Annotated in this window: 41 protein-coding genes (1 of these 41 only partly in view); 23 read left to right on the forward strand and 18 right to left on the reverse strand. The window is 70.8% G+C overall.

Annotation, left to right across the window (positions count from 1 at the left end):
* From ACZ4N5_RS20305 to ACZ4N5_RS20315, 3 genes are all read right to left on the reverse strand, one after another.
* A partial coding sequence (locus ACZ4N5_RS20305) for a PAS domain-containing protein (protein WP_467758444.1) occupies positions 1–216 on the reverse strand: 216 nt, incomplete at its 3' end.
* A gap of 208 nt (positions 217–424) precedes the next feature.
* Entirely contained in the window at positions 425–2,395 is a 1,971-nt protein-coding gene (locus tag ACZ4N5_RS20310; protein WP_467758445.1) for an N-acetylmuramoyl-L-alanine amidase, read from the reverse strand.
* Between the two features lie 262 nt (positions 2,396–2,657).
* On the reverse strand, positions 2,658–3,797 hold the full coding sequence (locus tag ACZ4N5_RS20315) for an aminoglycoside phosphotransferase family protein (RefSeq protein ID WP_467758446.1): 1,140 nt from the start codon (positions 3,795–3,797) through the stop codon (positions 2,658–2,660).
* Between ACZ4N5_RS20315 and ACZ4N5_RS20320 the strand changes: the two genes are divergently transcribed.
* A complete protein-coding gene (locus tag ACZ4N5_RS20320; protein WP_158997174.1) occupies positions 3,796–3,969 on the forward strand; it encodes a hypothetical protein in 174 nt (57 codons plus the stop codon). The genes ACZ4N5_RS20315 and ACZ4N5_RS20320 overlap by 2 nt on opposite strands.
* A gap of 59 nt (positions 3,970–4,028) precedes the next feature.
* The gene (locus ACZ4N5_RS20325) at positions 4,029–5,528 is read left to right on the forward strand and encodes a DNA-binding protein NsdB (protein ID WP_467758447.1); all 1,500 of its coding nucleotides are present in this window, start codon (positions 4,029–4,031) and stop codon (positions 5,526–5,528) included.
* A 204-nt stretch (positions 5,529–5,732) separates the two neighbouring features.
* Here ACZ4N5_RS20325 and ACZ4N5_RS20330 read toward each other — a convergent pair whose 3' ends face one another.
* On the reverse strand, positions 5,733–7,208 hold the full coding sequence (locus ACZ4N5_RS20330) for a PP2C family protein-serine/threonine phosphatase (RefSeq protein WP_467758448.1): 1,476 nt from the start codon (positions 7,206–7,208) through the stop codon (positions 5,733–5,735).
* Between the two features lie 296 nt (positions 7,209–7,504).
* On the reverse strand, positions 7,505–8,185 hold the full coding sequence (locus ACZ4N5_RS20335) for a TetR/AcrR family transcriptional regulator (RefSeq protein WP_467758449.1): 681 nt from the start codon (positions 8,183–8,185) through the stop codon (positions 7,505–7,507).
* Positions 8,186–8,495: 310 nt separating this feature from the next.
* Between ACZ4N5_RS20335 and ACZ4N5_RS20340 the strand changes: the two genes are divergently transcribed.
* A complete protein-coding gene (locus ACZ4N5_RS20340) occupies positions 8,496–10,526 on the forward strand; it encodes a phosphocholine-specific phospholipase C (protein WP_467758450.1) in 2,031 nt (676 codons plus the stop codon).
* Here the strand turns inward: ACZ4N5_RS20340 and ACZ4N5_RS20345 are convergent, their stop codons facing one another.
* The 3 genes from ACZ4N5_RS20345 to ACZ4N5_RS20355 all read right to left on the reverse strand — a co-directional run bounded on the left by ACZ4N5_RS20345 (position 10,527) and on the right by ACZ4N5_RS20355 (position 15,287).
* Positions 10,527–11,540, reverse strand: a complete 1,014-nt coding sequence (locus ACZ4N5_RS20345) for a Gfo/Idh/MocA family protein (protein ID WP_467758451.1) — start codon at positions 11,538–11,540, stop codon at positions 10,527–10,529.
* A 308-nt stretch (positions 11,541–11,848) separates the two neighbouring features.
* On the reverse strand, positions 11,849–13,417 hold the full coding sequence (locus ACZ4N5_RS20350; protein ID WP_467758452.1) for an FMN-binding glutamate synthase family protein: 1,569 nt from the start codon (positions 13,415–13,417) through the stop codon (positions 11,849–11,851).
* Between the two features lie 292 nt (positions 13,418–13,709).
* Positions 13,710–15,287 carry an alpha/beta hydrolase gene (locus ACZ4N5_RS20355; RefSeq protein ID WP_467758453.1) on the reverse strand — a complete coding sequence of 526 codons (1,578 nt, stop codon included), beginning with the start codon at positions 15,285–15,287 and terminating at the stop codon, positions 13,710–13,712.
* Positions 15,288–15,556: 269 nt separating this feature from the next.
* Here ACZ4N5_RS20355 and ACZ4N5_RS20360 point away from each other — a divergent pair, with 269 nt between their 5' ends.
* Positions 15,557–16,294: a chaplin gene (locus ACZ4N5_RS20360; protein WP_467758543.1), complete on the forward strand. Its 738-nt coding sequence runs from the start codon at positions 15,557–15,559 to the stop codon at positions 16,292–16,294.
* A 142-nt stretch (positions 16,295–16,436) separates the two neighbouring features.
* Here the strand turns inward: ACZ4N5_RS20360 and ACZ4N5_RS20365 are convergent, their stop codons facing one another.
* Positions 16,437–17,945, reverse strand: a complete 1,509-nt coding sequence (locus ACZ4N5_RS20365; protein ID WP_467758454.1) for a glycoside hydrolase family 76 protein — start codon at positions 17,943–17,945, stop codon at positions 16,437–16,439.
* A 509-nt stretch (positions 17,946–18,454) separates the two neighbouring features.
* Between ACZ4N5_RS20365 and ACZ4N5_RS20370 the strand changes: the two genes are divergently transcribed.
* Positions 18,455–19,312, forward strand: a complete 858-nt coding sequence (locus ACZ4N5_RS20370; protein WP_467758455.1) for a GNAT family N-acetyltransferase — start codon at positions 18,455–18,457, stop codon at positions 19,310–19,312.
* Between the two features lie 224 nt (positions 19,313–19,536).
* Here the strand turns inward: ACZ4N5_RS20370 and ACZ4N5_RS20375 are convergent, their stop codons facing one another.
* A complete protein-coding gene (locus tag ACZ4N5_RS20375) occupies positions 19,537–23,895 on the reverse strand; it encodes an aminotransferase class I/II-fold pyridoxal phosphate-dependent enzyme (protein ID WP_467758456.1) in 4,359 nt (1,452 codons plus the stop codon).
* A 246-nt stretch (positions 23,896–24,141) separates the two neighbouring features.
* A complete protein-coding gene (locus tag ACZ4N5_RS20380; RefSeq protein ID WP_467758457.1) occupies positions 24,142–24,900 on the reverse strand; it encodes a TetR/AcrR family transcriptional regulator in 759 nt (252 codons plus the stop codon).
* 357 nt (positions 24,901–25,257) lie between these two features.
* Between ACZ4N5_RS20380 and ACZ4N5_RS20385 the strand changes: the two genes are divergently transcribed.
* The 7 genes from ACZ4N5_RS20385 (at position 25,258) to ACZ4N5_RS20415 (ending at position 34,853) form a co-directional block, all read left to right on the forward strand.
* Positions 25,258–25,590 carry a DegT/DnrJ/EryC1/StrS family aminotransferase gene (locus ACZ4N5_RS20385; RefSeq protein WP_467758458.1) on the forward strand — a complete coding sequence of 111 codons (333 nt, stop codon included), beginning with the start codon at positions 25,258–25,260 and terminating at the stop codon, positions 25,588–25,590.
* Positions 25,591–26,953: 1,363 nt separating this feature from the next.
* Complete coding sequence (locus ACZ4N5_RS20390; RefSeq protein WP_467758459.1) at positions 26,954–28,156, forward strand: glycosyltransferase; 1,203 nt, start codon at positions 26,954–26,956, stop codon at positions 28,154–28,156.
* Between the two features lie 67 nt (positions 28,157–28,223).
* A complete protein-coding gene (locus ACZ4N5_RS20395) occupies positions 28,224–29,549 on the forward strand; it encodes a UDP-glucose dehydrogenase family protein (RefSeq protein WP_467758460.1) in 1,326 nt (441 codons plus the stop codon).
* Positions 29,550–29,568: 19 nt separating this feature from the next.
* Positions 29,569–30,546, forward strand: coding sequence for a UDP-glucuronic acid decarboxylase family protein (locus ACZ4N5_RS20400; RefSeq protein WP_467758461.1), 978 nt, complete (start codon positions 29,569–29,571; stop codon positions 30,544–30,546).
* Positions 30,543–31,607 carry a glucose-1-phosphate thymidylyltransferase gene (locus tag ACZ4N5_RS20405; protein WP_467758462.1) on the forward strand — a complete coding sequence of 355 codons (1,065 nt, stop codon included), beginning with the start codon at positions 30,543–30,545 and terminating at the stop codon, positions 31,605–31,607. Before ACZ4N5_RS20400 ends, ACZ4N5_RS20405 begins: the two co-directional genes overlap by 4 nt.
* Entirely contained in the window at positions 31,604–32,599 is a 996-nt protein-coding gene (rfbB, locus tag ACZ4N5_RS20410) for a dTDP-glucose 4,6-dehydratase (RefSeq protein WP_467758463.1), read from the forward strand. The genes ACZ4N5_RS20405 and rfbB overlap by 4 nt, the downstream gene beginning before the upstream one ends.
* A 448-nt stretch (positions 32,600–33,047) precedes the next feature.
* Entirely contained in the window at positions 33,048–34,853 is a 1,806-nt protein-coding gene (locus ACZ4N5_RS20415) for a glycoside hydrolase family 15 protein (protein WP_467758464.1), read from the forward strand.
* A gap of 66 nt (positions 34,854–34,919) precedes the next feature.
* Here the strand turns inward: ACZ4N5_RS20415 and galE are convergent, their stop codons facing one another.
* Both galE and ACZ4N5_RS20425 read right to left on the reverse strand, forming a co-directional pair.
* Positions 34,920–35,975, reverse strand: coding sequence for a UDP-glucose 4-epimerase GalE (galE, locus tag ACZ4N5_RS20420; RefSeq protein WP_467758465.1), 1,056 nt, complete (start codon positions 35,973–35,975; stop codon positions 34,920–34,922).
* A 349-nt stretch (positions 35,976–36,324) separates the two neighbouring features.
* Positions 36,325–37,074, reverse strand: a complete 750-nt coding sequence (locus tag ACZ4N5_RS20425) for an MBL fold metallo-hydrolase (protein WP_467758466.1) — start codon at positions 37,072–37,074, stop codon at positions 36,325–36,327.
* 382 nt (positions 37,075–37,456) lie between these two features.
* On the opposite strand from ACZ4N5_RS20425, the gene ACZ4N5_RS20430 reads away from it, so the two are divergent.
* A complete protein-coding gene (locus ACZ4N5_RS20430; protein ID WP_467758544.1) occupies positions 37,457–39,442 on the forward strand; it encodes an RICIN domain-containing protein in 1,986 nt (661 codons plus the stop codon).
* Between the two features lie 477 nt (positions 39,443–39,919).
* On the forward strand, positions 39,920–42,022 hold the full coding sequence (gene fusA / locus ACZ4N5_RS20435; protein WP_467758467.1) for an elongation factor G: 2,103 nt from the start codon (positions 39,920–39,922) through the stop codon (positions 42,020–42,022).
* Between the two features lie 285 nt (positions 42,023–42,307).
* On the opposite strand, the gene ACZ4N5_RS20440 is transcribed toward fusA, so the two are convergent.
* Entirely contained in the window at positions 42,308–42,742 is a 435-nt protein-coding gene (locus ACZ4N5_RS20440; protein WP_467758468.1) for a cupin domain-containing protein, read from the reverse strand.
* 315 nt (positions 42,743–43,057) lie between these two features.
* Here ACZ4N5_RS20440 and ACZ4N5_RS20445 point away from each other — a divergent pair, with 315 nt between their 5' ends.
* The 8 genes from ACZ4N5_RS20445 (at position 43,058) to ACZ4N5_RS20480 (ending at position 50,248) form a co-directional block, all read left to right on the forward strand.
* Positions 43,058–43,708, forward strand: a complete 651-nt coding sequence (locus tag ACZ4N5_RS20445) for a GntR family transcriptional regulator (protein WP_467758469.1) — start codon at positions 43,058–43,060, stop codon at positions 43,706–43,708.
* Between the two features lie 75 nt (positions 43,709–43,783).
* A complete protein-coding gene (locus ACZ4N5_RS20450; RefSeq protein ID WP_467758470.1) occupies positions 43,784–44,572 on the forward strand; it encodes a PIG-L deacetylase family protein in 789 nt (262 codons plus the stop codon).
* Complete coding sequence (locus tag ACZ4N5_RS20455) at positions 44,569–45,279, forward strand: 4-carboxy-4-hydroxy-2-oxoadipate aldolase/oxaloacetate decarboxylase (protein WP_467758471.1); 711 nt, start codon at positions 44,569–44,571, stop codon at positions 45,277–45,279. Before ACZ4N5_RS20450 ends, ACZ4N5_RS20455 begins: the two co-directional genes overlap by 4 nt.
* Positions 45,276–46,361, forward strand: a complete 1,086-nt coding sequence (locus ACZ4N5_RS20460) for a 4-oxalomesaconate tautomerase (RefSeq protein ID WP_467758472.1) — start codon at positions 45,276–45,278, stop codon at positions 46,359–46,361. Before ACZ4N5_RS20455 ends, ACZ4N5_RS20460 begins: the two co-directional genes overlap by 4 nt.
* Positions 46,362–46,370: 9 nt before the next feature.
* Complete coding sequence (locus tag ACZ4N5_RS20465) at positions 46,371–47,321, forward strand: catechol 2,3-dioxygenase (protein ID WP_467758473.1); 951 nt, start codon at positions 46,371–46,373, stop codon at positions 47,319–47,321.
* Positions 47,322–47,621: 300 nt separating this feature from the next.
* Positions 47,622–48,257 carry an MFS transporter gene (locus tag ACZ4N5_RS20470; protein ID WP_467758474.1) on the forward strand — a complete coding sequence of 212 codons (636 nt, stop codon included), beginning with the start codon at positions 47,622–47,624 and terminating at the stop codon, positions 48,255–48,257.
* A 229-nt stretch (positions 48,258–48,486) separates the two neighbouring features.
* Entirely contained in the window at positions 48,487–49,263 is a 777-nt protein-coding gene (locus ACZ4N5_RS20475; RefSeq protein WP_467758475.1) for a GNAT family N-acetyltransferase, read from the forward strand.
* 73 nt (positions 49,264–49,336) lie between these two features.
* The gene (locus ACZ4N5_RS20480) at positions 49,337–50,248 is read left to right on the forward strand and encodes an NAD-dependent epimerase/dehydratase family protein (protein ID WP_467758476.1); all 912 of its coding nucleotides are present in this window, start codon (positions 49,337–49,339) and stop codon (positions 50,246–50,248) included.
* Positions 50,249–50,503: 255 nt separating this feature from the next.
* On the opposite strand, the gene ACZ4N5_RS20485 is transcribed toward ACZ4N5_RS20480, so the two are convergent.
* Positions 50,504–51,385, reverse strand: a complete 882-nt coding sequence (locus ACZ4N5_RS20485) for a GNAT family N-acetyltransferase (RefSeq protein WP_467758477.1) — start codon at positions 51,383–51,385, stop codon at positions 50,504–50,506.
* A gap of 458 nt (positions 51,386–51,843) precedes the next feature.
* Positions 51,844–52,107, reverse strand: a complete 264-nt coding sequence (locus tag ACZ4N5_RS20490; protein WP_467758478.1) for a GlsB/YeaQ/YmgE family stress response membrane protein — start codon at positions 52,105–52,107, stop codon at positions 51,844–51,846.
* Positions 52,108–52,336: 229 nt separating this feature from the next.
* On the opposite strand from ACZ4N5_RS20490, the gene ACZ4N5_RS20495 reads away from it, so the two are divergent.
* Positions 52,337–53,785, forward strand: coding sequence for a hydrolase (locus ACZ4N5_RS20495; RefSeq protein ID WP_467758479.1), 1,449 nt, complete (start codon positions 52,337–52,339; stop codon positions 53,783–53,785).
* Positions 53,786–53,838: 53 nt separating this feature from the next.
* Here the strand turns inward: ACZ4N5_RS20495 and ACZ4N5_RS20500 are convergent, their stop codons facing one another.
* Both ACZ4N5_RS20500 and ACZ4N5_RS20505 read right to left on the reverse strand, forming a co-directional pair.
* A complete protein-coding gene (locus tag ACZ4N5_RS20500; protein ID WP_467758480.1) occupies positions 53,839–56,565 on the reverse strand; it encodes a glycoside hydrolase family 2 protein in 2,727 nt (908 codons plus the stop codon).
* A 490-nt stretch (positions 56,566–57,055) separates the two neighbouring features.
* Positions 57,056–57,671: the 3' portion of an ROK family protein gene (locus ACZ4N5_RS20505; protein WP_467758481.1), read on the reverse strand. 566 nt of this gene lie beyond the right edge of the window; 616 of the gene's 1,182 nt are visible here — the last part of the coding sequence; its start codon lies off the right edge, out of view; the stop codon is at positions 57,056–57,058.

A 57,671-nucleotide genomic window follows, 5' to 3' on the forward strand; every position in this document is an offset into this window, starting at 1 on the left:
GTATCCGAAGAGGGCTTCGGTCTGGGCGTTGACGAGTCTGATGGTTCCGGTGTCGTCGACGATCACCATGGCGTCCGGCGCCGCCTCCAGCAGCCCACGGAACCTTTCCTCCGCCCCCGCCGGCGCGCGGTCAAGCGGTTTGCCGCCGCACTGGCACTGCCGTGGGTCCGCCGCATCTGCGGGCCGCGTTGAAGTCTCTTTGACAAAGTCGCCCATGCCTGCCCCAGGTGTGCCGCTTACCGTGAACGGCCCATCTCAGCGCAACAGGACCGGGCGCACGGTTACATGTCGTTAACTGGCCCTACCGAGCTCGAACCTGTCCTAGGCGGCACATTCCCTGGTCGGTTGCCCGTGTCATTGTCGTCACCGACCGACGGATCCGGGCCCGCTTCGCGCGGGCCCGGACCCCGAGCCGTCGGATCTGCTACGGAACCAGGTCCACGTCCGCGGCACGCACGAACTCCACCCGGTGCCCGAACTGGATCTCGTAGTACATGTCCGTACCGATCACGACCCTGTGCGGTGTCGTGTCGAAGGTCGGCGCGTAGAAGTACTCGCCGGGAACCTTGTCACCGGCCGCGTACCGCTGGCCCGCGAGAATCTTGTACGGCAGCGGCGAGACGGCCTGGACGGGCACGCCCGCCGGGTACGCCTCCTTCTCCGGGTACGCCCTTCCGTATACGGGGATCTGTGCCAGCCCCTCCTTGGGTGTCACGACGGGTCCCGACGCCCTCACCGCCGTCGGCTGCGTCCTCGGGTTCTTGAACCAGGCCTTCTGGCCCAGGTACCAGATCGCGGTCCAGTCGCCGTCCCGTCCGGCGAGCGCGTACCGCTGCCCGGTGGAGACGCGCGAGGCGACGTCGTTCACGCCGGTCGTCGAGGCGTCGCCCTTCGGGTAAAGGCCGATGTCCTGGATCAGCGGCGAGCTCTCGTCCGGCTGGGAGTACAGCCGTACCTCACTGGAGCCGTGCGCGGCGCAGGGCTCGCCCTTGGTGACGCAGCCCGTGTACACCGGCTGGTTCTCGTCGAAGTCGGGCAGGACGGTCACCAGGCCGCCGCCCTTGCGGAGCGAACGGTGGAACGGGTGCCCGAGCAGAGTGAAATAGTGCTGCCAGTCCCAGTACGGGCCCGGGTCCGTGTGCATGCCCGGAATGGTGGAGGTCGTGGGGCCCGGTACGTTGTCGTGCCCCAGGATGTGCTGCCGGTCCAGCGGGATGTCGTACTTCCGGGAGAGGTACCTCACCAGGCGGGCGGAGGCGCGATACATCTCCTCCGTGTACCAGGCGTCGGGCGCGGTGAGGAAGCCCTCGTGCTCCAGGCCGATCGACTTCGCGTTGATGTACCAGTTGCCCGCGTGCCAGGCCACGTCCTTGGCCTTCACGTGCTGGGCGATGTGCCCGTCGGTCGAGCGCAGGGTGTAGTTCCACGACACATAGGTCGGGTCCTGGACAAGGTTCAGCACACCGTCCCAGGTGCCTTCCGTGTCATGGATGACGATGTACTTGATGCTCTGCGACGTGGGCCGGTCGCCCAGGTCGTGGTTGCCGTAGTCCCCCTCGCCGAACTCCTCGTACGGGGCCGGGATCCACTCGCAGGACACCGTCCTCGGGCATTCCGTGCCGTCGGCGGAGGCCGTCCGCAGTCCCGCGCCGCGGAGCTGGGCGGTGTCGGGGCTCAGCCGGGGCTGAGCGGCGAGCGTGACCTGCTGGCCGGCGTCCGTGGTGCGCTGTTCGCCGGCGCGCATCACGTCGTACGCGTCGTCGGCGTAGGTCGCCGCGGTGGTGCTGTCGTCCGCTCCCGAGAAGCGCGCCACCGCTCCGTACCAGTCGCCGGCGTCGTCGCTCAGGGGCTCGCCGAGGTCCCGCTGCGCCGCTGCGAGGAGGGCGGCGCCACCCGCGACGTTTGCCGCCGCGTCGGTGCGCAGCCGCTCCGCGGGCAGGCCGGTGAGGTCGGCGGCCTTCGTCAACGTCTTGAGACGGGCGGGGAGTTGGGAGTTCGTGGGCGCCGACGTGTCGGGCAGGAGGGCGGAGCGCGAGCTGTCGCCGCGGGCGTCCTCCGTGCCGTCACTGTGATGCGGGGTCCCGGCGATCGCAGTCCGGGCGTCGGTCAGGTGCATGGGACCGTAGCCGCCGGTGACGCTCGGGGCACCGGCGTGCGCGTCCCAGCGGGACTGCAGATAGGAGACGGCGAGCAGCACACTCTGCGGAACGTGGTACTCGGTGGCCGCGGCGGCGAAGGCCCGCTGCAACTGGGCGGCGGGCACCTCCTCGGCGGAGTTCGAAGGAGCCGCGCCGAGCAGCGGCAGAAGCAGCGCCGCCGAGGCGACGGCTCCCGCTGACCTGCGCGCGCGTCTGTGCCCGGTGGTGCCCTTGGGTTCGGTGGCGGACCAGTGCAATGCAGCCTCCTGGGACGGTCGAGCGCGGTGGGGCGTGCGAGGGCCGAACGCGTCAGTGCTACCGGCTCTCCGACGATCCGTCAATCATGCCCGGAGGCAGGCGATTTCCCATGTCAGCGCGGGGTGAAGGGGTTTCGTGGCGGCGGCCTCCCGGCCTGCGGGGCGTCAATGGCATGGACCAATGCCCCGAACGGCGGGCCACACAAGAGGGAGGCCCACGGTGCGCCAGTACCTGGGCGTCACCGTGGACCTCCGTCCCCCTTCAGCGAGTGCCGACCGCCGCTCGAACGGCCCGACGGGCCATCTGGCAGTCGTCGTGCAGCCGCCTGAGCAGCAGCCGCTGTTCCTCGCCGGACGGCACAGCAGCGGGGTGGGCCGGGCCCGCTGCTGCCGGGGCCGCGTCGTGCAGGGAACGCTGCACGGCCGTCTCGTACGTACGGATCTCGCGGGTCAGGACGATCATCAGGTTCACCAGAAAGGCGTCCCGTGCCGCCGGGCCGGCCGACTGCGCGAGCTGGCTGATCTGACGGCGCGCCACGGGAGCGTCGCCGAGGACCGCCCACAGCGTCGCCAGGTCGTAGCCCGGCAGATACCAGCCCGCGTGCTCCCAGTCCACCAGCACTGGACCGGCCGGTGAGAGGAGGATGTTCGACAGGAGGGCGTCGCCGTGGCAGAACTGACCCATGCCCTGGCGGCCGGACGAAGCCGCGATGCCGTGCACGAGCTTCTGCAGATCGCCCATGTCCCGGTCCGTGAGCAGCCCCAGATCGTGGAAGCGGGAGATCCGTTCCGCGTAGTCCAGCGGGGCGTTGAAGGTCCCCGCCGGCGGCCGCCACGCGTTCAGCCGGCAGATGGCGCTGAGCGCGGCGCGGATGTCCGCGCGCGGCGGGGCCTCGAGCGGGTGGCGCTGGAGCGCGGCCACGCGGCCCGGCATGCGCTCGATCACCAGCGTGCAGTTGTCCGGATCCGCCGCGATCAGCCGGGGCACCCGCACGGGCGGGCGGTGCCGGACGAACAGACGGTATGCAGCTATTTCGTGCCGGATCCGCTCGGCCCAGACGGGGGAGTGGTCCAGTAAACACTTGGCTACGGCCGTGCTGCGTCCCGTCGTGCCGACGAGGAGCACGGAGCGTCCGCTGCGCCGCAGCACCTGGACCGGAGCGAACTCCGGACAGATCCGGTGCACCGACGCGAGCGCCGTGCGCAGCTGGGCGCCCTGAGGGCCGGACAAGTCGAGTCTCCCGCTGAGCGGTTGGGTGCCGAGCCCCGGCACGCGCCGCGTCCGGCCGGCTCCGAGCACGGGGGCCGCCTGACGCGCGGGGTCGAGGTAAGGGCCGCTGCCCACCGGGCGGGAGTGCAACGACCGGGGCGGAGCGGACACGGAGGACGATGCTGTGTACATGGGCGAAACAGATCCCTTCGTGTGCCTGCAAGTTGCCGCGCTGCCCGCCCCGGCCGCCTGGTTCATCCTGGGGAATGTCCCTGGCAACCGGGTCGGGGTGGCGCGTTCCTACCTGACACCCGACGTCCACTGGCACACCATCTGGCGCACCCTGGCGAACCCTGGCGAATAGTCGCTCAGCAACTGACAGGCGGTTACTGTCGAAATCAGCCGAGAACCTGGGGGCTTGACGTGAACGGACAACCCAACACCCGTCTGTCGGACCTGTTCGGCCTGGCCGGCTGGTCCAAGGGCGAACTCGCGAGGCTGGTCAATCGGCAGGCGGCGGCCATGGGCCACCCCCAGCTGGCGACCGACACCTCGCGGGTGCGTCGGTGGATCGACATGGGAGAGATCCCGCGCGATCCGGTGCCGCGGGTGCTGGCGGCTCTGTTCACCGAGCGTCTCGGCCGTGTCGTGACCATCGAGGACCTCGGTCTGGTCAGGCACGGGCGTACGGGGAAACGGCAGGGCGGCGGGAGTGTGGAACATCCCGACGGTGTGCCGTGGGCGCCCGAGCGGACTGCCGCGGTCCTCACCGAATTCACGGGAATGGACCTCATGCTCAACCGACGCGGCTTGGTGGGCGCGGGTGCCGCGCTCGCCGCGGGATCCGCACTCAGCACTGCCATGCACGACTGGCTGCACACCGATCCGGCCCTGACGGCCGACGCTCCGCAGTTCGAAGACCCCCTGCACGCCGACTCCGCCGGGTTCGACCGCTACGAGGCCGCCCCCATCGGGTCGCAGGAGATCGAGGAACTGGAGCGCTCCGTCGAGGTGTTCCGGGCCTGGGACGCGGCCCGCGGCGGCGGGCTGCAACGCAAGGCCGTGGTGGGCCAGCTCAACGAAGTGGGAGGCATGCTCTCCTACCGGCACCCCGACCATCTCCAGCGGCGCCTGTGGGGCGTCGCCGCCAACCTCGCCGTCCTCGCGGGCTGGATGTCGCACGACGTCGGCCTGGAGCCCACGGCTCAGAAGTACTTCGTCATCGCCGCCCACGCGGCCCGGGAGGGCGGCGACCGGCCCCGCGCCGGGGAGGCGCTCTCCCGAGCGGCTCGCCAGATGGTGCACCTGGGCCGGCCCGACGACGCACTCGACCTCATGAAGCTCGCCAAGTCCGGTTCGGGTGAAGAGGTGCTGCCCCGCACCCAGGCGATGCTGCGCACCATCGAGGCCTGGGCGCAGGCGTCCATGGGCAAGGGCCAGGCCATGCGGCGCACCCTCGGTGTGGCGGAGGACCTGTTCGTCTCCGACCGCGGTGACGTACCCCCGCCCAGCTGGATGCAGTTGTTCGACGAGGCCGACATGCACGGCATGCAGGCTCTCGCCTACCGCACCCTCGCCGAGCACGAGCCGGCCGCCGCGGCAACCGCGCAGCGTCACGCCAAGGAGGCGCTGAAGCTACGGGAGTCGGGCCGGGAGCGGTCGAAGATCTTCGACCACATCTCCCTCGCGTCGGCCTGCTTCATCGCCGACGATCCCGAACAGGCCGACCGCTACGCGCGACTGGCCTTGACGTCGATGGGTTCCAACTCCTCCCATCGCACCTGGGACCGGTTGCGCGAGATGTACCGGCTCACCGGGCAGTACTCCAGCTATCCGAAGATCAGCGATCTGCGTGAGGAGATCAAACTCGCGCTGCCGAAGGGTTCGTTGAAGCCCAGGCGCGGCAACAGCGCGCGGGTGTAAGGGGCCCGCTCCTGCATCCCCGCGTGCGGGTCGGAGTCCGGGGCGGGTCGCGCTGCGACGTGCCGCGGTGGCTCGGCTGACAAGGACGTCAGCCGTCAGGGGCCGATGCCGATCCGGGCCGACTCTCCGTCCCGTCCGACCCCGGTGTCATCGGTTTCCGGGTCATCGGTTTCCCCGGTGACGTCAGCGTCAGCGTGATCGGCGTCAGGATCCGATCCGGGCGACGAGTACGCAGGCGTCGTCCTCGCGTTCGGTCTCGCCGAATTCCTCCACAACCATCCGTACACAGTCCTGGGCCGTACGGGCCTCGCCGAAGCGCGGGGCCAGGCCGAGCAGCCTCTGGACGGCCACTGTTTCTCCCCGGCTCCCGGCTTCGCCCGGGTCCGGAGAACCCGATCGCCGGGGCACCAGTCCCTCGGTGCGCAGGAGCAGCAGGTCGCCCACGCGGAGGCTCTCCTCGGCCTGCCCGTAGACGGCACCGGAGGTGGCTCCCAGCAGTACGCCGTCCGGTGCGGCCAGCGCACGCCCCGTCCCGTCGCGGAACAGCAACGGGGCGGGGTGTCCTGCCTGCGCCCAGCTGAGGGTGCGGGTCGCGGGCAGATAGCGGCAGCAGACGGCACTGCCCAGCGCGGGTTGGACGGTGGTGTCGATCAACTGATTGAGCCAGGAAAGGAGTTGACCCGGCTGGGTGCCCGCCACCGCCATGCCGCGCAGGGCGCCGAGCAGCATCGCCATTCCCGAGGTCACGGTGACCCCGTGGCCTGTGAGGTCGCCGACGCTCAACAGGGTTTCCCCGTCGGGGAGTTCGAGTGCGTCGTACCAGTTGCCGCCGATCAGCGCACTCGTCGAGGACGGCAGATAGTGGGCGGCCACGTCCAGCGCCCGGGGGCCCTGGCGCGGGAACCGCAGCGAGCCGCGCCAGGGGGGCAGCACAGCCTCCTGGAGCTCGACCGCGAGCCGGTGCTCGGTCTGTGCGACGTGCTGCTGACGCTGGAGCGATTCACGGGTCTCGCCCACCGTCCGCTGGCTGAGGCGCAGTTCGCTGACATCGCGCAGCACGGCCCACATCGAGGCGGTGCTGCCGTCCGTGTCGAGCACGGGCTCGCCCATCATGTGCACGGTCCGCACTCCGCCGTCGGGGCGCATGATGCGGAACTCCCCGTCGATGGGCTTGGCGTCGATGAGGCAGTCGGTGACCATCGTCGTCAGCATCGGCCGGTCGTCGTCGAGGACCAGGGAGGGCAGTTCGTCGAGGGTGAGCGGGGGAGCGGCGGCGTCGCGGCCCAGGATCTGGTAGAGCTCGCCCGACCAGCTGGCCTCGTCCGTCAACAGGTTCCACTCGGCGCTGCCGACCCGGCTCAGCAGTGAGCCGTGCGGGGATGCGGCCGGCGCGGTCCGGGCGGTGGGCGCGGCGGGGTTGGCCGCGGGCCAGCCGGGCGCGGCCTGCGGTCCGTCCCGCAGCTGGGCCAAGTGCTCGTCCAGATCGCGCAGTTGATGCAGTGCCAGATTGCACAGCGCGCGCTGCCAGCGCCCCTGAGCGTCCTCGACGTCGGCGGGTGCCTCACGCCGTACGGCGTCCACCTCACCGCGCAGGCGCCGCGTCTGCGAGATGAGCGCGTCGACCGTGCCGCGCCGGGGCGGCTGAGCGGCGGGGCGGTCCGCAGAGAGATGGGGTGGCATGACGTACTCCGATGCGGGGACGGTACGACCTAGGCTGACGGAAGGACCGTTACGACTGTCGCACAGCCCACGACGCGCTGTAAGGGATATGGCAACACCCGATACGGTCGTGCTTCTGGTATATGCCGCAGTCCTCCCGGAGCGGGCGACTGGTCCCGATGCGGTAGGCGTCGTTCGGGGGCAAGTCGTAGACACCGTACGCGACTTGAGGGTCGGACCATGGACCCGTGCAGGTCTCTCATTCTGCTGTTCGAGGGGCGTTTGTGCGAGCCCCTTGTCGAGGGTTCGTCTCCGTCTCAGAGCGAGCGCACGAAGTCCGTCACCTCGGCCTCGTAGAGAAAGGACGGATCGATGCCCATCGAGGCGAAATTGCCCTCGATCTCCAGGGCGACCATGCCGTGCAGATGGGCCCACAGCATCGTGGAGCGCGCGGCGACCGCTTCCGGCACGCCCTCGAAACCGTGCCGCTCCTGCCACTCCCGGAACTGCGCCGCCGCGCCGTCCGGGACCCGCGCGCCCGGATCGGCCAGGGAGCTCACCGCCTCCAGGAGCACGGTCATGGCGGGCTGCGAGGCCTCGACCAGGCTCGCGGACTGGGCGTCGTAGCCCTGGAGCGGGGCCCGGAAGAGCAGGCGGTAGCGGTGCGGCTCGGCCAGCGCCCAGGCCCGGTAGGCCCGGCCCAGCTCGGTCAGCCGGGTGACGGCGTCCGTCGTGCCGGCCTCGGCGGTGCGCGAGAGGGCCGACGCCAGGTCCCCGTAGGCGTCGATGACGAGTTCGGTCAGCAGGCTGTCGCGGTTGGCGAAGTAGCGGTAGAGCGCGGGCCCCGTCATGCCCAGCTGCTTGGCGATCGCGTTGAGCGACAGCCCTTCCGGGCCGCCCTCGGCCAGCTGGCGCAGCGCCGCCGTCTTCACTTCCTGGCGTACCTGTGCGCGGAACCGGTCGCGCGGGCCCGTCCCGGTTCGGGTCTCAGCGGCCACGTCATCGCCTCTTCGTCTCGGGGTGCGGGTCTCGGGCGGGCTGCCCGGCTCCTCATGCTTTTCGGTGGACGGAGCGCGGAGAAGTGCACTTAGTTAGATACTATCACGGTCGCGATAGGGAGTAACGAGCGTCGGTGAGCCGTACCGAGCGGCCGCGGGCGAGCGCCAAGGGGTGGCCATAGGATCCGGACGGGCAGGTTCGACCGCTGTTCACCCGCCCTCACCGCACCCGTACGACCCCTGACGGTCGCCCCGGGCACGCTTGCCTGCGGCGTGCCGCAGGGGCACTCCAGTTGACCAGGGCGGGCGAATGACACCGATCAGCCGAAGAGGCTTCGTTGGGTTCGGCGCATCCGTGGCGGCGGGAGCCGCGCTGGGCGTCGGCTCGCGTCCAGCGGCTGCCGCGGCCACCGCGGCAACGGCGACCGGCACGATCTCGGATGTACAGCACGTCGTCATCCTCATGCAGGAGAACCGCAGTTTCGACCACTACTTCGGGCGCCTCAAGGGCGTCCGTGGCTTCGACGACCGCAGCGGCGTCACGCTGTCCGGCGGGTACTCGGTCTTCAACCAGCCGAACGGCGTGGGCAGGCAGTACCCGTGGAAGCTCAGCTCCACGCCCGCGGCGGGCGGCAAGGACGGCGAGACCCTCGCCCAGTGCAGCGGCGACCTTCCGCACTCCTGGTCCTCGCAGCACTCCGCCTGGAACAAGGGGCGGCTCGACAACTGGGTCTCGGGCGTCGGCAACACACGGTCGCTCGGCTACCTCGACCGTTCCGACATCCCGTTCCACTACGCGCTCGCCGACAACTACACCATCTGCGACGCCTACTTCTGCTCCACACTCAGCGCCACCGGACCCAACCGCACCTTCCTGTGGAGCGGCAAGGTCGACGGCGCCAGCTACGACGGCGGCGAGGAGTCCGGGCTGACCTGGCAGAACTACGCCGAGGCGCTCCAGGCGGCCGGTGTGAGCTGGAAGGTCTACCAGAACGCCCAGGACAACTACGGCGACAACGGCTGCGCCTACTTCAAGAAGTTCGCCGCCGCCAAGGCCGGCGACCCGCTGTACGACCGCGGCATGGCCTCCGTCCCCAAGGTCACGGGCTCCACGCCCGACGACATCGCGGCCGCCATCAAGGCCGACGTCGTAGCCGGCACCCTGCCCCAGGTGTCCTGGGTGGTCGCCAACCAGGCCTTCTCGGAGCACCCGTACGCCCCGCCCGGCGACGGCGCCCACTTCGTCGACCTGGTGTACAAGGCGCTCGCCGCCGACGCGAACGTCTTCGACTCCACCGTCCTGTTCCTCAACTACGACGAGAACGACGGCTTCTTCGACCCTGTGCCGCCGCCCGCCCCGCCCGCCGGGACCGCGGGGGAGTACCTGAACGGCGTTCCGTACGGCCTCGGTTTCCGGGTCCCGATGCTCGTCGTCTCGCCCTGGACGCGCGGTGGCTGGGTCTCCTCGGAGGTCTTCGACCACACCTCGGTCCTGCGCTTCCTGGAGACGTGGACCAGCGCCCTGGGCCAGCCCGCGGCCTGCCCGAACATCAGTGCCTGGCGGCGCAGGGTCACCGGTGACCTGACCGGTGTCTTCGACTTCGCGCACCCCGTTCACGGCACCGCCGCGCTGCCCGCCACGAGCGTGATCGGGTACGCCACCTGCGGCCCGCTGCCCAACCCCGTGCCCACCACCAACGCGCTGCCCGTCCAGGAGCCCGGCACCCGGCCCGCCCGCGCGCTGCCGTACCAGCCCAACGGCTACCTGGACCACCTGGAGTTCGGCGTGAGCGGCGGGATCCTCGCCTGGTTCACCATGGCCAACCAGGGTGCCCCGGCCAAGAGGGCGGCGCACTTCTCCATCCACCCGAACGCCTACCGGGACACCGTGCCCTGGCAGTACACGGTCGACGCGGGCGCCACCGCCTCCGACTCCTTCAACATCGGCTCGGGCTACGGCGACGGCAAGTACGACTTCTCGATGACCGGCCCCAACCGCTTCCTGCGCCGCTTCAAGGGAGACGCGACGAAGGAGGGCAAGTCGGCCGAGGTCGGCGTGCGGTACGCGACCGAGCCCGGCACCGGAAAGACGGCCGTCTACTTCAGGATGACCAACTCCTCCGCCTCCCCGGTGACGTTCACCGTCACCTCGAACCACTACCGCTCCGACGGTCCCTGGACGTACACCGCCGCCGCGGGCGGCTCGACGGAGGACTACTTCAACGCGGTGGCGTACCAGGACGGCTGGTACGACTTCACGATCACGATCAGCTCCGACGCGAGCTGGTCGCGCCGGTTCACCGGGCACCTCGAGACGGGTGCCGCGAGCGTCAGCGGTTGATCAGGCGTAGAGGTCCGGGCGCGGGGCCAGTTCGACGGTCACCCGGCCGCCGTTCTCCAGCGCCCGGACTCCCGCCTCGGCGACCGCGGACGCCGCGTACCCGTCCCAGACGCCGGGTCCGGTGACCCGGCCGGCCCGGGTGGCGTCCACCCATGCCTGGACCTCACGGTCGTAGGCGTCGGCGAAGCGGACGAGATAGTCCTGCGCGACTTCCTCGTGCCTGCCTCCCGCCGTCGTCACGGCCATGCCGCGCTCGTCCCCGATGCGCGCGGTCCCCGACTCGCAGACCGCCTCGCACCCCACCTGGTACCCGAACCCGGAGTTCACGAAGACCTCGACGTCGACCAGGGCGCCGCCGGCGGTCTCGAACACGATGAACTGGGGATCGATCAGGCCCTCGGGGGCGTTCGCGGACGGCTGGGGGCGCAGCACGGTCACCGCCGTGAGCTCCTGGCCCAGGAGCCAGCGCGCCGCGTCGATCTCGTGCGAGACGGAACTGTTGACCAGCATCGCGGAGGTGAAGCCGGGCGGCGAGGCGACATTGCGGTGCGTGCAGTGCAGCATCAACGGGCGGCCCAGCCGGCGGCTGTCCAGCAGGGACTTGAGGCGCTGGTACTCGGCGTCGTACCGGCGCATGAATCCGACCTGCGCCAGCCGCCGCCCGAGCCGTACCTCCGCCGCCACCACCCGCAGCGCCCCCTCCGACTCCGGCACCAGCGGCTTCTCGCACAGCACAGGCAAGCCGCGCGCGAAGGCGGCGAGCAGGGCTTCCTCGTGCGCGGGACCCGGGGACGCGATCAGTACGGCTCCCACGCCGGGCGCGTCGAGTGCGGCCGCCGCCTCGGCGTGCACCGACACGCCGTCGATGCCGGCCACCGCCTCCTCGGCGCGACCGGTATCGGGATCCGCCACGGCGGCGACCCTGGCCCCGCTCACCACCCGGTCTATGCGGCGTACATGGTCGGCTCCCATGTGTCCGGCACCCAGTACCGCCACACCCAACAGCTCACTCACGCGGTGCGCACCTCTCCGCCGACAGCTCGGACCATTCCGTCCCTGTGATCCGATTCTCGGCCGCCGAGATCAGTAACGCAGCACCCCGGCAGAACCCTTTATCGGGCATTCAGGGTAATTGGTAGTCAATGCCGCTCACGTTTCTGAGCGCACTTGCGACGCCCGCCGGAATTGACGCGGGCACGTGCTCGAGGTGGTCACGCGTCTCAAGGTCCTGGCGGTAATAGTCCGCTGGATACCACCCGGACGGTGGCCAGTGGGATGCCATGCGGACCGTGAGGGATTCCCATGCCGCGAGTCTGCGACGCTCAGAAGGAGTCCGGATCGGCGGCGGTCCAGTCCGCCGCCCAGGACGTGGGCGGCTCGGCGAGCAGCACTCCCGGGGCCAGCCACTCGTAGAGTTCCGCGTACGACCGTACGGCCGTGGGGCCGACGCGCCGCAGCAGCCGGTGGGGCGTGAGGTCGCCCGGATCCCGTACGCCCATCGCGGCCATGATCCGGCTCGCGCTGTGAACGGTGGCCCGCTGATAGCGGTGCACGCGCTCGGACTTGTCGGCCACGTCCAGCGCGCGGGCCCGGCCGGGGTCCTGGGTGGCCACGCCCACCGGACAGGTGTTGGTGTGGCAGCGCTGGGCCTGGAGGCAGCCGACGGCGAACATCATCGCGCGGGCCGCGTTGGTGTAGTCGGCGCCCTGGAGGAGGCGTTTGACGATGTCCGAGCCGGTGGCGACCTTGCCGCTCGCCCCGATCCGCACGTGGTCGCGCAGCCCGGTGCCGACCAGCGCGTTGTGCACTGTGATCAGGCCCTCGGTCAAAGGCGCGCCGATGCCGCCGCCGAACTCCGCGGGCGCGGCCCCGGTGCCGCCCTCCGAACCGTCGACCACGATGAAGTCGGGCGTCACGCCCTCGGCGAGCATGGCCTTGCAGACGGCCAGGAACTGACGGCGCGAGCCGACGCAGAGCTTGAAGCCGGTCGGCTTGCCGCCCGCCAACTCCCGCATCCGGGCGAGGAACAACACCAGTTCCCGCGGGGTCGAGAACACCCGGTGGTAGGGCGGCGACACCACGGTCCGACCCTCGGGGACATCGCGCGCCCGTGCGATCTCGGCGCTCACCTTGGCCCCGGGCAGGACCCCGCCGAACCTCGGGTCCGCGCCCTGGGAGAGCTTCAGCGACACGCACTTCACCTCGGGCAGCGCGGCCTTGTCCGCGAACTCCCGCGCCTCGAAGTCCCCTTCGGAGGTGCGGCAGCCGAAGTACCCCGTGCCGATCTCCCAGACAAGGTCGCCGCCGCCCCGCAGATGGTAGTCCGAGAGCCCACCCTCGCCGGTGTCGTGCGCGAAACCCCCCAGCGCCGCACCCCTGTTGAGCGCCATGATCGCGTTCGCCGACAGGGCTCCGAAACTCATCGCGGAGACATTGAGCAGCGCCATGTCGTAGGGCTGGGTGCAGTCGGAGCCGCCGACGCGGACGACCGGCGGCTCGTCCGGCACCTCCACCGGACGCATCGACGGCTCCAGGAACTCGTGGCCGTCCGCGTACACGTCACGCTGGGTGCCGAACGGCTCCTCGACGTCGGCGCCCTTGGCGCGCTCGTACACGAGGGCCCGCACCCGGCGGTCGTAGGGCCGTCCGTCATGGTTCCCCTCGACGAGGTACCGCTGGAGCTTCGGGCGCAGCGCCTCCAGGAGAAGGCGGAGATGGCCGGAGAGGGGATGGTTCCGCAGCACGGAGTGACGTCGCTGCCCCAGGTCCCAGCCGCCGAGCAAGGTCAGCGCCAGCAGCGGGACCGCCGCGCACCACCACCACGCCGAGACGCCGCGGACGAGGACGAGCGCCCCGGCCGCACCGAGGGCGACGAGCAGCAGTGGGAGCATCCGGCGCACACCATGAGTCAACCCCATGGGGACGAAAGCCGCCGGTCGGGACACCGGCGGATCACGCGGGCCACGAAGCGTTCCGTCCGGCGGGCTCCGGCGGGGCCGTGACATCGGCGTCGCCGACGAGGACACGGGAGACGCGGTCGACGGAGCGGGACGCCTCGGCCGTTCGGGGAGGGGCTCTCCGGACCCGGTGGGTGAGACGGTCGACCGCGTGGCCGCCGGCGCCACGCCCCTTGTCTCGCTGCGGTCGGCGGTCGGCGGTCACGCGTCAGCCGGAGGTCGCCGGTCAGTAGGTGTCCGTGTCCTCCGGGCCGCAGGAGCTTCCGTTGGCCGGCAGTGACCCGTACAGCAGGAAGTCGTCGACCTTTTCGTGCACGCACTTCGAGGACGCGTACCCGGTGTGCCCCTCCCCCTTGTTGTCGAGCACCACGGCGGAGGAGCCGAGGCGCTCGGCGGTCTCCACGGTCCAGCGGTAGGGGGTCGCCGGGTCCCCCCGGGTGCCGACGAGCAGCATCTTCGCAGTGGGTACGTCGCGGACCTTGTCGCGTATGTAGTCGGTGCCCTTCGGGCGGCCGTAGCACATCAGCACCTGGGCGAGACGGTACTGGCCGAAGACGGGCGACGCCTCCTGGTACGCGGCACGCAGCCCGTCGATCTGCCGGGTGACCTGATCCGCGCTGGGCCGGTCGGGGTCGTCGGCGCAGTTGATGGCCATCAGGGCGGCGGGGAGATTGTCGAGGGGGATGTCCTCGTCGTCGACCAGCCCGCCGTTCTGCTTCGGCCGCTGCCGGGCGGGCGTGGAGGTGTCGGGCAGGGAGGCGCCGCCGTTCAGCTGGGTGAGTCCGTGGGTGTCGCCGTCCTGGACCAGCAGGTTGAGGGCCTGTTCGAGGACGGGCCACATCGCCTTGCTGTAGAGCGCCTGGCTGATCGCCCCCACCAGGTCCTGTCCGGTGAAGTCCTGCCCGAAGTCCGACGGCACCGGCTCCTCGTCGAGCGACTTGACGAGCTGGACCACCTGCTCGCCGGCGCTGCGCTGATCCTGTCCGAACGGGCAGGCCATGTTCTTCGCGCACCAGGTGATGAAGTCGTCGAGCGCGGTCTGCTGTCCCTCGGCACCTATGAGGCCCTGCTCGGCGATCGGCTCGGTGAGGGTGTCGACACCGTCGAGCACCATTCGCCCCGTCTTCTTGGGGAACTGGGCCGCGTACACCGCGCCGAGCCGCGTCCCGTACGAGAAGCCGAGGTAGTTGAGCTTCTTGTCGCCGAGTGCCTGGCGCATCACGTCCAGGTCGCGGGAGGCGTTGACCGTGCCGATGTGGGGCAGGACGGCGCCGGAGTGCTCGGCGCAGGTGTCGGCGGCCTTCTTGACCGCCTTGAGCGCCGCCTGCACGTCGGTATCGCCCATCGTCGCCCCGAAGATCGCGTCCACACCGTCGCCGCAACTGACGGGCGAGGACCGGCCGACGCCACGGGGGTCGAAGGTCACCACGTCATAGCCGTTCGTCAGCCCCATGAAGTCCTTGCCGCCCGCGGCGAGCTCGGGAATTCCAGCACCGCCGGGGCCGCCGAAGTTCAACAGCACCGAACCCCGTGACTGGCCCGTCGCCCGGTAGCGGGCCAGGGCCAGGTCGAGCGTGCCGTGGTCCGGCCTCGCGTAGTCCAGCGGGACGGTGACCTTGCCGCACTGCAGGTCTTCGGGCATGCCGTCCCCCTTGCAGGCCGCCCACGCGACCTTCTGGCCGTAGAAGCGGGACAGGTCGGGCCCGTCGTCGGCGGTCGCCGCCATCGGCAGACCCGCCGCCAGCAGGGTCAGCGTCGCGGTGGCGGCTCCCACGACCGCGAAGCGTTGGTGCATGGACAGCATGCCTGCCTCCAGGGTCGCCCTGCGGTGGACCGGCTGTACCCCCCGGATCACGATAGGCGCGGCCTCGGGGGCACGCCTCTGGGCGGGCGCAACCTGCCGCCGTGCCTTACCCTGCCCGCCGAGGTCCTTCGAACGAGGGCGGGGCACCGTTCGACATGGGTGACGCTCGATGGGGTGAAAGACCGATAAGCCATAACTCGGATGGTTCACAGGCGTTCTTGGCAATGTGGGCGAGTGCCCGCGACGTTGTCAGGAAGGCAGTGAACCTTATGAAACGGGTGACCCGAAATGGCTTGATCGCCGCGGCCGCCGCCTCGGGCGCGCTGGCCGCGACCATGCCGGCCCACGCCGACTCCGCGGCCAACGGCACGGCGGCGGACTCGCCCGGTCTGATCTCCGGCAACACCGTCCAGCTCCCCGTGCACGTCCCCGTGAACCTGTGCGGGAACACGCTCAACGTGGCTGGGCTGCTCAACCCCGCCGCGGGCAACCGCTGCGCCGACGTGAGTGCCGGAGGAAGGGCCGCCGCGTCCCGAGGCGGGAAGCACGGGGGAGTCGGCGCGCACCGAGGCGGCGGCACGGGCCGTGACGGTGGCGCGCACGGGGGTGGTGGCGCGGTCGCGCACGGTGGCGGAAAGGATTCACCGGGTGTGCTCTCGGGCAACGGCCTCCAGCTCCCGGTGGATCTCCCGGTCAACGTCAGCGGCAACTCGGTGACGGTGGTCGGTCTCGGCAACGCGTCCGTCGGGAACGAGTCCGTCAACACCTCGGACGGCAAGCCCCGGCAGCCGCACCACCCGGGGAACCCCACCCCGAGGCCGTCCGCTCCGCCCGCCGCGGCCCCGGACACCCGAGCGTCGGGACAGGTCCGGCCGCAGAGCGGGGCCGTGGCCTCCCTCGCCCACACCGGCGCGGACCAGACGATGCCGGCCATCGCGGCGAGCGCGGCGTTCCTGTTGGGCGGCGCCGTCCTGTACCGCCGGTTCCGGCCCGCCGCGGTCCGCTGACACGCGGCGATCACAGTCGGGAGGCTCCAGCGGACGGGTGACCGGTGGAGCCTCCTCCCCGTCCGTCCTCCTCCGCGACCGTCCGTCCTCCTTCGCGTCCTTCTCCTCTCCTCCGCGTCGTCCGGGCCGTGTCGCGGACGTCTCAGGGCGCGGCGTCCAGGAGGTCGAGTGCGCTCTGCTGCCGGGCCGCGTCGGTGAGGTCCAGGGGACCGGACCAGCGCAGACCGTACTGGTCGAGGGCGTTGCGGTCGCCGGCGTGGGCGGCGTCGGCCTGCCGTCCCAGATAGGCCGAGTACGGATGGTCGGGCAGCGCGGCGTTCAGCCGGCCGAGACCGCGCACATGGGCGCCCTTGAAGGACGGGCCGTCGGCCCCGCAGTCGCCACTCTCGCAGGGGTCCCGCAGAATCCCGGCCGCCGTGTTGAGCGCCGCCGACGTGGTCGCCGCGTCGGCGATCTGCCGGGCCGCGTCGAGCGTGCCGCTGTCGCCGGTCGCCCGGTTCAGCTCGGTGAGCGCCCCCAGCAGCACGCCCTGGTTGTACGACCACACGGTGCCGCCGTTGTTCCGGCAGGTCGACAGGTCGATGCCGTCGTTCACCAGGTGCGACGCGTTCACCATGCCCGTCGACCGGAACCAGGACCAGCCGGCCAGCGCCCGCGAGAGATAGGCGCTGTCACCGGACACCCGGTTGTGCAGGGCCGCGTTGAGCTGGATGTACAGCGAGTTGGCGATCGCGTTCTTGTACGTCTTCGCGGTGCTCCACCACACCCCGCCGCCGCAGGTCGAGTCCCAGTAGGCCGCCATGTGATCGGCGTCGGCGCGCGCGGTACTCAGATAGCGGCTGTCGCCCGTCAGGTCGTACGCGGCCACCCAGGCGAGTCCCCACCAGCCGGTGTCGTCGAGGTAGTCGTTGCGGAACTGCCCTCCCTGTGAGCCGAGTTGGCGGTCGTAGGTCCTGGCGATCGCGTACTTGTAGCTGCCCATGCCGGTCACCCGGATGTTGTCGATCAGGGCCGTGAGCGCGTTCGCGGAGTTCCACCAGCCGGTCGTGGCGAAGAGCCCGGTGGAGTTGTCGTAGAACATCATCTGGGCCGTCGCGGCGGCCGTACGCCGCTCGCCCGCGTTCCAGGTCGTGCGCGCCCACGCGGTGCACGCGATGGCGGTGCGGTCCCCGGCCTTGCCGCAGGCGCGCAGGGCGCCGACACCGAGGTTGCCCCAGTCGTCGACGTTGTACATGAGAGTGCGCCAGCCGCGCCGACCCGCGGGCACGGGGGTGTCCCCGAGCCGGCTGCCCGAACTCCAGGTGCGGCCACCGTCGAGGGATCGGTCGAGCCACACCTCGTCGCCGGGGCTGCCGTTGTCGAGCGACGCCCAGCCCATCGCGTCCGTGTCGTCGAAGTGCAGGGTGATGGCGCGGGAGAAGAGAGTGGTGGAGACCGGGGTGCGGTCCTGCGGCGCGAGGGCGGGGTCGCGGGCGTCGCAGTACTTGTTGCAGACGGACGCGGCGGCGGACGCGGACGTGGCCGGGGCGGCGGACGCGGCGGAGGGCGCGGGGACTGCCCCTGCGGCGGGCGTGGGGAGTGCCAGCGCGGCGGAGAGAGCCAGGAGGACCGGAACGGCTCTTCGCAGACCGTGGGACAACGTTGTCTTCATGGTCGACCTCTGATCGGGGGAGAGGGGTCGGTGGGGGACCGGTGGGGGACCGGCGATGGGTCGGAGGGGGCCCGGAGGGGGATCGGCGGGGACCGAGAGCGCTCCCGGAAGTTAGTCGCATGACGCGTGCGCGTCAATGAAGGCGGGGGCGTCGAGTGCACCCTTTCGGGCGCGCGCGGCGCGGAGACGGTATTGCACCCTGTCCGGGCCCGCGCGGCACCGAGACGGTATTGCACCCCGTCCGGGCCCGACCGGCACGAAGACGGCATCCGCAGGCCGGCCCGTGCGGCACGGCGGTGGCACTGCGACGGCATTGCGTCGGCCGCACGTGCCGAAGTGGCCGAATCCCTTCCAGCGTGGGGCGCTTGTCGCTGCGATCGGTCCGGAGATCGGGAAGGATGCTGCGCGTGCGGCCGGCCGGCGCACCCCGCAGTCCGTAGGCGGCCGGCGCACCCGGCGACCGGTCTGCGGCCGGCGCACTCCCGACCCGTATGCATTGGAGCGCCCCCATGACCTCTCCGGGACCCGACGGCCTCGTCGTCAGCCAGGCCACGCTCGACGACTGGAAGGTGGTCGGCGGCTGGGCGGCGGACGAGGGATGGAATCCCGGGCTCTCCGACAGTGCGAGCTTCTTCGCCCAGGATCCCGGGGGCTTCTTCCTCGGCCGCGTCGACGGGGAGCCGGTCTCGGCCATCTCGGTGGTCAACTACGGCGCCGACTATGCCTTCCTCGGCTTCTACCTCGTACGCCCCGATCTGCGCGGGAACGGCTACGGCGTCGCCACATGGGAGGCGGCCCTCGCCCACGCGGGTGACCGGACCGTCGGCCTCGACGGAGTAGTCGCGCAGCAGGACAACTACCGCAAGTCCGGCTTCGAACTCGCCTACCGCACCGTCCGGTTCACGGGCGTGGCCCCGGTGGGGGAGGAGCCGTCAGGAGTACGGGCGGCGGAGCGCGCGGACCGCACGGCCATCACGGCGTACGACAGCGCGTGCTACCCCGCCGACCGGCCGGTGTTCCTGGAGTCGTGGCTGAGCGCACCCGGGCACCGCACCTTCGTCCGGCACGCCGACGACGGGCGACTGAGCGGGTACGCCGTGATCCGTCCGGCGCGTGACTCGCTGCGGATCGGCCCCCTGTTCGCCGACAGCGCCGACGACGCCCGCGCCCTGTTCGCCGCGCTGGCCGCCGACGCGGGCGGGAGGGCGCTCGCCATCGACGTACCCGAGACGAACGCGGCGGCCGTCGCCCTCGTCGAGAAGCTCGGCCTGACGCCCTCCTTCGAGACGGCCCGCATGTACACCGGGCCGGTCAGGGCGTTCGCGGGGGCGCGGGTTCATGGGGTGACGTCGCTGGAACTCGGCTAGGGCCTGTCCGACCATGCACGTCGGATCGGACCGCGGTGTCCGGTGCCGTGCATCGCAAGGCGGAGGGTGCCCGGCCCCGACCTCCACGGAGCGGCGGACGCTGCCCGGCGCGAACCCGCGGTAGAAGGCGCATGGTGGGTGATGGCGGCCGCGTCGGCGGGGTGCAGCTCGAGGAGTTCTCCGCCAGGTAGTCCTCGACGGGCCGGTTGTCCCAGTTGACGTCGTCATTGAGAATCGCCATCGCGGACTCCGTCCCTGGGCCGCAACTGATAGCGCTCGCAGAGCCGGGTCAGGGTGTCGTTGAGCCGCTCGATGTCTTCGTCGGAGTTGAGCGCGGTGAGCTGGACCCGGAAACCCGCCCGGTCACGGGGGACGAGCGGGTAGGCCGCCAGGGTCACATAGATGCCGTTGTCCCACAGGAACCCGGCGACCGCGTCCAGGTCTGCCGCGTTGGCGAGGAGGATCTCCACGATCGGCAGCCGGTCCGTGTTGAGCGTGCCCGCCCCGAGTGCTTCCAGGTGGTCGAGCACACGGACGGTCTTGCGGTACAGATCGGCGCGGATGGCGTCCCCGCGGCTGTCGTTGACGTCGAGACCGGCCAGCGCTGTGGCGAGGGACGCGGTGGGTGAGGGGCCCGAGTAGAGATAGGGCGCCGCGGCCGTCTTGAGGCGGATCTTGAGCGAGGAGGGCAGGGCCAGAAAGGCCAGCAGGGACGAGTACGCCTTGGAGAATCCGCCGACGAGCACGATGCCGTCGTAGGTCTCTCCTGTGTGCCGTACGACGCTGTTGCCGCGGTCCCCGTACGGACACGACTCGTGCGGCCCGCGCTCGCCGATGACGCCGAATCCGTGTGTGTCGTCGATGTACAGCGTGGCGTCGCGCGCCCGGCACACCGCGGCCAGGCTGGGCAGGTCGGGAATGTTCCCGCTCATGCTGTTCACGCCGTCCAGACACACGAGCCGGGGCAGGCCGCGCGGCACCTCGCGCAGCATGGCGTCCAGTTCGTCGGGCCGTTCGGCGTGGAACCGCTGCAGCGTCGCGCCCTGCCCGCGGGCGCCCTCGCATCCGTCGAACACGGTCCGGTGTGCCGTGGCCTCGACGAAGACATGGCCCTCGTCGGCCAGGACCGGGATCACCGAGGCATGGATGAGGGTCGCGGTGGGGAGCAGCAGCGTGTCCGGCGCGCCGAGCAGGTCGGAGAGCCGTTCCTCGATGTCGGGATACAGGCGTGGACTGCCGAGCAGCCGGGACCAGCTCGGGTGGGTTCCCCAGCGGCGTACGGCCGGCTCGATCGCCTGGATGATCTCCGGATCGCAGTCGAAGCCGAGGTAGTTGCAGGAGGCGAAGTCGATCAGCCAGTGATCGCCGCTGCGGATGTGCCGGCCGCGCACCTCGTCCAGGATGGCGTCGCTCATGGGGCTGGTCTGCCGCAGGTGTTCGAGGTCGCGCCGGCGTCTGGAGCGGCGGGTGCCGCCGGGCTCCGCTGTCCCGGGCGGGGCGGGCAGCTCCGGGCGCGGGGCGGGGGGAGTCTGCGGTCTCCGCCCGGTCGGCCGCCTCGCTTCCGTCGGCGCCCCGACGGACTGTTCCGGGGCACGGGCCCCTTTTCGCTGCCGCAGGAGGAACTCGCTCTGCTGCACCGTCATCGGCCGTGCGAAGAGGAAGCCCTGCCCGAAGCGGCATCCCATGGCGGCGAGCAGATCCCGTTGCGCCTGGTCCTCGATTCCCTCGGCGATCACCTGGATGCCCAGGGTGTCGGCGAGGCTGACGATTCCCTCGACGAGCGCGACCTGCCGGGTGTCCAGCGCGATGTCGTCGATGAACGTCTTGTCGATCTTCAGTACGTCGACGGGGAAGTCGCGCAGATATCGCAGTGAGGAGTAGCCGCTGCCGAAGTCGTCCACCGCGATGTGCACACCGAGGTCCTTGAGCGAATACAGCATCGCCTGGATCTGTGCGTCCTGGCGCATCAGCACCGTCTCGGTGAGTTCCAGCTGGAGTGAGCCGGGGGCTAGTCCCGGCGTTTCCAGCGCCTTGCGGACCTTGGCCAGGAAGCTGGTGTCCCGGAACTGCCGGGCGGACACATTGACACTGACGTACGGCGGATCCTTCGGGTCGGTCATCCGCTGCAGACCGGCGATGTCGGTGGTGGCGTTCGCCAGGACCCACGCACCCAGCGGCGTGATGTGCCCCGTCTCCTCGGCGAGGGCGATGAACTGGTCCGGCGGAACGGAATCGTGCTGGGGATGCGGCCAGCGGGCCAGCGCCTCGAATCCGACGACCTCGCCCGCGCTGATGTCGACGACGGGTTGGTAGCGCAGCGTGAATTCGGACCGCTCCACCGCTCCGTCGAGGCGTGCCTGCAGATCGTGCCGTTCCACCATGCGCACCCGCAGCCGCGGCTGGAACCGACGCCACTGCCGCTTGCCCGCGGCCTTCGCCGCGTAGAGGGCCAGATCTGCGTGACCGAGGAGTTCCTCGGCGTCCGTGCTGTCCTCGGCGGTGGCGACGCCCACGCTGGCGGACACGCTCACCGAACCCCCCCGAAGGCTGAACGGCCTGCTCAGTGCCTGGATCAACTGCGCGGCCAGCAGCTCGGCGTCGAGCGGCTTCGTCGCGTCCTCCATCAGCACCGCGAACTCGTCGCCCCCGAGGCGGGCCGCCGTGTCCGTGCGGCGCAGCGCTCCCGACAGCCGTTCGCCGACGACGGTCAGCAGATGGTCGCCCGTCGAGTGCCCCATCGTGTCGTTGACCATTTTGAAGTCGTCGAGGTCGATGAAGAGCAGACAGGTGAGCGTCGCCCCGCGGCGACTGCGCAGCAGCGCGCGCTCGATCCGCTCGAGGAGCAGCGTCCGGTTGGGCAGACCTGTCAGCGGATCGTGGAAGGCCCGCTCCGTCAGTTCGTGTTCCAGGCGTCGCTGCTCGGTCACGTCGCGCAGCGTGACGACCAGACCGCCCACTGTGTGGTCCTCGCGCAGGTCGCTGCATCGCACCTCGACCTCGATGCGGCCGCCGTCGCGCAGGACCCACCAGTGGTCGTGCGTCTCGGGCGCCCCCTGGCGCCGCATGGCCGCGAGCCCTTCGACAACCCGCTGCCGGTCGCCGGAATCCACCAGATCGGGCAGCGACGCGCCGGTCAGGTTCACCCCGCCGAAGACGGCTCGGGCGGAGGGACTCGCGTACCGCAGCGTGTTGTCGTCCTCGACGATGAGGATGACGTCCGAGGCGTTGCGCACCAGGGTACGGAAGTACGCCTCGCTCTCCTTGCGGATGATCTCCTGGCGTAGCGCGATGCGCTCCATGGCCAGGCCGGAGTGTGAGGCCAGAATCTCCAACGAGCTCTGGATCTCAAGGAGTTGCTGCTCCGGTCCGGCCGCCATGAGCACACCCGGCAGTTCTCCGGCGGCCCCGTCGGGCGGGATCATGGGGCACACGAGGGTGGTCGGCAGGTCGCCGAGCCTGCTCGCGATGTCCTGGCCGAGCCCGGCCGTGGGCACCAGGTGCGAGCGGTGGTTCGCCGGCCCGCTCGCGTACTCGGTGGTCAGCAGCAGACTCCGGTGCCGGACTTTGGGCCCGAACAGCATGCTGACCGTCCTGTCGCACGTCTCCGCGACGTCCAGCGGCCGGACCGCCGCGACGAGGGAGATGGCCGCCGTGCGCAGCGCCAGTTCCCGTGCCACGGCGTTGCGGTGGGCCACGACCATCCCGGACAGCCGAAGGATCACCAGGAGGAAGAGCGCTGCCGAGAACACCGCGATCACGGCGGCGTCCTGCGCGTTCGCCCGCTGCCCCTCGTACAGAAGAATCCCGGGCGCCACGAGGGTGGCCGCGGCGAGCATCAGCAGCCGACGCGGTGTGGGCCGCAGGGAATCCTGGCGTTGTACGGGCTGCGTCAGTTCCACCATGGAGGGATGAAGTCCGGCGAGCCCCCAGGCCGTGTAGAAGACGATCCAGCCGGCGTCGAGCGCGGTCCCGGTCCGCCACAGCGTGTGGAGCTGGAGAATTCCGTACGCGATGTCGAAGGCGAGCAGTGCCGACGTTCCCACCACGAGGAGCTGCAGGGAGCGGTTGCGGCCGGATCCGGGGCTCGACGCGAGCAGACGGGCCAGCATGGCCAGTACGAGGACGTCTCCGAGCGGGTAGGCGATGCTGATGGCGCGCTGCTGCCAGGTCATGCCTTCCACGTGCGTGAGCGGCTGCACCAGGAAGACCCAGACCGGCAGCGCGAGAGCCAGAGCGAAGATCAGCGCGTCGAGCAGACTCGGCGGGTCGTGTCCCGGCCAGCGGTACCGTACGAGGCCGTACAGCCCGACGGCGAAGAGTGGATACACCGCGAGATAGCAGGCGTCGGCCGGGGACGGGAACGGGTGGGAGAAGCCGAAGTACGCCTCCATCACGTTGTACGAGGTGTCGCCGGCGGCGAAGGCCAGCAGTCCTCCCGCCAGCAGCCACCACGGCCACCGGTGGGCGGGGTGGTGGACGTGGACTCCCGTGAGTACGGCCGCGACGCCGCCGAGTCCCATGAGTGCCCACAGCGGCGGCCGGGCTGCCGGAACGGTCAGGTAGACGACTGTTGCGACCGACACCAGCGAGGCGTACACGCCTGTGAGGCGATATGCCCGCAGCAAGCCGAACCGCCTCCCTACGTCGGACGACACAGGACCGTTCGCCGGGTTCCGGGGCTCTGTTGATCGTAGGCCCGGGCGGTGGGCAGGTGCATCTCCTGGTGGGATACGGCAGGGGCGCGCAGGCGCGCCGCGGACCCCGCCGTACACGCTCCGGCGCTGCTCCGGGGGCTCGTCGCGGCGGGGACGCCCTGCCTGCCCGTGCTCCTAGGGTCCTTGTGTGAAGCGGTCCAGCAGGGCGTCCAGTCCGGCGGCCAGGCCGTCCGGGCCGCCCCGGTCGGCGAGGGCCGCCGCGACCTCGCGGAGCCTCGGCAGCTCATGAGGCGGCATCCGGTGCAGCCCCAGACGGAAGGCGGGGTCCGACTCCTCGGGGTTGTCCACCATGGCGCGCAGTTCCACGGACACATAGCCGAGAACCCAGCCGGTGAAGGCGCGGAAGACGGCCGCGGAGCGGACACGGTCGAGCCCCGCGTCCTGGAGCAGGGCGAGCACCCGTTCGTGTTCCTTGAGTACGGCGAGCGGCCGCCGGGCCAGCGGGACCGCGAGCATGCGGGTGGACAGCAGCGGCACGGCCTGGGGATGGGCGAGGCAGACCTCGTACATCGCGCGGGCGATCCGTTGGAGTTCCGCGCGCCATGCGGGCGACTCGGACTCCGCGGACCCGGTGTCCGGTTCGGGCCCGGCGGACAGGCGCTCCTCCAGTTCGAGGTAGAGGGCTTCGACCAGACCGTCCAGGAGGGCGTCCTTGCCCTCCGCGTACCGGTACAGCGCCATGGCCTCGACGCCGAGCTGCGCGCCGAGCCGACGCATGCTCAGCGCGGAGAGGCCCTCCTGGTCCACCAGTTCCAGTGCGGCGGCGAGTACACGTTCCCGGCTCAGCCGGCCGTAGTGGCCCCGGTCGCTGGCGCGCCGCGCCGGCTTCGTGGTGGCTTCGTCGTCCTCGTCGCGCGCCTGTTCCTTGGCCATGCCTGCCTCCAGACGGCCCGCCCGCTCCACGTCCTGCTCGTGTTGACTCTATGCACCTACAGGGGCAAGGTGTATGTATACGGCGTAAATATACGCCATCCGGACGGGTGTGGCGTCGCCATTCTTCCCCAAACGGAGTCATGTCGGGGAGCAGGGCATGACAGTCGATCGGATGCGGCCCCGCAAGGACTCGGAGGAGGCCGCCTGGCCCGCCTCGAACGGCGACCTCGGCGACTGGCAGCGGCGCCGCCACGCCCTCGCGCGGCGGTACACGGCGGCGCTGGAGGACGTCCCCGGTATCGAACCCCTGGATGTCGCGACCTCGGGCAACACGCCTGCCACCTCTACGTCGTACGAGTGTCGGGGGAGTACGGGAGGAGCCGGGGCGAGCTGTTCGACCTGCTCGCCGAGCTGGGTATCGGCACCTCCGTCCGCTTCATCCCGCTGCACCACATGCCGTACTTCAGGAGCACCACGACGACCCCGCCCGGCGGGCTGCCGGGAGCCGACGCGCTCTTTTCCCAGCTCCTGTCCATCCCGCTGCATCTCGACCTCACCGACAGTGCTGTCGACCGGGTCTGCGGCGAACTGGCCGGCCTCGCCCGAAGCCGGCGCCAGCGTCCCCTCCCTCGCCCGCCCCCGTCGAACAGTCCGAAACGCAACAGCCCACCGGTCTGCGCACCCTCGTGATCGGAGCCGGGGAGGCCGGACAGGCACTCGCCCGGGATCTGGGACGGACCCCGCAGTTCGGGCTCGTTCCCGTCGGTTTCCTCGACGACGATCCGGCCAAACGCCGCGCCGCCGTCATCGGTGAACTGCCCGTTCTCGGCGAAGTGACCGTGTTCGGGAGACCGTCCTGCGGCCCAGGAAGTACAGGGCCGAGGCGCCGTCGGTCGCGAACGGAGGCGGGACGAGCCGGTCGGGGCCTCTCAGCCAGAACGCCAGGCCCCGCACCGCGCGGCCCGCGAAGCGTGTCAGTCCGCGGACCAAGTGGTCCGCGCTCCACAGTATTTGGGTGCCAGGGCCGGCCACCGGTCCGGCGGCGATCTCGTCGAACCGGTGGCCGACCCGGGTAGCGGTGGCCGCTCGCGGTGAAGCGGGTGAAGTCGTGGGCGCCTGCGTGGACCTGCTGGAGGAACGGGGTCTCGGCGTACACGAGTCCACCGTCCTTGAGCGCCTGGTGAATCTCGGCCACGACCGCGGCCGGGTCGAGCACATGCTCCAGGTCGGCACTGTGCCAGCTCCGTGTCGACGCTCGCCGCGGGAAGCGGGATCCGGTGGGCGTCGGCGATGAACTGGGTCACCGGACTGCCGACGATGTCGAACCCGATGACGTGAACCCGCGGATCGCGGTAGATCGGGCCCGCGCCGTTGCCCACCGTCGCCCCGCCGGCGACGGGCAGGAGTGGCACGCAGCCCGTCAGGCTGTGCAGCAGCAGGTCGATGTTGTGCGCCGCGGCGCGGTTGGGCGGCTTGAAGACGCGGCGCAGCGGCGCCGGAAGCCCGTCCGCGCCCTTGACGGACGCCGTTCCCGCCGGACCGGTGCCTTCGGGTGCCGACAGCACCGCCGCCCGGTCGACGACGCTGCTCTCGAAGTCGACGAGGACTGGCCACCGTCCGGCGACGGGGAAGGCGAGCGGGGCGTGGCAGGGGCAGTCGGGGGTGCCGCACCGGAGTTCCCCGGGTGCCGCCGTCAGAGCGGACCGGCGGCGCGGATACACCGGCAGCGGCTCGATCTCTTCCGGTTCGGCCAGGGCCATGGGTGTTCTTCCGGGATCGGGGGAGCCTCCCGCGTGCGCAGTATCCGGGCCCTGGCGCACCCCGGCATCTCCGGGCCCCCGGGGAGGGGAACCTCGCCTTCGAGTGCGCCTCGCGGCCCCGCTCCCGCCCCTGGATTGACCTGAATCGCTCCAGGGGTGATGATGTACGTATACAGCGTAAATATACGCATTATCCCCATCGGTGGTGATCGGCGATGCTGTACGGGACCCTCGTCCCCCGCTCGGGGCGGCCTGACGGCTCGCCCGGAAGCTGGCCCGCGACGCCTCCACGGGTGGCATCCGGGGAGGAACTGCCCCCGGCGCCGGCCCTGCCGCGGATCAAGGTCCTGCACGTCATCACCCGGTTCTGGGCGGGAGCCGGAGGCAACACCCTGCTGGCGGCCGAGGGCATGGACCCCGACCGGTACGAGGTGTGGGTCGCCGGCGTGCCGGGCGGCGACCTCTGGGAACCGGCGCGGGCCGCGGGTGTGCACACCGTCGAAATCCCGGGATTCCGGCACACGTTGACCCCCGCCGACCTCCTGGTGCTGTGGCGGCTCGTGCGACTCATCCGCCGCGAGCGGTTCATGGTCGTGCACACCCACTCCGCGAAGGGCGGCTTCCTCGGCAGGGTCGCCGCACGACTGTGCCGCACACCCGTGGTGGTGCACACCTTCCACGGACTGAGTTTCCACCCGTACATGTCCCGCCCCAGACGCGCCTTGTACCGGGGTCTGGAGCGCGTGACACGGCGTCTGGCCCACCGGTTCCTCGCCGTCGCGCCGCGTGTGGCGCAGGAGGCCGTCAAGGAGCGTCTCGCGCCGCCGGGCCGCGTCCAGGTGGTGCCCTCGGCCGTACAACTGGGAGACATTCCCGAAGCGTTCGACCCCGCCGCCCGCGCGCTGCTCGGCATCGCGCGGGAGACGGCCCTCGTCGGTACGGTCGGCCGCATCGATACTCAGAAGGACCCCCTCGGATTCGTCCGCATGGCGGCCGCGATCCGGGTGGAGCACCCCGACACCGCATTCGTCATGATCGGAGACGGGCCGCTGGCAGAGGATGTGCGACGGCTCGCCGCCGACCTGGATGTCGAAGTGACACTCACCGGTCAGCGACCGGACGCCGCCCGGCTCGTCGCCGGACTCGACGTGTTCGCGGTCACCTCCCTCTACGAGGGGCTCGGCCGGGCGCTCACCGAGGCGCTGGCCACTGCTCGACCCGTCGTCGCGACGGCCGTGAACGGCGTGCCCGACCTGGTGGAGCACGGTGTCACGGGTCTGCTCGTGACACCGGCCGACCCGGACGGCGCCGCGAACGCGGTTGGCTGGCTCCTCGACCATCCGCGGGAGGCCGCGGAGATGGGCCGGCAGGGCTGCCTGCGCGTCCGCACCACGTTCGCGCCGGAAGCCATGTGCGGGGCCGTCGACGCCTGCTACCGCGGCCTGTTGGGCCTTCCCGTCACCGGGACCGCCCCGGGAGCCGCCTCCGGCCACTGAACCCCCTTGCCCCACCCACCCGCACCCTCGGCCACCGGCCGACCACGCGCCGACCTCGGAGATCAACATGCGCCTGACAGTCATCGGCACCGGATACGTCGGCGCGGTCCACGCCGCCTGCATGGCGGACATCGGGCACGACGTCCTCGGCGTCGACATCGACGCGGACAGGATCGCCGCCCTCACCCGTGGCACGCCCCCGTTCTTCGAACCCGGCCTGTCCGAGATGCTCAAGAGAGCCGTGGACACGGGCAGACTGCGCTTCACCACCTCGCCGGCCGAGGCCGCCCGGTTCGCCGACACCCACTTCGTCTGCGTCGGCACACCGCAGCACCCCGAGTCCGGTGCCGCCGATCTGGGATACGTGGAGGCGGCCGTCGACGCGCTGGCGCCCTGTCTGCGGGACAGCGGGTACGAACGGGTCCTGGTGGTCGGCAAGTCCACCGTCCCGGTCGGCACCGCGGCCCGCCTGGCCGTACGGCTGCACGCCACCGCTCCGGCGGCCGAAGTCGCCTGGAACCCCGAATTCCTGCGCGAGGGCTGCGCCGTCCAGGACACCCTGCGGCCGGAACGCGTCGTGGTCGGCGCCCGGTCCGAGTACGCGGGGACACGACTCCGGGAGATCTACGCACCGCTGCTGGACGCGGGCACCCCGCTCATCGTCACCGACCCGGCCACCGCCGAACTGGTGAAGGTCGCCTCGAACTCTTTCCTCGCCACCAAGATCTCCTTCATCAACGCGATGGCCGAGATCTGCGAGGCCACCGGGGCCGATGTGCTGACCCTGGCCGAGGCGATGGGACGGGACTCCCGGATCGGCCCCCGATTCCTGGCCCCCGGACTCGGATTCGGCGGCAGTTGTCTGCCCAAGGACATCCGGGCCTTCACCGCCAGGGCGGAGGAGCTCGGACTCGGACGGTCCGTGGCCTTCCTCCGCCAGATAGACGAGATCAACACACGGCAGCGCCTGCGCACCGTCGACCTCGCGGAACAGGTCCTGGGGGGCTCCTTCGCCGACCGCAGCGTCGCGGTGCTGGGCGCCGCCTTCAAGCCCGGCAGCGACGACGTGCGGGACTCGCCCGCGCTCGCGGTCGCAGACGCCGTCCGGCTCCGGGGAGCACAGGTCCGTGTGCACGACCCCGAGGCCATCGACAACGCCCGAGCGGCCCACCCGGCACTTCAATTCGCCCTGGACGTGGCCAAGGCGTGCGAGCAGGCCGATGTCGTGCTGCACCTCACCGAGTGGCCCCAGTACCGGGAGCTCGACCCCGCCCTGCTCGCCACGGTGGTGCGCTCCCCGGTCCTGGTGGACGCGCGGAACACGCTCGACCCGTCGCGATGGCACTCGGCGGGATGGTCCCTGCACGCGCTGGGCCGGTCGCGGCTCGGCTGACCGGAAGGAGGAGAATCGCATGCGTGTCGTCGTGTCCGGCGGGAGCGGCTTCCTGGGATCGCATCTGTGCGAGGCCCTGCTGCTCAGAGGTGACCATGTCCGCTGCCTGGACAATTTCTCCTCGGGCAGACCGGTCAACATCGCCCCGCTCCTGCGCCATCCCCGGTTCACCCTCGAAGCGTGCGATGTCACCGAGCCGTTCACGGTCCCGGGGGACGTGGACGCCGTGGTGCACCTCGCCAGCCCGGCGTCGCCCGTCGACTACCAGCGTCTCCAGCTGGAGACACTGGCCGCCGGCAGCCGGGGAACGGAGAACATGCTGCGACTCGCGGACCGTCACTCGGCCCGCTTCGTTCTGGCGTCCACCAGCGAGGTCTACGGCGATCCGATGGTGCACCCGCAGGACGAGGAGTACTGGGGACACGTCAATCCCATCGGGCCGCGCAGCGTCTACGACGAGGCCAAACGCTTCGCCGAAGCCGTCTCGATGGCGTACCGGCGCACCCGGGCGGTCGATGTGGGAATCGTCCGCATCTTCAACACCTACGGCCCCCGCATGCGTTCGCACGACGGCCGGGTGGTCTCCAGCTTCATCCGGCAGGCCCTCACGGGCGAGGCCCTGACCCTCTTCGGAGACGGCAGCCAGACACGGAGTTTCTGCTACGCCGACGACATGGTCAGAGGCCTGGTAGCCATGATCGATTCACACCGGCCCGGCCCGTTCAATCTGGGAAATCCCAACGAACGGACCGTACTGGAGCTCGCGGAGCTGGTGATCATGATCACCGGATCTGGCAGCGGGCTGCGCTTCCTTCCGCTGCCCGTCGATGATCCGGTCCGCCGGCGCCCCGTCATCTCCCGTGCGCGAGAAGGCCTCGGGTGGCGCCCCCAGGTGCCCCTCGAGGAAGGGCTGCGGCAAACCGTCGAATGGTTCGTGGCGCAGTCGCGGCGACCCGTACGACCATCCGAGCAAGCCCCAGTGGTGCGGCCATCATGAAAGCACTCGTCCTGTGCGGCGGAGCGGGCACCAGGCTCCACCCGATCACTCATACCTCGGCGAAGCAACTGGTGTCGGTGGCCGGCAAACCCGTGCTGTTCTACGGCCTGGAGGCCATCGCGGCCGCCGGCGTCAGGGAGACCGGGATCGTGGTCGAGGACACCGAGCGGGAGATCCGCGAGGCCGTCGGCGACGGCTCCTCGTTCGGTCTGGACGTGACGTACCTGCCCCAGGACGTTCCCCGCGGCCTCGCCCATGCGGTCATGATCGCACGGGACTTCCTCGGCGACGACGACTTCATGATGTACCTCGGCGACAACTTCATCGTCGGAGGCATCTCCGGAGTGGTCGACGACTTCCGCCGGGAGCGGCCGGACGCCCGCATCCTGCTGACCCATGTGTCGGAACCGACGGCCTTCGGGATCGCCGAACTCGACGCCGAGGGCCGGGTGGTGGGCCTCGAGGAGAAGCCCCAGGAGCCCAAGAGCGATCTCGCGCTGGTCGGCGTCTACCTCTTCACCCCGAGCGTGCACGACGCCTTACGCGCCATCCGGCCGTCCCGGCGCGGTGAACTGGAGATCACGGAGGCCCTGCAGTGGCTGCTCGACCGCGGGCTCGACGTGCGCTCCACGACGGTCTCCGGCTGCTGGAAGGACACCGGGAACGTCACCGACAGGCTGGAGGTGAACCGGTCCGTCCTAGAAACGATCGAACCGCGGATCGACGGCAGCGTCCACGACGCGAACGAGATCATCGGCCGCGTCAGGATCGACGACGGCGCCGAAGTGTTCGCCAGCCGGATCGTCGGCCCGGCGGTCGTCGGCGCCGGCACGGTGATCGCCGACTCCTGCATCGGTCCCTTCACCTCGATCGCGGAGGACTGCCGTGTCGAGGCGAGCGAGATCGAGTACTCCATCGTCCTGCGCCGGGCATCCATCGTCGGGATGCGCCGTATCGAAGTCTCGCTGATCGGCCACAACGTCGAAGTGAGCCCCGTTCCCCGCACGCCCTCCGTTCACCGGCTGGTGCTCGGCGACCACAGCAAAGTGCAGATCCCGTGACCACGACCCGCATCCTGGTCACCGGCGGAGCCGGATTCATCGGCTCCCATTACGTCCGCACCCTGCTCGGCCCGGACGGCCCGCCGGACGTGGCGGTCACGGTGCTCGACAAACTCACCTATGCCGGAAACCCCGCCAATCTGGAGGAGGTCCGGGACGCGGACGGCTTCGCCTTCGTCCAGGGCGACATCTGCGACCCGGCACTCGTCGGCAATCTCGTCTCCGGGCACGACCAGGTCGTGCACTTCGCCGCGGAGTCCCATGTCGACCGGTCCATCCTGGGCGCGGACGTGTTCGTCCGCACGAACGTGCTGGGCACCCAGACGCTCCTGGACGCGGCCCTCCGCCACCGGCTGGGCACCTTCGTGCACATCTCCTCCGACGAGGTCTACGGATCGATCCCCGAGGGCTCCTGGCCGGAGACCGACCCGTTGAGCCCCAACTCGCCCTACGCCGCGTCCAAAGCGGCGTCGGATCTCATCGCGCTGGCCCATCACCGCACGCACGGCCTCGACATACGGGTCACCCGGTGCTCGAACAACTACGGACACCACCAGTTCCCGGAGAAGGTCATTCCTCTCTTCGTCACCCATCTGCTGGACGGCCGGTCCGTACCGCTCTACGGCGACGGCCTCAACGTCCGTGACTGGGTCCACATCGACGACCACGTCCGGGGCATCGAACTCGTCCGTACCGGCGGCCGGCCGGGCGAGATCTACAACATCGGCGGGGGCAACGAACTGTCCAACCGCGAACTGACCGGGCTGCTGCTGGAGGAGTGCGGCGCCGACTGGGACATGGTGACCTACGTCGAGGACCGCAAGGGCCACGACCGCCGCTACTCGGTCGACTTCTCGAAGATCGGCGACGAACTCGGCTACGCGCCGCGCAAGGAACTGGCCGCGGGGCTCGCGGAGACGGTCGACTGGTACCGGACCCACCGGTCGTGGTGGGAACCGCTGCTGCCGCGAGCCGAGAGCGCGGCGGCATGAGGGGCGACTGGCTGGTCACGGGAGCCGACGGCATGATCCGTCTGGCGCGGGAGCAGGAGGTTCTCCAGGTCGTCGACGACGGAGCAGTTCGCCTGCGCGAGCCCGGGGTCCCGGCCGACGGTCCGCGGGAAGTCGGCGCCCGCGAACCACTCGTGGAAGGACCCTCGGTGGTCCGCGAAGACCCGGGGCTCGTGAACCCAGGCACCGTCGACCTTGAGCGGCTTCATACGGACCACGTTCCTCTGCCGTCGGCGTCCGCGCCAAGGGAACCCCCGGCGCGACCCCCCTCCGGGACTCGCACACGCTCGCCCGTCGGTCGGCGCCCGGTGTCACACGCAGGACGGCCGGCGAGGGTGCGATCCCCGAAGCGCCTGGTCATGATGCGAATTCCAGCGTCGCGGTCGTATGCTGGAGAGGCGGCAATGTGCACGACGGCGTGGCTTCGACTATGAACTCACTCATCGAGGACTACGCCCTCATCAGCGATCTGGAAACCGCTGCCATGGTCGGCAGGGACGGATCCATCGACTGGTTGTGCCTGCCCCGGTTCGATTCTCCGGCCTGCCTGGCCGCCATGCTGGGCACCGAGGACAACGGCTTCTGGCGGATCGCGCCGGTCTCACGGATGGCACGCGCTCCCTGCGCGCGCCGGTCGTACCGGCCCGACTCTCTCGTCCTGGAGTCCCGCTGGGAGACCCCGACGGGCGCCGTGCGGGTCACCGACTTCATGCCGCCGCGCTCTCAACTGCCCTGCATCGTACGTGTGGTGGAAGGCCTGTGGGGTGTCGTCGACGTGCGCAGCGAACTGCGGCTGCGCTTCCACCAGGGCCGGGTCGTGCCATGGATCCAGGTCGGCGAAGGCTGTACCGTCGCGGTCGCCGGGCCGGACGCCGTCTGGCTGAGCACCGAAGGGCCGGTGCGGGAACTCACCGACGGGGACCGCACGGTCCACGATTTCACCGTCCGGGCCGGCCGGAAGACGACACTGACGTTCGTCTGGGCGCCCTCGTACGTGCCCGAGCCGCCCGCGCCGTTGTCCGTACCCGCGGAGACGGTACTCAAGGAAACCTGTGACTTCTGGCGGCACTGGACCGGACAGTGCCAATACGAAGGGCCCTGGCGCGATGCCGTGGTGCGGTCCCTGATCACCCTGAAGGCCCTCACCTACGCGCCCACCGGTGGCATCGTCGCGGCCCCGACCACCTCACTGCCCGGCTGCATCGGCGGGGAACGCAACTGGGACTACCGCTTCTGCTGGTTGCGTGATTCCACCCTGACCCAGTCCTGTCTGCTGCACAGCGGCTACCGGGACGAGGCGGAGGCATGGCTGGGCTGGCTGGTACGGGCCATCGCGGGGGAACCCGCCGATCTTCAGACCGTGTACGGCGTCGGCGGACAGCGACTACTCCCGGAGACGGAGGCGCCGTGGCTGACCGGCTACGAGGGGTCGCAGCCGGTCCGCTTCGGGAACTCCGCGGTGAGCCAGTTCCAACTCGATGTGTACGGCGAGGTTCTCGACACGCTGCTCCTGTCCCTGCGAGCGGGGATCCCCCTGCCGGGCCATGTGTGGAGTCTGGTCGAATCCATGATGGGCCACCTCCGCCGTCACTGGCGGGAGCCGGACCAAGGGCTGTGGCAAGTGCGCGGACCCGCACGGCAGTTCGTCCATTCCAAGGTCATGACGTGGGTGGCGGCGGACCGTGCGCTGCGCATGGGCGCGCTGCTCGGAAGGAACGGGTCCTCGGAGGTGTGGCGGGCCCTGCGTGACGAGGTGCACCAGGAGGTGTGCCGGGAAGGATGGGACGCGGGCCGGGGATCCTTCGTCCAGTCCTACGGCTCGTCGACGCTCGACGCCTCCGCACTGCTGATTCCCCGGCTGGGCTTCCTGCCCGCCGGGGACGACAGAGTGCGCGGTACCGTGCACGCGATGCGGGAGCTGACCCATGGCGGGTTCGTGCGGCGGTACGCCCACAACGGCCAGGGCGTGCACGGCGTGGACGGCATGCACGGCTCCGAGGGCGCGTTCGTGGCGTGCTCCCTCTGGTACGCCGACGCTCTCGCCACGACCGGACACCCGGAGGCGGCCCGGGAAGCCTTCGACCGAGTCCTGGCGATCCGCAACGACGTCGGACTGCTCTCGGAACAGTGGGACCCCGACACCGGCCGTCAACTGGGCAACGCACCCCAGGCGTTCAGCCACATCGCGCTGGTGGAGACGGCGTTCCTGCTGTCGGAGCCGCAGCCGCGTCGTTGACCCTCAGTCCTTGGCGAGTCGTCGACGGTCAGTTCTTGAGGGTCGGCGACGGTCAGTTCCTGAGGGTCAGTTCTTGGCGATCGGGCGCCGGGCGGAGCCGCCGTAGCCGTGCGGGTTGAGCTGCTGGAACCGCCACGCGTCACGGCACATGTCGGCGAGGTCCCGGGACGGGTGCCAACCCCAGGCACGCCCCACGGCGGTGGCGTCCGCCACCAGCGCGGCCACGTCGCCGGGGCGTCGCGGGACGATCTCGTAGGGAACGGGGATGCCGCATTCCTTGGAGAAGGCGGCGATCACGTCGAGCACCGAACTCCCTTTTCCCATGCCGAGGTTGTACACGCGCATGCCCCGCTCGTCCGCGAGGTGGTCGAGGGCGACGCGGTGGGCTTCGACGGTGTCCATGACGTGCAGATAGTCGCGGATCGCGGTCCCGTCCGTTGTCGGGTAGTCGTCGCCGAAGACGCGGAGGCGTTCCCGCCGGCCGATGGCCACCTGGGCCACGTTCGGCAGCAGGTTCTCCGGAGAGCCGCGGGGGTCCTCGCCGAGCAGTCCGCTGGGATGGGCGCCCGCCGGGTTGAAGTACCGCAGACACAGCACCGTGTACTCGGGACGGCGTCGGCAGACATCGGCCAGGATCTGCTCGCAGACGAGCTTGGAGGCCGCGTACGGATTGGTGGGCCGGGCCGGGGTGGATTCGTCGAGAGGTTCGTGTCCGGCGTCGCCGTAGATAGAGCAGGAGGAGGAGAAGACGAGCTGGTGCACTCCGTGTTCGTGCATGGTGTTCAGCAGCGCGGTCGTTCCGCCGACGTTGGTGTCGTAGTACTCGATGGGCATCCGTGTCGACGTGCCGACGGCCTTGTGCGCGGCAAAGTGCACGACGGCGTCGATAGAGTGTCGGTCGAAGACGGCCGACAGGGCACGTCGGTCACGGATGTCCAGCTCATAGACGGTGCCGACAAAACGGCCCGCGATGCGTTCCACGCGGGCGAAGACCTGCGGCGTGCTGTTGGAGTAGTTGTCGACCACGATCAACTCGTAGCCGTGATCGAGCAGTTCGACGCAGGCGTGACTGCCGATGAATCCTGCGCCGCCCGTGACGAGAATGGTCGAGGGGGCACTCATGGGCCCGGCTCCTTCGTGTGCGCGCGGGCGGCGGTCCGGAGGCGAGCGCCGCGTGGGCACGGCAGGCCGGGTGCCGGGACCAGGGGGCGGGCCGGACGATTTGTACGTCCGGGACCCCCGCCGAAGCGGGCTCCGCCTCGGGGGCTTCCGTGCGAGTCGGCTTGCTGTGCGCCATGGCGTGACGCTCCTGAGTGACATGCAGTAGACAACGACGTATGTTTACGGCGTATATATACAACTCTGCACCGTTTTGCCCCGACCGTCAAGCGGTCCAGGCGGTCCGCCGACCGCCTGAACGCGCATCCGGGACCGGTTGCGGCCCGCTCGGCCGCGTACCGGCCGGACCCCGTCAGCCGGCCAGCTCCCGGGCGCGCTGAGCGGCCTCGCGCACCGAAGCGCGGTGCACGGGTCCGTGTCCGGGAAGCAGTACGTCGGCGGCGAGGGCCTCGATGCTTTCGAGTGAGGCGAGGGCCCCGGCGCGTTCGGTGTCGAACATCTTGGGCAGCAGCTGCGGGCCCTGTATCCGTGACGTGGGGTGACCGCTCACCAGGGCGTCACCGGAGATCAGCACTCCGGCGTGCGGCAGGTGGTAGACGCAATGGCCGGGTGTGTGGCCGGGCGTGTGCACCGGGACCGGCCGGCCGGGCAGATCGAGCGGGCCCTCGTGCGGGAAGGCCTCGGGCTTCTTCATCGTCACGTCCGCCGTGCCGCCGGAGCGGATGGCGTGCACCGCCCAGGGCAGCACGCCGGGACGCCAGGCCTGCCGCATCACCTGTCCGATGCTCACCTGGTGGAGGAACTCGCGGCGCGCGTGCGGCACTTCGGTCTCGTGCAGCTGGACCGGGGTCCCGTAGGTGCTGTTCAGGAACTCGGCGGAGCCGAGGTGGTCGCTGTGCGCGTGGGTGATGAGCACGGCGGTCACGGCCTCGGGCGCGTGGCCGAGGGCCTTCAGTGACGCCAGGAGATCCTCGCGGTCGCCGGGATACCCCGTGTCGATCAGGGTGACGGAGTCGCCCTCGGACAGCACCACCCAGTTCGTGTTGCTGCCGTGCACCAGATGAACTCCGGTGGCTGCCTCGACGATCGCTTCCTCGCGCATGACCATCCCGATGTTGGACAACTGCTGGCGACCCCATGGGTCCTGACAAGGCGAAAGGTATCGCGAGCGGGTGCGCGGCGGCGTACGGCCGCCGCGCACCCCGTTCGTCCTCGTCGGCCCCGTCGGCCCCGTCGCACCCGTCGGCGCCGGGGGTCCCGGGTCCCGGCACGGTTGCCTCCGTGACGTGGCGAACGGAACGGGCCTCCGTCCGGGGCGCCCGCGCCATCCGTGAAGGACGGCTCGAAGGTGAACGGCCCTTTGTGGCAGGGGACTTGACGCGGCCCGGCCAAGACGCTGCCATATGGCGAGTCACGTTGACTTTTGTTCGACTCTGCGAACAAACCCCTCAAGGGAGAGTCGTATGTCCCCTCTTTCGAACATGATGTGTCTGGTACGTCTCCTCAGACGCGTGGGTATCCAGGGCGCCGTCCTGCTGCTCGCCGTCGCCGCGCTGACCGGACCCGGCCGCCCGGCCGCTCCGCTCGCGGCCGAGCCCGCCGCGGTCGCCACCAGCCAGGCCGGGGTCACCCCGGCCCCGATGGGCTGGGCGTCCTGGAACAGCTTCGCCAGCGCCATCGACTACGCCACCATCAAGGCCCAGGCGGACGCCCTCGTCTCCTCCGGCATGGCCGCCGCCGGATACAAGTACGTCAACATCGACGAGGGCTGGTGGCAGGGCGCCCGCGACAGCAGCGGCAACATCAGCGTCGACACCACCCAGTGGCCGGGCGGCATGAAGGCCATCGCCGACTACATCCACGGCAAGGGTCTCAAGGCCGGCATCTACACCGACGCCGGGAAGAACGGCTGCGGCTACTACTACCCGACCCCCTCCACGACCCCGGCCACTCCCGGCACCGGTCTTGAGGGCCACAGCCAGCAGGACCTCCAGACCTTCCAGAACTGGGGCTTCGACTTCGTCAAGGTCGACTGGTGCGGCGGGGACGCCGAGGGCCTCGACCAGGAGACGACGTACAAGGCGATCCGCGACGCGAACGCGGCCGCCACCGCGGTCACCGGACACTCGCTCGTCCTGTCCCTGTGCGAATGGGGCACGGGAAACCCGTGGAACTGGGCCGCCGGCACCGGTGACATCTGGCGCACCAGCACCGACATCGTCTACTGGCCCGACAACCCCTCGATGACGAGCGTCCTCGCGAACTTCGACAAGTCGCTGCACCCCGCGGCCCAGCACACCGGCTTCTACAACGACCCCGACATGATGACCGTCGGCATGACGGGCCTGAGCGCCGCCCAGAACCGCACCCACATGGGACTGTGGGCCATCTCCGGCGCACCGCTGCTCGCGGGCGACAACCTCGCCACCATGAGCTCGTCGACCGCGTCGATCCTCACCAACTCCTTGGTCATCGCCATCGACCAGGATCCGCGCGGTCTCCAGGGCGTCAAGGTCGCCGAGGACACGACCGGCCTTCAGGTCTACAGCAAGGTCCTCGCCGGCACCGGCAAGCGCGCGGTCCTGCTGGTGAACCGCACGTCCGCCGCCGCCGACATCACCGCCCGCTGGGCGGACATGGGCCTGACCACAGCCTCCGCCACGGTCCGCAATGTGTGGTCGGCCGCCAACGCCGGGTCCTACGCAACGAGTTACACCACCAGCGTGCCCGCGGGCGAGGCCGTCCTGCTCACCGTCGTCGGCACCGAGGGCTCCGTGGCGACCTACGAGGACACCACCTCGGCCACGACGCCGACCTTCACCGGCGTCAGCGCGACCGCCGCCGGCACGGAGCTCGTCGACATCAGCTACGCCAACAGCGGCTCCACGGCCCGCCGGGCGACCCTCCAGGTCAACGGCCAGTACGCGCAGACCCTCGCCTTCCCGCCCACCGGGTCGTCGAGCACGTACCGCACCGTCTCCGTCCTCGCCTCCCTGGCCAAGGGCTCCAACACGCTGGCCTTCGCGGCCTCGGGCACCGCGCCCGACATCGACGCCGTCACGGTCCGCGCCCTCCCCGGAACCAACGGCACCGCGATCGTGGGCACCGGCTCCGGGCGCTGCCTCGACTTCTTCAAGAGCTCCATCGCCAACAACACCCAGGCCGAACTCTGGGACTGCGGCGGAGGCCAGAACCAGACGTTCACCGCCACCTCGCGCGGCGAACTCGTCGTCTACGGCAACAAGTGCCTGGACGCCTACAACAGCGGGACCGCGAACGGCACTCGGGTCGTCCTGTGGGACTGCAACGGCGGCACCAACCAGAAGTGGACCGTCAACTCCAACGGCACCATCACCAACAACGTCTCCGGCCTGTGCCTCGACGCGTCGGGCAACGGCACGGCGAACGGAACGTCGATCGTCCTGTGGTCGTGCAACGGGGGAACGAACCAGAAGTGGAGCCGCAACTGAGCGAACCGCGCCGCTGAGGAGGCCGGTTGACGCCGATGGGTGAGATGACCGGGTCGGCGGGACACGGGCCGGCTGATAGGGCCCGGGCGTGATCCGGCCGGCCGAGCGGGCCGGGGAAAACCCGGTGCGCGGCCCGCGCCCGGTTCCCTAGACTCGCCACGGAATCACACACCACCCCTTCCGGCGCCGTGTGTGTCGTGACGAACGAGGGGAGCCGGGCCGTGCGTTACCGCACCGCTGTCGTCGTTCCCCGGTCACAGTACGAGGTGATCCTCGTGTCTCCGCGGGCCCGGTATCGGCTGCGCGGCCGGAACCGGATGCCCGCGACGACCTTCTGACCTCCGCCCGTACGGTGGCGACCGCATGCCCGGTCGCCGTGCAGCCTGCCCGCCGGAGGTCTGTCCCCGCCTGAACTCAGGTGTGTCGTCCGGGAATCGCGCCGACCCGTTCTCCGGATCGTCCGAAAGGCCCTGGGCCGTGCGTACCGACCTGCACCGTCACCTCACCGACCCCTTCACCGACCCCCTCGCCACCGTCCGCAACCTGGGCATCCTCGCCCATGTCGACGCGGGGAAGACCACCGTCACCGAACGGATCCTCTACCTCACCGGGACCACCCACAAACGGGGCGAGGTCCACGACGGAACCACCGTCACCGACTTCGACTCCCAGGAGCGCGACCGTGGCATCACCATCTTCGCCGCGGCCGTCAGTTGTGCCTGGGACGGCCACCGGATCAACCTGATCGACACCCCGGGCCACGTCGACTTCTCCGACGAGGTGGAGCGCTCGCTCCGTGTCCTCGACGGCGCCGTCGCGGTGTTCGACGCCGTGGCGGGCGTGGAGCCGCAGAGCGAGTCGGTGTGGCGGCGGGCCGACCGGCACGGCGTCCCGCGGATCGCCTTCGTGAACAAGCTGGACCGCGCCGGCGCCGACCTCGACACCGCGGTCGCGTCGATCCGGGAACGGCTGCATCCGGCGCCGCTGGTCGTCCAGTTGCCGATCGGCACGGAGGACGCCTTCACGGGCGTGGTCGATCTGCTCCGGATGCGCGCGCTGGTGTGGGCCGACGGCGCCGAGTCGGCCGAGGAGATCCCGGTGCCGCAGGACCTGCTGGAGGAGGCCCGCCGACGACGCCGTCTGCTGGAGGAGGCGGTGGCGGAACTCCACCCGGCGGCCCTGGAGGAGTTCTGTGCCCGCTCCACCCTCTCGGCACGGACCCTTTCGGCCGCACTCCGCGACCTGACCCGTACCGGCGAGGGCGTGGTGGTGCTGTGCGGCTCGGCCTACCGCAACCGCGGGATCGAACCGCTGCTGGAGGCCGTGGTGGCCTACCTGCCCTCGCCGCTCGACGTGCCCGCCGTCCGCGGCACGCACGGCGGCGCGGAGCAGGAACGGGCGGCCGACCCACAAGCGCCGTTCGCGGGGCTGGTGTTCAAGGTGAACGCCACCGCCACCGGACGGATGACGTATCTGCGTGTCTACGCGGGCACGGTGGAGAAGGGACAGACGGTGGTGGACGTGGGCACGGGACGCACCGAGCGGATCGGACGGATCCTTCGCGTCCGGGCCGACCGCCACGCGGAGCTGGAGCGCGCGGTGGCCGGTGACATCGTCGCCGTCATCGGGCCGAAGTCCGCCCGGGCCGGGGCGACGCTGTGCGCCCCCGCGGCGCCGCTGCTCCTCGAACCGCCGGTCGTCGCCGATCCGGTGGTGTCCGTGGCGGTCGAGGCACGAAGGAGCACCGAGACCGACCGTCTGGTGTCGGCGTTGGCGCGGCTGGTCGAGGAGGACCCCTCGCTGGTCGTCCGCACCGACCCCGAGACCGGGCAGACGGTGCTGTCGGGCATGGGAGAACTGCATCTGGAGGTGGCGGTGGAGAAGATCCGGCGCGCCCACGGGCTCGACGTCGCCGTCGGGCGCCCGAGGGTGTCCTACCGGGAGACGGTGGTCCGAGGGGTGTCGGGTCTGGTGTACCGGCATGTCAAACAGGACGGCGGCGCGGGGCAGTTCGCCCATGTCGTCCTCGACGTGGAGCCGCTGGGGACCGACCCCGACGGTGTCGAGGGGAGTCCCGCGGGCTTCGTGTTCGCCTCGACGGTCGTCGGCGGCCGGGTGCCGCAGGAGTACGTCCGTGCCGTGGAGGCCGGCTGCCGGGACGCGCTCGCCGAGGGTCCCCTCGGCGGGCACCCGGTGACCGGGCTGCGCGTCACCCTCACGGACGGGGCGACCCATGCGAAGGACTCCTCGGAGATGGCGTTCCGCACGGCCGGCCGGTTCGGGCTGCGTGAGGCGCTGCGCGCCAGTGCCATGGTCCTGCTGGAACCGGTGGTCGAGGTCACCGCCACCGTGCCCGAGGACGCAGTCGGCGGGGTGCTCGGCGACCTCGCGGCGCGGCGCGGCCGGGTCTCCGGCTCGCTCACCCGCGTGGGTACGGCGGTGATCACCGCCACCGTGCCGCTGGCCGAACTCTTCGGCTACGCGACCCGGTTGCGCAGCCGGACCCAGGGCCGGGGCGTCTTCACCACCCGGCCCACCGGCCTCGCCCCGGCGCCCTCGCAAGGGGCACCGGCCCGGTAGCCGCGCGCGGTTCCACGCGTGACGACGGCCCCGCCCCGACAAGGGCGGGGCCGTCCTCATTTCCAGCACGAGCGCGGTGGAGGAGTCGAACAGCGGCGAGGCCGCCGCCCGCACTCTGCCCGCCGATCGCGAGGCGGCACATCGGGTCGTCCAGCTCCGTCAGCGGCAGCACGTGGCCGCCGCCGCGGAAGTTGACGCGCACCGGCGGTGGCGGCCCGTAGGACGTCGGCAGGTACACCGTGGCGCGGGCCGGGGCGACCGTCGTAGGGATCGGGTCCTCGGGCCTTATTCGAAGTCGCAGCCGGGATTGGGGGCGTCCTCGGAGAAGGGCGCGCCGTGCGGCAGTACGTAGAGGACGTCCAGGACCAGCGGCTTGGTGCCGAGGTTGCGACCGATGTGGACGTTCGTGGGGCCGGGCGGCTCGGTGAGGGAGTCGCCGGTCCGGTAGAGACCGTCCTTCGCGCACGTCGAGTCGAAATGGCTGAGGGTGCCCTGCTTGACGTAGCCGTAGAGCGGGCCGTCGTGGTAGTGCCAGCCGGTCGCCTGGCCGGGCGGGATGGTGATCTCCCGGAGGGTGTAGTCCGTGCCGTCGACGGTGGTCTGCGAGATGATCTTGCCGCTGACCCCGGGGCCGGGAGGAGTTGCGTGAGCGGGAACGGCGACGAGTGACAGACACAGGGCCGCTATCCCTGCCGACCCGGTGCGGAGCGAGGCGCGCATGCGGTAAGTCCCTTCGGCCGAAGGTGAGTTGGCGTTCGCGCTGTGGAGCGTGCCGCACCCGCGCCGGGATTCCCGGAGTCCGGTCCGCGGCGCGGGCGAGGGGCGGACTGCCTCGGCCCTGCGGACCCCGGCGGTCGAGGTTCATGGTGAGGCCGTCCCTCGCGCACCACAAGCGGAAGGGGCCGGCGATCGGAACGCCTGTCAGGTCTGCACCGAGGGTCGCGCAAGCGTGTCGGCAACATGCCGAACAAAATTGTTGACAATCTTGTTGGTCTAGATTTACGTTCGACAGGCACTCACTCAGGGAGGGCAGCAATGCAGACGGAAGCCCGTCCAGGCACCGGCGAGCAGGCCAAGCAGCACGCGTTGGTGCAGCTGCGGCAGGCGATTCTGCGCGGAGACATGGCACCGGCCCAGCGGCTGGTGGAGAACGAGCTCGCCGAGCAGTTCGGTGTCACCCGGGCCAGCGCACGGGCGGCACTCATCGAGCTGGAATCGGAGGGACTGGTCGAGCGGATCCGCAACCGCGGATCACGCGTGCGGGTGGTGACCGTGGAGGAAGCGGTCGCCATCACCGAGTGCCGTATGGCGCTCGAAGGGCTCTGCGCCGCCAAGGCGGCCGTCGCGGCCACCGACGACCAGCTCGCCGAACTGGCCGACCTGGGCGCCGCCATGGTCAAGGCGGTCGCCGACGGCGATCCGGTCACCTACTCGGAGCTCAACCACGAAGTGCACGCCCGGATCAGGGAGTTCTCCGGCCAGCAGACGGCCGTCGGACTCCTGGAACGGCTCAACGCCCAACTGGTGCGCCACCGGTTCCAGTTGGCGCTGCGCCCCGGTCGTGCGCAGCAGTCCCTGAGTGAACACCTGGCCATGATCGAGGCGATCGCGGCCAGGGACCCGCAGGCGGCCGAAGCGGCCGTCCGCGCTCACCTCGGCAGTGTGATCGAAGCGCTGCGCGACTGACGTGCCGCGCGGCGACGCGCGGTACGACGGACAGCCGAGGCGGGCGCCCACCTGTCCACCAAGGAGATTGCTGCAATGACGCACGGCAACGCGCCCGCCGCCCCCGAACCCTCGGACCGGCCCGAGCCAGGGGGGCGCCCAGCACGGTCGACCCTGGTCGTCACCGCGCACGCCGGAGACTTCGTGTGGCGGGCCGGGGGAGCCATCGCCCTGGCCGCCTCCCGGGGCGAGAAGGTCACCATCGCGTGCCTGACCTTCGGCGAGCGCGGCGAGTCCGCCAAGGCCTGGCGTGAGGGCAAGAAGCTCGACGAGATCAAGGCGATACGCCGCGAGGAGGCCGAGAAGGCCGCCGCCAAGCTCGGCGCCGCAGTCCGCTTCTTCGACGCCGGCGACTACCCGCTGACCGCCACCGCCGAGCTCACCGACCGCCTGGTGACGGTCTACCGCGAGACCCAGCCGGACGTCGTGCTCACCCACCCGACCGAGGACCCGTACAACGGCGATCACCCGGCCGCCAACCGCATGGCGCTGGAGGCCCGTGTCCTCGCCCAGGCCATCGGCTACCCCGGCGAGGGCGAGATCATCGGCGCCCCGCCCGTCTTCTACTTCGAACCGCACCAGCCCGAGATGAGCGGCTTCCGGCCCGAAGTGCTCCTCGACATCACCGAGGTGTGGGAGACCAAGCGCAGGGCGATGGAATGCCTCGGCGCCCAGCAGCACCTGTGGGACTACTACACCGACCTCGCCGTACGCCGCGGGGTGCAGCTCAAGCGCAACGCGGGCCCCAACCTGGGCCTGGCCCACCGGACCAGGGCCGAGGCGTACATGCGTCCCTTCCCGCAGATCGCGAAGGAACTGGCATGAGCGGCGTGATCGTCACCGGCCCGCCGAAGGCGGACGTGAAGGACGTCGAGGCGATCGCCGGATACGGCACCGCGACCGTGCACGAGGCGATGGGCCGCACCGGTCTGCTCGGCACGCATCTGCGTCCCATCCAGCAGGGCATCCGCGTCGCGGGCACCGCGGTCACCGTGCTGTCCTGGCCCGGCGACAACCTCATGATCCACGCCGCCGTCGAACAGTGCGGCGAGGGCGACATCCTGGTCGTCACCACCACCTCGCCCTCCACCGACGGCATGTTCGGCGAGCTGTTCGCCACCGCGCTCCACCGGCGCGGCGTGCGCGGCCTGGTCATCGACGCCGGCGTCCGGGACACCGCCGAACTGCGGGGGATGGGCTTTCCCGCCTGGTCCGCCGCGGTCAGCCCGCAGGGCACCGTGAAGGCGACCGGCGGCTCCGTCAACGTCCCGGTGGTCCTCGGCGGCCAGATCGTCCGGCCGGGCGACGTGATCCTCGCCGACGACGACGGCGTGGTGTGCGTGCCCCGTGAGAGCGCCCGCCGGACCGCCGAGGCGTCCGAGGCCCGTGAGCGCAAGGAGGCGCTGGCCCGCGCCGCCTTCCTCGACGGCGAACTCGGCCTGGACCGTTACGGGTTGCGCGAGACCCTCGTACGCCTGGGCGTGACGTACACGACGTACGACGAGTACGTGCGGGACGGAGCCGCGCCGTGAGCGGGGCCGAGGAGGTGCGCTGCATGCTCCTGCGCGGTGGCACCTCCAAGGGCGCCTACTTCCTGGCCGGGGACCTGCCCGCCGACGCCGCCGAACGCGACGACCTGCTGCTGCGCGTGATGGGCAGCCCCGATCCGCGCCAGATCGACGGTCTGGGCGGCGCGCATCCGCTCACCAGCAAGGTGGCCGTGGTCTCGGTCTCCGCCGACCCCGCCGCGGATGTGGACTACCTCTTCCTCCAAGTCGCCCTCGAGAAGGCGGAGGTGTCGGATCGTCAGAACTGCGGCAACATCCTCGCCGGGGTCGGCCCGTTCGCCGTCGAACGCGGACTGGTCGAGCCGGGGGACGGTCGTACGTCGGTACGCATCCGCATGGTCAACTCGGGTGACTTCGCGCACGCGAGCTTCCCCACCGAGGGCGGGCGCGTGGTCTACGAGGGCTCCGCCGAGATCTCCGGGGTGCCGGGGACCGCGGCGCCCGTGGTGATCGAATTCCCGCAGGGAAGCGCTCCGTTGCTGCCCACCGGCCACGCCCGGGACCTCGTCGCCGACACTCCGGTCACCTGCGTGGACAACGGCATGCCGACCGTGCTGATCGCCGCGTCCTCGCTGGGTGTCACCGGGTACGAGAGTCCGAAGGACCTGGACGAGGATCGGACCCTGGCCGGGCGACTCCGCGAAATCCGGCTGGAAGCGGGCAAGTTGATGGGCCTCGGGGACGACGAGAACGCCCCCGTGCCCAAGCTGACCCTGCTCGCTCCGCCGCGCGCCGGCGGAACCGTCATGACCCGCACCTTCATCCCGGTGCGCTGCCACACCTCCATCGGCGTCCTCGGCGCCGCGAGCGTCGCCGCCGGGCTGCGCGTGGAGGGTGGCGTCGGGCACGCCGTGGCACACCCGCCCGAACGGGGCGACCGGCTGCGTATCGAACACCCCACCGGATTCCTCGACATCGAAGCCGGTGTCGAGTACGGCCCCGGGGGAGCCCCACCCGTGGCCCGGCGCACCGCCGTCGTCCGCACCGCCCGCAAGATCTTCGACGGCACGGTCTTCCCCCGGCCGACCGGAGCCGTACAACACTGAGGAGGCCCCATGGCCCCGCCGCTCGGCGACATCGCCCACCTCGGGCACGTCGAACTGCTCACCCCCGACCTGGACGCCAGCGTCCGGTTCTTCACGGACTACCTCGGCCTGACCGAGAACGGCCGCTCCGGAGACTCCGTCTACCTGCGGACCTGGGACGACTACGAGCACCACAGCCTGACCCTCACCGCCCACACGACCTCGGGCATCCGCCGCACCGCCCTGCGCGCCTCCAGCGAGGAGGCCCTGCGGCGCCGGGTCAAGGAGATCGAGAGCGCCGGCCGCGAGGGCCGCTGGGTGAACGACGAGCCCGGCCTCGGCCCCGTCTACGTCACCACCGACCCCGACGGCCACGAACTCGCCCTGTACTGGGAGAGCGAGTGGTATCAGGCGCCCGACCATCTCAAGCCCGGCCTCAAGAACCAGCCGCAGGCCAAGCCCGGTCACGGGGTCGGCGTCCGGCGCCTGGACCACGTGAACTACCTCGCCTCCGACGTCGCCGCCAACGGAGACTTCGTCCGTGACGCGCTCGGGGCCCGCCCGACCGAGCAGATCCAGCTCGACAGCGGCCGGATCGCCGCCCAGTGGCTGACCTTCAGCAACAAGTCGTACGACGTCGTCTACACGGAGGACTGGACGGGTTCGAGCGGGCGCCTGCACCACATCGCGTTCGCCACGGACACCCGTGAGGACATCCTGCGCGCCGCCGATCTCGCCATCGACACCGGCGTGTTCATCGAGACGGGCCCGCACAAGCACGCCATCCAGCAGACGTTCTTCCTCTACGTCTACGAACCCGGTGGCAACCGTGTCGAGTTGTGCAACCCGCTCACCCGCCTCGTCCTGGCCCCCGACTGGCCGCTGATCACGTGGACCGAGGACGAGCGGAAGAAGGGCCAGGCCTGGGGTCTGAAGACCATCGAGTCCTTCCACACCCACGGCACCCCGCCCATCGGCTGACCGGCCACTGGCGGCTTCCTGCCGGACGGTCAACTGAGCGACCAGATCAAGCCAGTACATACACGCGGGCGGCATGGGACGTGTGCCGCCCGCGTGCGCTTTCACCTGCTTCTCAGCTGCCTGTGCGACGGTCTCGGACGGTGGCCTGATTGGTTCCTGGATTGTTGACAAAAGCGTTGACACTCCGGGAGTTCGCTCCTTAGCGTCTGTCGCACCATCGGGTCAGCCGCACGAGCCGCGTCGACCCGCGTTCCCGATCCCCATCCAGGGCCCACGCCTCCTGGACGAGAGGAAACAACGATGTCCTCCTCCCTCGCCCTGCCCGCTCGCGGCAGCAGACTGGCCGCACTGGTCGTCGGCCTCTGCTGGCTGGTCGTCCTCTTCGACGGCCTCGACATGTTCATCTACGGCTCCGTGCTGCCGCACATGCTGGAGACGAAGGCGCTCGGCATCGACCCCGGCAAGGCCGGCGACGTCGGCTCCTACGCCACCTTCGGCATGCTGATCGGCGGCCGCCTCACCGACAAGTTCGGCGGCTCGCTGATCTCCGCGATCTGGTTCGGCGCCACCGCCGTCGGGATCTACTCCCTCAGCTTCAAGATGGCGCTGCCCCTCACCTACACCGTCGTCTTCCTGACCGGACTCTTCCTCTTCTCGGCGCAAGCGATGATCTACGCCACGGTGGCGCACCGCTCCGACGACGACAACCGCGCCACCGCGGTCGGCTGGACCTCCGGCATGGGACGCTTCGGCGCCGTCTTCGGCCCCTGGCTCGGCGGCCAACTGCTCGCCACCGGCTCGACCACCGCGGGCTTCACCGCCTTCGCCCTCGCGGGTGTCTTCTCCCTGGTGTTCGTCAGCCTGACCGGCCTGCGCCGCGTCCAGGTGACGCCCCCGAGCGCCGTGCGGCACCAGGAGCTGACCGCCACCGGCTGACCGGAGCGGCGTGGAACCGGCGTCCGGGCGGGGCCTGACAAAGGATCCGCCCGGACGCCCTCGTGTCGGGGGTGCGTCGGAGGCGGAGGAGCCGCCCCATCACGGAGCCCCTCCCTTTCGCAGGGCCACGGCGTCGCTCCCGACCGCCAGGCCACGACGTCCTTCCCGACCGCCATGTGGGCCGCATATTCCCGTTGCCCCGTTCGTCCCGGGGTGCTGGAGTGACCCCATGGATCACGTTGCGGTACTGGCCCTGTTCGACCGGGACATGCGGGAACGCGCGCGGCCCGACGCGCCGGGCGCCCGGGTCGAGCGCGTCGGCAAGGTGGTGCGCCAGGTCGGCGCCGACAAGGGCTGGAACGGGGTGCTCTGGTCCGACCTGGACGAGACGAGCGCCGACGAGGCCATCGCCGGACAGGTGCGGTTCTTCTCCGGGCTCGGGGGCGGCTTCGAGTGGAAGCTGTACGGCCACGACCGGCCGGAGGACCTGGGGCAGCGGCTGCGGGCGGCGGGCTTCGTCGCCGAGCCGGAGGAGACGCTGATGATCGCCGAGCTGGGCGATCTGGCCCTCGACGTCGAACCGCCCGAGGGCGTACGGCTGCTGCCGGTCACCGACCGCGCGGGCGTCGCCCTGATGGCCGAAGTCCATGAGCAGGCCTTCGGCGGCGACAGCACCCTCCTGCGCCACCAACTGCTCGCCCAGCTCACCGGCGACGCGGACACGGGCGTAGCCGTCGTGGCCCTCGCCGGCGACGTTCCCGTCAGCGCGGCCCGCATGGAACTCCTGCCCGGGGCCCGATTCGCCGGGCTGTGGGGCGGCGGCACCGTCGAGGCCTGGCGGGGCCGTGGCATCTACCGCGCCCTCGTCGCCCACCGCGCCCGGGTCGCCGCGGAGCGCGGCTACCGCTACGTCCAGGTCGACGCCTCCAGCCGGAGCCGCCCGATCCTCACCCGCTTGGGCTTCCAGCCGCTCACCACGACCACCCCGTACGTCTACGAAGGGTGACGCCGGCCGCCGCTCCGCGGGGACGGACCCGGGCCCGTGTCACATCCCGGCGTCCGCGATCCGTCGCATCGACATGACAACGAACCAGAGCATTCTCCTGGCCGGTGCGAGCGGTGTCCTCGGCCGGCACATCACCCGGGCCCTGACGGAAGCGGGCCATGAAGTCACCGGCCTCGGCCGCGGCCCCGCCAACGGTGTCAGAGCCGATCTGATGGACCGCGACGCGCTGCTGCGTGCCGTCGACGGACAGCACTACGACACGGTCGTGCTGGCCGCGACCGCCCTGCGCAAGGCCCCTCTGCGCCACCGCGACATGCACGCGACCGACGCCCTGCGCGTCGACGGCACCGCCCACCTGGTCGAGGCCGCGCGGGCCACCGGCGCACGCCGGCTCGTCGCCGAGTCGATGGTCTTCGGGTACGGATTCGGCAACCACGGCGACCGGGTCGTCACCGAGACCGACACCTTCGGGCCCGAGGGGGCCTCGCCCGAACTGGAACGGCACATCGCGGCCATGCGCATCAAGGAGCGCCTCACCTTGGAGGCCGCCGGTCTGGAGGGGATCGCACTGCGCTTCGGCCTCTTCTACGGCGAGGGTGGCACCGACGCCCTGCTGCCCATGCTGCGCGGGAGGCGGCTCCCCGTGGCCGACGACCACGGCCGGGTCCTGCCCTGGGTCGACCTCGCCGACGCTGCGCGCGCGGTGGCCGCCGCCGTGGAACGGGGCCGCCCGGGGGAGGCGTACAACGTCGCCGACCGCACGCCGCTGGGTTTCGCGGCCCATGTCCGGGCCGTGGCCGAGGAGTTCGGCCTGCCGAAGCCGATGACCGTACCGCTGTGGATGATGAAGCCCATGTCGTACGCGCATGTGGTGATGCGGACGACCCTGCGGGTGTCGTCGGCGAAGGCGGAGCGGGAACTGGGCTGGACGCCCGTGTACCCGTCCGCCTACGACGGTCTCGCCGCCCTCAAGGCCGCCGCCTGACCCTGACGTCCTCTCGTCGGCGGCACTCCGCCGAATACGGCCTTCGCCGACGACGGCGAGACGCGGAAGCCCGGCACCCCGCCACGTCCCGGTCCGGCTCCGATTCCGATTCCGGTTCCGGTTCCGGTTCCGGTTCCGGCTCGGGCTCGGGCTCGGGCTCGGGCTCCAGGTTCCGACTCCGCGCCCGGGCACGCCGGGCCGCCCGGACTCCCGGCCCCCTCGTACATCTGCCCCCGGACCCCGGACCCCGGACCCTCAGAGGTCCAGTCGGTACTCCAGTTCCCGGTGGGTGGGCAGATAGCCGAGTGTGTCGTTGATGCCGATCATGGGCGCGTTGCTGTCGGCCGTATCGGTCAGCAGGCCGGAGAGTTCCGGGTACCGCAGACGGGTCCGGCGGATCGACTCCGCCTTCATCCACAGCCCGAGGCCATGGCCGCGGTGCTCGGGCAGGACGCCCGTTCCGTAGTGCTGGGCGTCGCCCCGGCCGTCGCCCGGCACGACGAGTTCCGAGAATCCGACGATCGAACCGTCCGAGCGGTCCACCACGGCCACCGTGTGGAGCGCGTCGCCCCGTTCGAGGACGACCTCGGCCACCGCCACGACCCGCTCCACGTCCCAGACGTCGATGCCGTGGTCGCTGTCCTCCATCGGCATGTCGTCCATGGCCCGCCGGGAGTCGGCGTAGGTGTGCGCCAGCTCGGGCGGCACGACGCCGTCCCAGTGCGTCAACTCGTAGCCCGGGTGCGGGCGTTCGGTGATCCCTGTCACGGTCCCGAGGTCCAGTTCCGGCAGTGGGAGGCGGGCGAACGTCAGGGCCAGCGCCTGGCGGAACCCGCGCGCCGCGAGAAACCGGTCGCCGGGAGAGCCGGCCGTGACCTGGGAGACAAGTGACCGCCGTTTGTCGCTCCGCGCGGCGGTCACGGCGGCGTCCAGGAGAGCGCCGCCCACTCCCGTGCGTCGTTCGGCGGGGTGTACGGCGATCTCCAGCTCGGCGCGATGATCCTGACCCTCCTTGGTGAACAGCCGCAGGAACGCCGAGCCCACCGGGACCCCTTCGGCGTCCGAGGCGAGCCAGGCCAGACGTCGGCTCGACGCGGCGGTCTCGGGATCGGTCAACGGCGTGATGCGTGGCGGCAAGGTCTCTCCGTGGCGTCGGGCGCAGGGTGCGAAGCCCGCAGACCGTAGCCGGACACACCCGCGCCCCGCAACGGAATTCAGCGGGCGCCGCCCCGCATTCCATCCGTCACTCCGCGCCATGGGCCCCGACCTGTCGGCTGAGCCGCGGCCTGTCAGCCGCCCGCCCGTCGGTTGAGCCCCGCCAGCCGGTTGAGCCCGGTCCGTCGGATGAGTCCCGGCTTGTCGGTCGAGCCCCGGCCTGTCGGTTGAGCCCCGCCCGTCGGCTGAGCCTCGGCCTGTCAGCCGAGCCCGCCAGTCGATTGAGCCCGACCCGTCGGTTGTCCCGGCTTGTCGGTCGAGTCCCGGCCCGTCGGCTGAGCCTCGGCCTGTCAGCCGAGTCCCGGCCCGTCAGTTGAGCCCGGCCCGCCGGCCGACCCCCGGCTCGTCACCGACCCCCGGCCCCGTCAGCGCCAGGCCGCTCAGCGCCTCCCCCTCGTCCGGTCCAGTGCCGCGACACCCAGTGCGGCCAGGCCTATCTGGATGAGCCACTCGATCCAGTCGACGCCCTTGGTGTCGGCGACGCCGAACGCGGCGGCGACACCCGACCCGATGAACGCGGCCACGATGCCGACCGCGATCGTCCACAGGATGCCGATGCGCTGGCGTCCCGGCACGACGAGCCGGCCCAGTACACCGATGATGATGCCGATGAGGATGGCACTGATGATGCCCGAGATCTCCATCTCCGCCCCTCTTGGTCGGTCCCCCGCAGTTATGTATCTGCCCGCATCGCGCGGAGCCAGTCCGCTCCCGCGCATCCACCCCGTGGCGGACCCGGCCGGACCCTGTGCAGCCGCCATTTAGTCATGTACCGTTCAATAATCTGTTGAACGGAGGACGGCCAACTTCCGTTCTACGCGCGCAGACTTAGCGCCCGCACCGCCTCTCCCCACTCTGACGGAGGTTCGCCGGATGCTCGGATTCAGGAAGTCCCGCCACAGACTCACCACGGCACTGGCCGTGTTCGGACTGCTCATCACGGGCGCCGCTGTTCAAGCGGCCACCGCCATCCCCGCCCACGCGGCCACCCCCCACCGCGTCCTGTTCGACAACGGCCACGCCGAGACCGCGGGCAACGCCGACTGGATCATCTCCACCAGCCAGCCCGACCCGCTCGGCCAGAACTCCAGCCCGACCTCGGAGACTTCCTGGACGGGTGCCCTTTCTTCCTGGGGTGTGGCCCTTCAGAAGACCGGCAACTACAGCCTGAAGACACTGCCTTCGGGCTCCAGCCTCACCTACGGCGGCAGTGCCGCGACCGACCTGTCGAACTTCGACGAGCTGGTGCTGCCCGAGCCCAACACGCTGTTCACCACCGCCGAGAAGACCGCCATCATGACGTTCGTCAAGAACGGCGGCGGCCTCTTCATGATCTCCGACCACACCGGCGCCGACCGCAACAGCGACGGCTACGACGCGGTCGAGATCTTCAACGACCTGATGACCAACAACAGCGTCGACAGCACCGACCCGTTCGGCTTCTCCATCGACACGCTGGACGTCAGCTCCGACTACCCGACCGCCATCAGCGACAGCACCAACGCGGTCCTGCACGGCTCGTTCGGCACCGTCACCAAGAGCCTGATCGCGGACGGGACCACGGCCACGCTGAAGCCGGCCGACAACTCCGCCGTCAAGGGCCTGGTGTACCGCACCGGTTACTCCGGAAGCACCGGCGCGTTCTTCGCGACCAGCACCTTCGGCAGCGGCAAGGTCGCCTTCTGGGGCGACAGTTCACCCATCGACGACGGTACCGGCCAGTCCGGCAACACCCTGTACGACGGCTGGAACGACACCGGCGCCACCAACGCCGCGCTCGCCCTCAACGCCACCGACTGGCTCGCGGGCACCAGCAGCAGTGGTGGCGGGGGCGGTGGCGGCGGCACCTGCACGGCCGCGCAGCTGCTCGCCAACCCCGGTTTCGAGTCCGGCAGCACGTCCTGGACCGCCACCAGCGGCGTGATCACCAACAGCTCCAGTGAGGCGGCGCGCACCGGCTCGTACAAGGCGTGGCTCAACGGCTACGGCTCGGCCAACACCGACACGCTGTCCCAGGCCGTGACCATTCCCTCGGGCTGCTCGGCCACCCTGAGCTTCTATCTGCACGTGGACACGGCCGAGACGACCACGACCACGGCGTACGACACCCTCAAGGCTCAGGTCGTCAACAGCAGCGGCACCGTGCTGTCGACCCTGGCCACGTACTCGAACCTGAACGCCGCGTCCGGGTACGCGCAGCGCACGTTCAGCCTCGGCACCACCTACGCCGGGCAGACGGTCACGATCAAGTTCACCGGCGTCGAGGGCTCCACGCTCCAGACGTCGTTCGTCCTGGACGACACCGCGCTCAATGTGAGCTGAGTACAGGCCGGACGAGGGGCGGGCCCGGAACCGGGCCCGCCCCTCGCGCCGTTCTACGGGGCCCGGACCGTCCGCTCCGGCGTGTTCCACCCGGAGATCCGCACCGCGGGCCCGGCTCCGTGCAGGTCGGCCGTCCGGTAGGTCGCTGTCAGCGTCACCGACTCGCCCGGCCACAGACTCACCTGGTTGTCGGACCACCGCACCGGCAGCACCGGCCTGCCCTTGGCGTCCACGAGATGCGCGTCGGTGAGGAGTGAGGGCGTCATCCCGGTCCCCGCGTTGCGCAGGACGACCTTGGTCGTGGACGTCCCGCCGGGACCGGAAGTGGTCGACACCGAGGCCGAAACCGGCACCCGGGCCATGGAGCTGAGCCCCTTGAGGTCCGCGTAACTCGTCGTCGGCGTGTAGTACCAGTCGGTGTGCGCCCAGTCGATGGTGTCCGGCCGGGTCGACAGCCAGTAGACGTTCCGGCTGACCTCCCTGCCCCCGGCGTCGCGCAGGACCAGCCGCGCCAGATACGTCGTCGACAGACCCCTCACCGTGGACGGCACCGTGAGCGCGGTGCCGCGCGCCCCGTCGCCGCGCACGGTGACACCGGTCGCCGTCCTGTCGTACCGCTGTGTGCCGTCGGTGTCGAAGAGCGTGACCCGCGCCGTGAGGCCTGACGCGGACGCGTGCCGGTTGTTCACGACGACGACGGACCGGTCGTCGTACGAGTACTGGATGTGCAGCGGCTCGTTGGCCTTCTTCGCCCCGAAGTAGGCCCCGCCCTGGTCGAGATAACGGTCCATCAACTGCCAGTGCAGCGAGGTCCATCCGCTGTTGAGCATCCAGTGGACGACCCCGGTCGAGGGCTTCGAGGAGTCGGTGGCGTTGCGCCCGTACGCCTCGAACTGCGCCCGCACGTTCTCGTACTGGGCGAGCTGCGCCTTGCGTACGTAGTCGGTGAGACCGGTCGGCGCGCCGTAGCGGCCGGCGAGGGCGGCATCGTAGATCTTGAGGGTGCCGAAGACCGGGGACGGTGAGCGGTGGTACTGCCTGGCGTCCGGGTTCTTCCAGAGGGTGTCCAGTTCGGCGGGCGACATCATGCGGCGCAGGGTGTCGAGGGTGGGGATGTCGGGGCCCGCACCGGTCTCGGAGTTGAAGCCGGTGGCGCCGCCCTCGCGCTTGGCGTACCAGTAGCCCGGCGGGATCCAGTCGTAGGGCCCGGTCATCTTCATGCCCGAACTGCCCGACACGGGGGAGGACTTGTCGGAGGCCGCGGCGACCACCGGGGTCGGCCAGTCGGCCGCCTTCAGTGCGTCGAGGTAGGTCTTCTCGATCCTGGCGTCCGGCGCGAAGTCGCTGCCGATGAGGAAGGAGATGACGCTCGGGTGGTCGCGCAGCCGGGCGGCCTCCGCGGCCATCGACGCCTTGGCGACCGGGTAGTCGGCGGCGGTCCATTTGTCGCCGGTCTCCGTGCCGTTGACCTGTCCCTCCCACTTGTCGCAGCACTCCCAGCCGGGCAGGGTGAGAATGCCGTAGCGGTCGGCGAGGTCGAAGAACTCGTCCGGCTCGATGTGGCCTTCGAGGCGGATGGTGTTGAGGCCCAGGTCGCGCACGTACCTCAGCCGGTCCTCGACGTACCCGCGGTCCCAGCGCAGGAACTCGTCCGGGGACCAGCCGCCGCCCTTGATGAGCAGCCTGCGGCCGTTGACGCTGTACTGCCGGGCGCCGTCGGAGTTCAGCGGCGCCTTCACGTCGCGGACGCCGAAGTCCTCGTGCGCGGTGTCGGAGGCGGCACCGGCGACGGAGGCGGTCAGATCGAGGCCGTACAGCGGTTGCCCGCCCATGCCGGCCGGCCACCACACCCTCGGTGAATTCAGGTGCAGCCCGGGGACGTCATACGGCGAGAAGGTGACCGCCTTCGTCTGGTGGGCCGCGAGCGGGACGGTCTTCGAGAACGACACCGGGCCGATGCGGCCGGACACCGTGGCGGTGACGGCCGAGCCGGTCTCGTTGCGCGCCCGCGCCTTGACCGTGAGGTCCGCCGAGCCGAGCGAGGGGACGTCGAGGTGGGTCAGCACATGCGCGTCGCGCAGCGCGACCGGGCCGCCGCGGCGCACGAGGACGTCCCGGACGATCCCCATGTTCTGGTCGGGCGGCGGCTGGAGCCAGTCGATCCATCCCATGGTCAGGTTCTTGTTCGGGTCGTTGGGCCGGATTCGGAAGGCGACCGTGTTGGTGCCCGCGCGCACCAGCGAGGTGATGTCCAGCTCGTGGTGCGTGTAGGCGCCGGCCACCTCGGCGGCGTCGGCGACCCGACGGCCGTTGACGTAGACGTCCGCCGCCGAGATGACTCCGCTGAAGTCCAGATGACTGCGCTCGGAGGTGTCGGTGACCGTGAAGTCCGAGCGGTACCACCAGGGCACGGTGAAGTCGGCCTTCGGGATCTTCCGCAGGTTCGTCGAGTAGAACGGATCCGCGTAGGTCCCGTTCGCGAGCAGCGCCGCGAGGACCGTGGAACGGGAGCCGGCCGGGTACCAGCCGCTCACCCGATAGCCGGGGCTGGAGACGGCGGACGCCGGGTCGAGGACCTTGGCGCTGGACTGGATCGCGTACCCGGACAACGCCGTGGCGCTGCCCGGTGCGGAGGCCACCGGTGTGACGCGGACGTGCGGCACGGCGGCCGCTTCGCTGCCGGGCCCGTCGGCCCAGGCGCTCGCGGAGAGGGTGCACAGCAGGCCCAGGGCGACGGCGGCCGTGGCGAGGCGCCGCCGGGAGGCAGGGCGGTGGAACACGGTGATCTCCTTGGGAGGTGGGGGAGCATCCGCGCTTCGGCACTGCAAGTTAGGAAACTTTACTAACTAGGGTCCACAAGCTAGGCCGGTGAGTAAGCCATGTCAATCACCGGCCCCGTCAATCACAGCGGGGCGGCCCTTCCTCGCGCGGCTCCCGGCCCCCGCCTCGCATGGGCCCCCAGCGTGCCGACCGCTCCGACCGCGCCGGCGTGCCGGGGGTGCCGGGGGTGCCGACCGCGCCAGCGTGCCGAGCGAGCCCGACCGAGCCCGAGCGAGCCGACCGAGCCAGCATGCCGGGCGTGCCGGCCGAGCCGACCGGTCCGGCCGGGCTAGGCGCGCCGGCGTCCCGGCCGGTCCGACCGTGCCGGAGATGCCGACCCTGCCGGGCGCGCCGACCCGTTCAACCGCGTTGACTCTGCCGGTCGTGCGGGGCGCGCCACTTGTGCCGGGCGAGCCCGTTGTGCCGCGCGCGGCGGGCGCCGTCTCCGGATCAGGAGGCCGACCTGCGCTCGAACACCACATCGCGCGCCGTGCCCAGAGCCGTGGCCACCGCGCCGAGCAGCACCGCGTCCTCGCCCAGACGGCCGGGTGCGATCCTCGGGCGCAGGGGTGTGAGGGCGCGCAGGGTCTCGCGGACTGGCTTCAGCAGCAGATCGACGCTGTGGCCGACCCCGCCGCCCAGAACGACCAGGTCGGGATCGAGCACAGCCGTCGCGGCCGCCACCGTGTGCGCGATCCGCTCGCCCTCCAGCCGGACCGCCTCGACCGCGGGCCCGTGGCCCTCCCGAGCCGCGTCGAAGACGGCCTTCGCGGTCAGCTGCCCGGTCATGCCGAACTGCCGGGCGGCTTCGACGACCGCCTCGCCGGACACCGCGTCCTCCAGGGTCTCGGGCTTCTGCCGACCGGGCCACGGCAGGAAACCGATCTCGCCGGCCCCGCCGTGTGCGCCCGTGAACAGCCGTCCCTCGCTGACGACGCCCATGCCGAGGCCGGTACCGATCATGATGTACGCGAACAGCCGACTGCCCGCGCCGACCCCGTACGTGTACTCGCCGAGCGCTGCGAGGTTCGCGTCGTTGTGCACCTCCAGCGGGATGCCCAGCTCC

This window comes from Streptomyces sp. NPDC026500, assembly GCF_055567635.1.

Excerpts from the sequence above, each read along its gene's own strand:
- ACZ4N5_RS20320 (WP_158997174.1), top strand. The coding sequence starts at position 3,796 with ATGGGCGAAACAGATCCCTTCGTGTGCCTGCAAGTTGCCGCGCTGCCC.
- ACZ4N5_RS20315 (WP_467758446.1), bottom strand. The coding sequence starts at position 3,797 with ATGTACACAGCATCGTCCTCCGTGTCCGCTCCGCCCCGGTCGTTGCAC.
- ACZ4N5_RS20330 (WP_467758448.1), bottom strand. The coding sequence starts at position 7,208 with ATGCCACCCCATCTCTCTGCGGACCGCCCCGCCGCTCAGCCGCCCCGG.
- ACZ4N5_RS20340 (WP_467758450.1), top strand. The coding sequence starts at position 8,496 with ATGACACCGATCAGCCGAAGAGGCTTCGTTGGGTTCGGCGCATCCGTG.
- ACZ4N5_RS20350 (WP_467758452.1), bottom strand. The coding sequence starts at position 13,417 with ATGCTCCCACTGCTGCTCGTCGCCCTCGGTGCGGCCGGGGCGCTCGTC.
- ACZ4N5_RS20355 (WP_467758453.1), bottom strand. The coding sequence starts at position 15,287 with ATGCTGTCCATGCACCAACGCTTCGCGGTCGTGGGAGCCGCCACCGCG.
- ACZ4N5_RS20360 (WP_467758543.1), top strand. The coding sequence starts at position 15,557 with ATGAAACGGGTGACCCGAAATGGCTTGATCGCCGCGGCCGCCGCCTCG.
- ACZ4N5_RS20365 (WP_467758454.1), bottom strand. The coding sequence starts at position 17,945 with ATGAAGACAACGTTGTCCCACGGTCTGCGAAGAGCCGTTCCGGTCCTC.
- ACZ4N5_RS20370 (WP_467758455.1), top strand. The coding sequence starts at position 18,455 with ATGACCTCTCCGGGACCCGACGGCCTCGTCGTCAGCCAGGCCACGCTC.
- ACZ4N5_RS20380 (WP_467758457.1), bottom strand. The coding sequence starts at position 24,900 with ATGGCCAAGGAACAGGCGCGCGACGAGGACGACGAAGCCACCACGAAG.
- ACZ4N5_RS20395 (WP_467758460.1), top strand. The coding sequence starts at position 28,224 with ATGCGCCTGACAGTCATCGGCACCGGATACGTCGGCGCGGTCCACGCC.
- ACZ4N5_RS20400 (WP_467758461.1), top strand. The coding sequence starts at position 29,569 with ATGCGTGTCGTCGTGTCCGGCGGGAGCGGCTTCCTGGGATCGCATCTG.
- ACZ4N5_RS20405 (WP_467758462.1), top strand. The coding sequence starts at position 30,543 with ATGAAAGCACTCGTCCTGTGCGGCGGAGCGGGCACCAGGCTCCACCCG.
- ACZ4N5_RS20415 (WP_467758464.1), top strand. The coding sequence starts at position 33,048 with ATGAACTCACTCATCGAGGACTACGCCCTCATCAGCGATCTGGAAACC.
- galE (WP_467758465.1), bottom strand. The coding sequence starts at position 35,975 with ATGAGTGCCCCCTCGACCATTCTCGTCACGGGCGGCGCAGGATTCATC.
- ACZ4N5_RS20425 (WP_467758466.1), bottom strand. The coding sequence starts at position 37,074 with ATGCGCGAGGAAGCGATCGTCGAGGCAGCCACCGGAGTTCATCTGGTG.
- ACZ4N5_RS20430 (WP_467758544.1), top strand. The coding sequence starts at position 37,457 with ATGTGTCTGGTACGTCTCCTCAGACGCGTGGGTATCCAGGGCGCCGTC.
- ACZ4N5_RS20440 (WP_467758468.1), bottom strand. The coding sequence starts at position 42,742 with ATGCGCGCCTCGCTCCGCACCGGGTCGGCAGGGATAGCGGCCCTGTGT.
- ACZ4N5_RS20445 (WP_467758469.1), top strand. The coding sequence starts at position 43,058 with ATGCAGACGGAAGCCCGTCCAGGCACCGGCGAGCAGGCCAAGCAGCAC.
- ACZ4N5_RS20450 (WP_467758470.1), top strand. The coding sequence starts at position 43,784 with ATGACGCACGGCAACGCGCCCGCCGCCCCCGAACCCTCGGACCGGCCC.
- ACZ4N5_RS20455 (WP_467758471.1), top strand. The coding sequence starts at position 44,569 with ATGAGCGGCGTGATCGTCACCGGCCCGCCGAAGGCGGACGTGAAGGAC.
- ACZ4N5_RS20465 (WP_467758473.1), top strand. The coding sequence starts at position 46,371 with ATGGCCCCGCCGCTCGGCGACATCGCCCACCTCGGGCACGTCGAACTG.
- ACZ4N5_RS20470 (WP_467758474.1), top strand. The coding sequence starts at position 47,622 with ATGTCCTCCTCCCTCGCCCTGCCCGCTCGCGGCAGCAGACTGGCCGCA.
- ACZ4N5_RS20475 (WP_467758475.1), top strand. The coding sequence starts at position 48,487 with ATGGATCACGTTGCGGTACTGGCCCTGTTCGACCGGGACATGCGGGAA.
- ACZ4N5_RS20480 (WP_467758476.1), top strand. The coding sequence starts at position 49,337 with ATGACAACGAACCAGAGCATTCTCCTGGCCGGTGCGAGCGGTGTCCTC.
- ACZ4N5_RS20490 (WP_467758478.1), bottom strand. The coding sequence starts at position 52,107 with ATGGAGATCTCGGGCATCATCAGTGCCATCCTCATCGGCATCATCATC.
- ACZ4N5_RS20495 (WP_467758479.1), top strand. The coding sequence starts at position 52,337 with ATGCTCGGATTCAGGAAGTCCCGCCACAGACTCACCACGGCACTGGCC.